Source organism: Microbacterium sp. SWDP-B6 (assembly GCF_059803615.1).
In genome coordinates, this window is sequence record NZ_JAPFGV010000011.1 from 55,450 (window position 1) to 110,412 (window position 54,963).

General features: G+C 67.4%; 61 protein-coding genes (1 of these 61 only partly in view). 26 read left to right on the forward strand and 35 right to left on the reverse strand.

The genetic code is table 11. From position 1 onward, the window contains the following. Positions 1-603, forward strand: the 3' portion of a protein-coding gene (locus OPU70_RS13715; protein ID WP_042540523.1) for a LacI family DNA-binding transcriptional regulator. Its footprint begins 408 nt before the window's first position; 603 of the gene's 1,011 nt are visible here — the last part of the coding sequence; its start codon lies off the left edge, out of view; its stop codon occupies positions 601-603. Positions 604-612: 9 nt separating this feature from the next. Here the strand turns inward: OPU70_RS13715 and OPU70_RS13720 are convergent, their stop codons facing one another. From OPU70_RS13720 to OPU70_RS13775, 12 genes are all read right to left on the reverse strand, one after another. After that, positions 613-1,308 (reverse strand): DNA-3-methyladenine glycosylase, encoded by a 696-nt coding sequence (locus tag OPU70_RS13720; RefSeq protein ID WP_042540521.1) that lies wholly within the window; start codon positions 1,306-1,308, stop codon positions 613-615. A 4-nt stretch (positions 1,309-1,312) separates the two neighbouring features. Further along, positions 1,313-3,223, reverse strand: coding sequence for an Ig-like domain-containing domain (locus OPU70_RS13725; RefSeq protein WP_498558027.1), 1,911 nt, complete (start codon positions 3,221-3,223; stop codon positions 1,313-1,315). Then, positions 3,213-4,004, reverse strand: a complete 792-nt coding sequence (locus tag OPU70_RS13730; protein ID WP_079113782.1) for a TIGR03943 family putative permease subunit — start codon at positions 4,002-4,004, stop codon at positions 3,213-3,215. The genes OPU70_RS13725 and OPU70_RS13730 overlap by 11 nt, the downstream gene beginning before the upstream one ends. Beyond that, positions 3,997-5,004 carry a permease gene (locus OPU70_RS13735; RefSeq protein WP_042540554.1) on the reverse strand — a complete coding sequence of 336 codons (1,008 nt, stop codon included), beginning with the start codon at positions 5,002-5,004 and terminating at the stop codon, positions 3,997-3,999. The genes OPU70_RS13730 and OPU70_RS13735 overlap by 8 nt, the downstream gene beginning before the upstream one ends. Positions 5,005-5,027: 23 nt before the next feature. Continuing rightward, positions 5,028-5,444 carry a Fur family transcriptional regulator gene (locus OPU70_RS13740; RefSeq protein WP_042540517.1) on the reverse strand — a complete coding sequence of 139 codons (417 nt, stop codon included), beginning with the start codon at positions 5,442-5,444 and terminating at the stop codon, positions 5,028-5,030. Between the two features lie 44 nt (positions 5,445-5,488). After that, positions 5,489-6,367, reverse strand: coding sequence for a metal ABC transporter permease (locus OPU70_RS13745; protein WP_200933697.1), 879 nt, complete (start codon positions 6,365-6,367; stop codon positions 5,489-5,491). Next, positions 6,364-7,218 carry a metal ABC transporter ATP-binding protein gene (locus OPU70_RS13750; protein WP_042540515.1) on the reverse strand — a complete coding sequence of 285 codons (855 nt, stop codon included), beginning with the start codon at positions 7,216-7,218 and terminating at the stop codon, positions 6,364-6,366. Before OPU70_RS13750 ends, OPU70_RS13745 begins: the two co-directional genes overlap by 4 nt. Continuing rightward, positions 7,215-8,219, reverse strand: coding sequence for a metal ABC transporter solute-binding protein, Zn/Mn family (locus tag OPU70_RS13755; RefSeq protein WP_498558028.1), 1,005 nt, complete (start codon positions 8,217-8,219; stop codon positions 7,215-7,217). Before OPU70_RS13755 ends, OPU70_RS13750 begins: the two co-directional genes overlap by 4 nt. 175 nt (positions 8,220-8,394) lie before the next feature. Further along, entirely contained in the window at positions 8,395-10,074 is a 1,680-nt protein-coding gene (locus tag OPU70_RS13760; protein ID WP_498558029.1) for a glycoside hydrolase family 13 protein, read from the reverse strand. A gap of 78 nt (positions 10,075-10,152) precedes the next feature. Further along, entirely contained in the window at positions 10,153-11,031 is an 879-nt protein-coding gene (locus tag OPU70_RS13765) for a carbohydrate ABC transporter permease (RefSeq protein WP_042540511.1), read from the reverse strand. Next, positions 11,031-11,924 (reverse strand): carbohydrate ABC transporter permease, encoded by an 894-nt coding sequence (locus OPU70_RS13770; protein ID WP_498558057.1) that lies wholly within the window; start codon positions 11,922-11,924, stop codon positions 11,031-11,033. Before OPU70_RS13770 ends, OPU70_RS13765 begins: the two co-directional genes overlap by 1 nt. 59 nt (positions 11,925-11,983) lie before the next feature. Then, positions 11,984-13,309: an ABC transporter substrate-binding protein gene (locus OPU70_RS13775; protein WP_376708815.1), complete on the reverse strand. Its 1,326-nt coding sequence runs from the start codon at positions 13,307-13,309 to the stop codon at positions 11,984-11,986. A 101-nt stretch (positions 13,310-13,410) separates the two neighbouring features. On the opposite strand from OPU70_RS13775, the gene OPU70_RS13780 reads away from it, so the two are divergent. The 4 genes from OPU70_RS13780 (at position 13,411) to OPU70_RS13795 (ending at position 16,332) form a co-directional block, all read left to right on the forward strand. Beyond that, positions 13,411-14,631: an ROK family protein gene (locus OPU70_RS13780; protein ID WP_498558030.1), complete on the forward strand. Its 1,221-nt coding sequence runs from the start codon at positions 13,411-13,413 to the stop codon at positions 14,629-14,631. Between the two features lie 5 nt (positions 14,632-14,636). Then, on the forward strand, positions 14,637-15,173 hold the full coding sequence (locus OPU70_RS13785; RefSeq protein ID WP_498558031.1) for a 2'-5' RNA ligase family protein: 537 nt from the start codon (positions 14,637-14,639) through the stop codon (positions 15,171-15,173). 443 nt (positions 15,174-15,616) lie between these two features. After that, on the forward strand, positions 15,617-15,880 hold the full coding sequence (locus OPU70_RS13790) for a hypothetical protein (RefSeq protein WP_498558032.1): 264 nt from the start codon (positions 15,617-15,619) through the stop codon (positions 15,878-15,880). Then, positions 15,877-16,332 (forward strand): hypothetical protein, encoded by a 456-nt coding sequence (locus OPU70_RS13795; protein WP_498558033.1) that lies wholly within the window; start codon positions 15,877-15,879, stop codon positions 16,330-16,332. Before OPU70_RS13790 ends, OPU70_RS13795 begins: the two co-directional genes overlap by 4 nt. Before the next feature lie 45 nt (positions 16,333-16,377). Here the strand turns inward: OPU70_RS13795 and OPU70_RS13800 are convergent, their stop codons facing one another. From OPU70_RS13800 to OPU70_RS13810, 3 genes are read right to left on the reverse strand one after another with little or no spacing between them, the layout of a single operon-like run. After that, positions 16,378-17,403, reverse strand: coding sequence for a hypothetical protein (locus tag OPU70_RS13800; RefSeq protein WP_498558034.1), 1,026 nt, complete (start codon positions 17,401-17,403; stop codon positions 16,378-16,380). Between the two features lies 1 nt (position 17,404). Next, a complete protein-coding gene (locus OPU70_RS13805) occupies positions 17,405-18,076 on the reverse strand; it encodes a hypothetical protein (RefSeq protein ID WP_498558035.1) in 672 nt (223 codons plus the stop codon). Continuing rightward, on the reverse strand, positions 18,073-18,516 hold the full coding sequence (locus tag OPU70_RS13810) for a hypothetical protein (protein WP_498558036.1): 444 nt from the start codon (positions 18,514-18,516) through the stop codon (positions 18,073-18,075). Before OPU70_RS13810 ends, OPU70_RS13805 begins: the two co-directional genes overlap by 4 nt. A 557-nt stretch (positions 18,517-19,073) precedes the next feature. Between OPU70_RS13810 and OPU70_RS13815 the strand changes: the two genes are divergently transcribed. The 3 genes from OPU70_RS13815 to OPU70_RS13825 all read left to right on the forward strand — a co-directional run bounded on the left by OPU70_RS13815 (position 19,074) and on the right by OPU70_RS13825 (position 21,568). Beyond that, positions 19,074-19,523, forward strand: a complete 450-nt coding sequence (locus tag OPU70_RS13815) for a hypothetical protein (protein ID WP_498558037.1) — start codon at positions 19,074-19,076, stop codon at positions 19,521-19,523. A gap of 174 nt (positions 19,524-19,697) precedes the next feature. Next, positions 19,698-20,615, forward strand: a complete 918-nt coding sequence (locus OPU70_RS13820) for a DUF4238 domain-containing protein (protein WP_498558038.1) — start codon at positions 19,698-19,700, stop codon at positions 20,613-20,615. Between the two features lie 53 nt (positions 20,616-20,668). Then, positions 20,669-21,568, forward strand: a complete 900-nt coding sequence (locus OPU70_RS13825; RefSeq protein WP_498558039.1) for a thioredoxin family protein — start codon at positions 20,669-20,671, stop codon at positions 21,566-21,568. Here OPU70_RS13825 and OPU70_RS13830 read toward each other — a convergent pair. After that, the gene (locus tag OPU70_RS13830; protein ID WP_498558040.1) at positions 21,565-22,041 is read right to left on the reverse strand and encodes a hypothetical protein; all 477 of its coding nucleotides are present in this window, start codon (positions 22,039-22,041) and stop codon (positions 21,565-21,567) included. The genes OPU70_RS13825 and OPU70_RS13830 overlap by 4 nt on opposite strands. A gap of 198 nt (positions 22,042-22,239) precedes the next feature. Here OPU70_RS13830 and OPU70_RS13835 point away from each other — a divergent pair, with 198 nt between their 5' ends. Together OPU70_RS13835 and OPU70_RS13840 are read left to right on the forward strand one after the other, a co-directional pair. After that, the gene (locus OPU70_RS13835) at positions 22,240-23,247 is read left to right on the forward strand and encodes a metallophosphoesterase (RefSeq protein WP_498558041.1); all 1,008 of its coding nucleotides are present in this window, start codon (positions 22,240-22,242) and stop codon (positions 23,245-23,247) included. Positions 23,248-23,346: 99 nt separating this feature from the next. After that, complete coding sequence (locus tag OPU70_RS13840; RefSeq protein ID WP_498558042.1) at positions 23,347-23,622, forward strand: hypothetical protein; 276 nt, start codon at positions 23,347-23,349, stop codon at positions 23,620-23,622. A 370-nt stretch (positions 23,623-23,992) separates the two neighbouring features. Here the strand turns inward: OPU70_RS13840 and OPU70_RS13845 are convergent, their stop codons facing one another. Further along, positions 23,993-24,655 (reverse strand): RES family NAD+ phosphorylase, encoded by a 663-nt coding sequence (locus OPU70_RS13845; RefSeq protein WP_498558043.1) that lies wholly within the window; start codon positions 24,653-24,655, stop codon positions 23,993-23,995. Further along, positions 24,588-25,292, reverse strand: coding sequence for a HEPN-associated N-terminal domain-containing protein (locus tag OPU70_RS13850; protein ID WP_498558044.1), 705 nt, complete (start codon positions 25,290-25,292; stop codon positions 24,588-24,590). Before OPU70_RS13850 ends, OPU70_RS13845 begins: the two co-directional genes overlap by 68 nt. A 346-nt stretch (positions 25,293-25,638) precedes the next feature. Between OPU70_RS13850 and OPU70_RS13855 the strand changes: the two genes are divergently transcribed. Next, complete coding sequence (locus OPU70_RS13855) at positions 25,639-25,863, forward strand: DUF2188 domain-containing protein (protein ID WP_400847623.1); 225 nt, start codon at positions 25,639-25,641, stop codon at positions 25,861-25,863. Positions 25,864-25,895: 32 nt separating this feature from the next. Here OPU70_RS13855 and OPU70_RS13860 read toward each other — a convergent pair whose 3' ends face one another. Further along, on the reverse strand, positions 25,896-26,789 hold the full coding sequence (locus OPU70_RS13860) for a hypothetical protein (RefSeq protein WP_498558045.1): 894 nt from the start codon (positions 26,787-26,789) through the stop codon (positions 25,896-25,898). 36 nt (positions 26,790-26,825) lie between these two features. Here OPU70_RS13860 and OPU70_RS13865 point away from each other — a divergent pair, with 36 nt between their 5' ends. Then, a complete protein-coding gene (locus tag OPU70_RS13865; RefSeq protein WP_498558046.1) occupies positions 26,826-27,230 on the forward strand; it encodes a hypothetical protein in 405 nt (134 codons plus the stop codon). Further along, a complete protein-coding gene (locus tag OPU70_RS13870) occupies positions 27,227-27,943 on the forward strand; it encodes a hypothetical protein (protein ID WP_498558047.1) in 717 nt (238 codons plus the stop codon). Before OPU70_RS13865 ends, OPU70_RS13870 begins: the two co-directional genes overlap by 4 nt. A 22-nt stretch (positions 27,944-27,965) precedes the next feature. Here the strand turns inward: OPU70_RS13870 and OPU70_RS13875 are convergent, their stop codons facing one another. Continuing rightward, positions 27,966-29,096, reverse strand: coding sequence for an XRE family transcriptional regulator (locus OPU70_RS13875; RefSeq protein WP_452326354.1), 1,131 nt, complete (start codon positions 29,094-29,096; stop codon positions 27,966-27,968). Then, complete coding sequence (locus OPU70_RS13880) at positions 29,093-29,872, reverse strand: hypothetical protein (protein WP_498558048.1); 780 nt, start codon at positions 29,870-29,872, stop codon at positions 29,093-29,095. The genes OPU70_RS13875 and OPU70_RS13880 overlap by 4 nt, the downstream gene beginning before the upstream one ends. A gap of 174 nt (positions 29,873-30,046) precedes the next feature. Here OPU70_RS13880 and OPU70_RS13885 point away from each other — a divergent pair, with 174 nt between their 5' ends. Next, positions 30,047-30,757, forward strand: coding sequence for a DUF6338 family protein (locus OPU70_RS13885; RefSeq protein WP_452326356.1), 711 nt, complete (start codon positions 30,047-30,049; stop codon positions 30,755-30,757). 321 nt (positions 30,758-31,078) lie between these two features. Here the strand turns inward: OPU70_RS13885 and OPU70_RS13890 are convergent, their stop codons facing one another. The 5 genes from OPU70_RS13890 to OPU70_RS13910 all read right to left on the reverse strand — a co-directional run bounded on the left by OPU70_RS13890 (position 31,079) and on the right by OPU70_RS13910 (position 36,145). Next, the gene (locus tag OPU70_RS13890; protein WP_498558049.1) at positions 31,079-31,354 is read right to left on the reverse strand and encodes a helix-turn-helix domain-containing protein; all 276 of its coding nucleotides are present in this window, start codon (positions 31,352-31,354) and stop codon (positions 31,079-31,081) included. 128 nt (positions 31,355-31,482) lie between these two features. Next, positions 31,483-32,841, reverse strand: coding sequence for a dihydrolipoamide acetyltransferase family protein (locus OPU70_RS13895; protein ID WP_042540499.1), 1,359 nt, complete (start codon positions 32,839-32,841; stop codon positions 31,483-31,485). Between the two features lie 36 nt (positions 32,842-32,877). Beyond that, the gene (locus OPU70_RS13900; RefSeq protein ID WP_079114087.1) at positions 32,878-33,843 is read right to left on the reverse strand and encodes an alpha-ketoacid dehydrogenase subunit beta; all 966 of its coding nucleotides are present in this window, start codon (positions 33,841-33,843) and stop codon (positions 32,878-32,880) included. An 11-nt stretch (positions 33,844-33,854) separates the two neighbouring features. Further along, positions 33,855-34,982, reverse strand: a complete 1,128-nt coding sequence (locus OPU70_RS13905; RefSeq protein ID WP_079113788.1) for a thiamine pyrophosphate-dependent dehydrogenase E1 component subunit alpha — start codon at positions 34,980-34,982, stop codon at positions 33,855-33,857. Between the two features lie 95 nt (positions 34,983-35,077). Further along, positions 35,078-36,145: a histidinol-phosphate transaminase gene (locus OPU70_RS13910; RefSeq protein WP_475433029.1), complete on the reverse strand. Its 1,068-nt coding sequence runs from the start codon at positions 36,143-36,145 to the stop codon at positions 35,078-35,080. A gap of 106 nt (positions 36,146-36,251) precedes the next feature. Here OPU70_RS13910 and OPU70_RS13915 point away from each other — a divergent pair, with 106 nt between their 5' ends. Next, positions 36,252-36,656: a phage holin family protein gene (locus OPU70_RS13915; protein ID WP_042540493.1), complete on the forward strand. Its 405-nt coding sequence runs from the start codon at positions 36,252-36,254 to the stop codon at positions 36,654-36,656. A gap of 31 nt (positions 36,657-36,687) precedes the next feature. Here OPU70_RS13915 and OPU70_RS13920 read toward each other — a convergent pair whose 3' ends face one another. Further along, complete coding sequence (locus OPU70_RS13920; protein WP_079113790.1) at positions 36,688-37,965, reverse strand: hypothetical protein; 1,278 nt, start codon at positions 37,963-37,965, stop codon at positions 36,688-36,690. Then, the gene (locus tag OPU70_RS13925) at positions 37,962-38,225 is read right to left on the reverse strand and encodes a hypothetical protein (RefSeq protein WP_079113791.1); all 264 of its coding nucleotides are present in this window, start codon (positions 38,223-38,225) and stop codon (positions 37,962-37,964) included. Before OPU70_RS13925 ends, OPU70_RS13920 begins: the two co-directional genes overlap by 4 nt. 230 nt (positions 38,226-38,455) lie before the next feature. Between OPU70_RS13925 and OPU70_RS13930 the strand changes: the two genes are divergently transcribed. Together OPU70_RS13930 and purB are read left to right on the forward strand one after the other, a co-directional pair. Continuing rightward, positions 38,456-38,932, forward strand: coding sequence for a low molecular weight protein-tyrosine-phosphatase (locus tag OPU70_RS13930; protein WP_231567515.1), 477 nt, complete (start codon positions 38,456-38,458; stop codon positions 38,930-38,932). Then, a complete protein-coding gene (purB, locus tag OPU70_RS13935) occupies positions 38,929-40,311 on the forward strand; it encodes an adenylosuccinate lyase (protein WP_079113792.1) in 1,383 nt (460 codons plus the stop codon). The genes OPU70_RS13930 and purB overlap by 4 nt, the downstream gene beginning before the upstream one ends. Positions 40,312-40,507: 196 nt before the next feature. Here the strand turns inward: purB and OPU70_RS13940 are convergent, their stop codons facing one another. Next, positions 40,508-40,864 carry a hypothetical protein gene (locus tag OPU70_RS13940; RefSeq protein ID WP_042540483.1) on the reverse strand — a complete coding sequence of 119 codons (357 nt, stop codon included), beginning with the start codon at positions 40,862-40,864 and terminating at the stop codon, positions 40,508-40,510. Then, positions 40,861-41,511: an acyl-CoA synthetase gene (locus tag OPU70_RS13945; protein WP_498558050.1), complete on the reverse strand. Its 651-nt coding sequence runs from the start codon at positions 41,509-41,511 to the stop codon at positions 40,861-40,863. Before OPU70_RS13945 ends, OPU70_RS13940 begins: the two co-directional genes overlap by 4 nt. A 307-nt stretch (positions 41,512-41,818) precedes the next feature. Here OPU70_RS13945 and OPU70_RS13950 point away from each other — a divergent pair, with 307 nt between their 5' ends. Next, positions 41,819-42,754: a hypothetical protein gene (locus OPU70_RS13950; RefSeq protein WP_042540479.1), complete on the forward strand. Its 936-nt coding sequence runs from the start codon at positions 41,819-41,821 to the stop codon at positions 42,752-42,754. 59 nt (positions 42,755-42,813) lie between these two features. Here the strand turns inward: OPU70_RS13950 and OPU70_RS13955 are convergent, their stop codons facing one another. Further along, the gene (locus tag OPU70_RS13955) at positions 42,814-43,650 is read right to left on the reverse strand and encodes a sulfurtransferase (RefSeq protein ID WP_498558051.1); all 837 of its coding nucleotides are present in this window, start codon (positions 43,648-43,650) and stop codon (positions 42,814-42,816) included. Positions 43,651-43,784: 134 nt separating this feature from the next. Here OPU70_RS13955 and OPU70_RS13960 point away from each other — a divergent pair, with 134 nt between their 5' ends. The 5 genes from OPU70_RS13960 to OPU70_RS13980 all read left to right on the forward strand — a co-directional run bounded on the left by OPU70_RS13960 (position 43,785) and on the right by OPU70_RS13980 (position 47,250). Beyond that, positions 43,785-44,672 (forward strand): DMT family transporter, encoded by an 888-nt coding sequence (locus OPU70_RS13960; protein WP_498558052.1) that lies wholly within the window; start codon positions 43,785-43,787, stop codon positions 44,670-44,672. 43 nt (positions 44,673-44,715) lie between these two features. Then, entirely contained in the window at positions 44,716-45,375 is a 660-nt protein-coding gene (locus OPU70_RS13965) for a GTP cyclohydrolase II (RefSeq protein ID WP_079113795.1), read from the forward strand. A gap of 29 nt (positions 45,376-45,404) precedes the next feature. After that, positions 45,405-45,863, forward strand: a complete 459-nt coding sequence (locus OPU70_RS13970) for a MarR family winged helix-turn-helix transcriptional regulator (RefSeq protein WP_079114088.1) — start codon at positions 45,405-45,407, stop codon at positions 45,861-45,863. Positions 45,864-45,937: 74 nt separating this feature from the next. Next, on the forward strand, positions 45,938-46,828 hold the full coding sequence (locus OPU70_RS13975) for a helix-turn-helix transcriptional regulator (protein WP_498558053.1): 891 nt from the start codon (positions 45,938-45,940) through the stop codon (positions 46,826-46,828). Positions 46,829-46,893: 65 nt separating this feature from the next. After that, the gene (locus OPU70_RS13980; protein WP_079113797.1) at positions 46,894-47,250 is read left to right on the forward strand and encodes a helix-turn-helix domain-containing protein; all 357 of its coding nucleotides are present in this window, start codon (positions 46,894-46,896) and stop codon (positions 47,248-47,250) included. Between the two features lie 168 nt (positions 47,251-47,418). Here OPU70_RS13980 and OPU70_RS13985 read toward each other — a convergent pair whose 3' ends face one another. Beyond that, the gene (locus tag OPU70_RS13985) at positions 47,419-48,012 is read right to left on the reverse strand and encodes a ClpP family protease (RefSeq protein ID WP_309692169.1); all 594 of its coding nucleotides are present in this window, start codon (positions 48,010-48,012) and stop codon (positions 47,419-47,421) included. Next, positions 48,009-48,623, reverse strand: a complete 615-nt coding sequence (locus tag OPU70_RS13990; protein ID WP_498558054.1) for a ClpP family protease — start codon at positions 48,621-48,623, stop codon at positions 48,009-48,011. The genes OPU70_RS13985 and OPU70_RS13990 overlap by 4 nt, the downstream gene beginning before the upstream one ends. A gap of 168 nt (positions 48,624-48,791) precedes the next feature. Here OPU70_RS13990 and OPU70_RS13995 point away from each other — a divergent pair, with 168 nt between their 5' ends. Beyond that, positions 48,792-49,259 (forward strand): acyl-CoA thioesterase, encoded by a 468-nt coding sequence (locus tag OPU70_RS13995; protein ID WP_082041096.1) that lies wholly within the window; start codon positions 48,792-48,794, stop codon positions 49,257-49,259. Between the two features lie 140 nt (positions 49,260-49,399). Here the strand turns inward: OPU70_RS13995 and OPU70_RS14000 are convergent, their stop codons facing one another. Further along, positions 49,400-51,196 (reverse strand): hypothetical protein, encoded by a 1,797-nt coding sequence (locus OPU70_RS14000; protein ID WP_498558055.1) that lies wholly within the window; start codon positions 51,194-51,196, stop codon positions 49,400-49,402. 145 nt (positions 51,197-51,341) lie between these two features. After that, a complete protein-coding gene (locus OPU70_RS14005) occupies positions 51,342-52,556 on the reverse strand; it encodes a trans-sulfuration enzyme family protein (protein ID WP_498558058.1) in 1,215 nt (404 codons plus the stop codon). A 104-nt stretch (positions 52,557-52,660) separates the two neighbouring features. Between OPU70_RS14005 and OPU70_RS14010 the strand changes: the two genes are divergently transcribed. Together OPU70_RS14010 and OPU70_RS14015 are read left to right on the forward strand one after the other, a co-directional pair. Continuing rightward, complete coding sequence (locus OPU70_RS14010; RefSeq protein ID WP_042540462.1) at positions 52,661-53,137, forward strand: Lrp/AsnC family transcriptional regulator; 477 nt, start codon at positions 52,661-52,663, stop codon at positions 53,135-53,137. Between the two features lie 49 nt (positions 53,138-53,186). Further along, positions 53,187-54,896, forward strand: a complete 1,710-nt coding sequence (locus OPU70_RS14015) for an AMP-binding protein (protein ID WP_498558056.1) — start codon at positions 53,187-53,189, stop codon at positions 54,894-54,896. Positions 54,897-54,963 lie beyond the last annotated feature (67 nt).

Below are 54,963 nucleotides of genomic sequence, written 5' to 3' on the forward strand. Positions count from 1 at the left end.
CAGGACCCGATCACCAAGGCCGTCATGCGACTCGACCTGCCCGTGACCTATGTCGGCCACCCACCCGATGTCGACGCGGCGTGGGTCGGCGTCGACAACCGCGGCGCCGCGCAGGCCGTCACCTCACGCCTCCTGGCGACGGGGCGCACACGGGTCGGCATGATCGCGGCCGCCCTCGACCGGGATTCGGGCACCGACCGCCTCGCGGGCTTCACCGACGCGCTCGGCGACGACTTCGACCCCGACCTCGTCGAAGAGGTGCCGCTGTACTCCTACGCCGACGGAGCCGCGGCGATGACGCGACTGCTCGAGCGGGCGCCGGACATCGACGGGGTCTTCGCCGCGTCGGATGCCGTCGCCGCGGGTGCGATGTGGGCGCTTCGCGAAGCCGGACGCCGGGTGCCAGACGACGTGGGCGTCGTGGGCTTCGACAACAGCAGCTGGGCGACGCGCACCACCCCGCTGCTCTCGACCGTCGATCAGCCCGCCGAAGGGCTGGGGGCCGCGGCCGCGGCATCCGTCCTCGCGCAGCTGCGCGACGATCAGCGCCCGCGGGAGGGCATCATGCTGCCGACGCCCGTCGTCTGGAGAGACTCTGCCTGAGCGCTGGCCTCAGGCGGGGCCGAGAGACTCGGCCTGAGCGCCTCTCCCCCACCGGAACGTCGAGACCGTCGGGTCGCCCGCGATCCAGAAGCGCCAGGGGAACGCCGCGGTGCCGGCCACGCCGGCCACGCCCACTCGCGGGCCGGTCGCCACGTCGGTGATCGGTTCGTCGCGCAGCCACAGCTCGGCGCGAGCACCCTCGAACTCCTCGCCGGTGATCGCGTCGATCCCGTCGTGGATCGGATGCCGCAGCCCCACCGCCTGGCCGAATCGGCCCGGCCCCTTCGCGAGGTCACGCAGCGCCGTCGCCGTCAGCGGGGTCGTCGCGCGGCGGCGCACGGCCGCGGCATCCGCCCCGTGCACGACCTCGCCCGCGCGCAGCAGGATTCCGCCGGCTTGGCCCTCGAGCCCCGAGACGACGTTCACGCACGAGTGGATGCCGTGGCTCAGGTAGACGTACAGATGGCCTGGCTCGCCCCACATCGTCGCGTTGCGTGCGGTGCGGCCCATGCGGGCGTGGGAGCCCGGATCGGCCTCCGGCCCGGTGCCCTGGCCGTGATACGCCTCGACCTCGGTGAGCCGGAGTCGCACCTCGGAGCCCGCGACGACCGTGCGCAGCTCGGCGCCGAGCAGAAGTGGTGCGACCTCGACCGGCAGCCCGCTCAGCTCGGTGCGGGTCGCTCGGTGCAGGGCATCCGTCGACATGCGGTCAGAACTGCGGCGCCGTCTGGCACCACGACGCGTCGAAGCCGGTGAGCGCCACGATCTCGTCGCCCGTGCGCAGGTCGAGCAGGTGCGTCTCGAGGTTCTCGGGCAGTGGCAGCAGCATCTGGTCGTAAGGGTTGTCTGCCAGATCGGGCGCGATCACGACCGCGGCGTACTGGCCGCTGGGTGAGGCGCAGGCCTGCAGGATCGAGTCGGTCGAGTCCACCTCGACGAGAGGCGTCGCGGCTCCCTCCTCGTCGACCCGGATGACCGCCTGCCCGATGGGCAGCCCGTTCTCGTCGCGCGAGACGACGTGGCGCAGCGTGCCGCCGGGGAAGGGCGTGATCGTGATCGCGGAGCCGTAGTCGGGAGTCGACGCCTCGAGCGGCACCTCCGAACCGTCGGTGAGGTTCAGCTCGACCACCGAACCGTCGAGTCGCTCGACGATCGCCGTGTAGGTTCCTCGCGAGATGCCCTGAATGGTCGTCGCGAGTCCGAGGGACTGGACCCCCGCGTCGGTCGTGCGATCGACCAGCGAGAGCGCACCGTCGAAGTCGATGAAGAGCACGGCGGCGCTGTCGGGCACGAACTGCCAGACGAAGATGTTCGCCTCCTTGTCGCCGACCTCGGTCACCACCGGTTCGTCGTCGCCGCTCAGCGACTGCGTGACGAGCACGCTGGCGCGCCCCTCGGTGTCGCTGAGCTCCTTGTCGGAGTAGCTGTAGCCGACCAGGCCCCCGCGGTCAGAGACCTGGATCGCGCCCACGTATCCGACGCCGGGCAGCTCGAGTTCGCGCGGGTTCTGGCCGTCACGGTCCATCACGAGCAGCTTCGAGCCTTCATCCTCCTCGACCGAGACGACGAGCTGCGAGGAGGTCGCGCGGAAGTCGTTGATCCTGTCGGCGGCGAAGACGGGCTGCGCCTTCTCGCCCGTCAGGTCGGTGCGGAAGATCTGGTCGTCGCCATCGGCATCTCGACGCAGCAGGAAGATGTTCGACGCCGGAGTCGAGAAGCTCGTCGAGAGCGTCGCGCTGGGGCCGCCTCCGGCGCCCACGGCATCGGCGACCTTCACGGTGTACTCGGTGTCGTCATCGAGCGGCACGGTGAAGCGGATGCCGATGCCACGACCTGCGGCGTCGAGGGTGAACGGCACCGCGGGTTCGACCGTGACCTGAGACTCGTCGATCGCCGCCAGCGACTGGTTCGCAGTGAGGATGACACGGCTGCCGGAGGCCTCGATCGCCTCGGTCGGATTCACCTGCACCTCGGTGATGCGCGGGCCCTGCGTGAGGCTGACGACGCCGAGTCCGGAACCCACCAGCACGAGGATGCCCAGCACGGCGCCGAGCGCCAGCAGGAATCGGCGGTCGCTCGAGGTGGCGGACTTCTCAGGCGCGGGCGCCTTCGCGGCCCTCTCGGGCTTCGGCTGCTTCGCGGCCTTCTCGGGCTTCGGCTGCTTCGCGGGCTTCGGCGCCTTCGCGGGCTTCGGCTTCTTCTCCGCCTTGGGCTTCTCCGGCGCGGGGGGCGCATAGTCGGTCGAGGAGTGCGCCGCGAGCGTGGTCGTCGACTCGGCATCCGGCGGGACGAAGGTCGAGCGCATCGGCCGCTCATCGCCCGTCGAGCGGGCCACGGGTGAGACGGCACGCGGCCCTGTCGCGAGAGGCGTTTCGTCTCGGTCGGCTCCGCCGTCCTCGCTCAACGAACGGGGAGAAACGGCTTCTTCACTGGTCGTTGAGCGAGCCGCAGGCGAGACGAAACGCGGTGTCGACCGGGGAGGCGTTTCGTCTCGGTCGGCTCCGCCCTCGCCGTTCGACGCACGGGAGGCAGCTGCCGCCTCGGCCTCGCGCGCGGCACGCAGCTCGGCCCGGGTGCGCGGCACCGCCGGCTCGTCGCGGCGCTCGTCGTCAGTACTCATACGGATCCGAAGGCTCGTCGATCGCGGTGACGGTCGTCGGTTCGACGTGCAGCGAGCCGTCGGCATCCGCCTTGACCGTGCCTTCGACCTCGACCCACTGGCCGGTGTCGAACTCTCCGGCGTCGATCGTCACGGGCAGGGTCGCCGGCTGCGCGTCGATCACGCAGTGCGTGATGACCAGGCGGGTGAGGTTGACGCCGTCGGCATCCGTCGGGGTGACGAACCCGGTCAGTGTGACCGTCTTTCCGTCGTAGGCCGCGGTGTTGGTCGCCGTGGCGAACACGCTCGCCCAGTCGCCGACCCCGAAGGTGGCGGTGTCGGCCACGCCGAGGGTCACGTCGTCGGCCCCGGCGAACAGGGCGGTCTGCTCTCCGACCCTCGACATCGCGAGTTCGACCGACAGCGATGCGGGAGGCAGCACGAGCGCGGCGATCACGACACCACTGGCCACGACACCTCCGGTCACCGTGCCGGCCAGGGCGAGGGAACGGCGCGGCGTCGGCGCCGCATCCGCCTCGTGGCTGTCGCCGTGGTCGTGACCGTGGTCGCCCTCTTCGCCGAGCGGCAGCGTGCACGACCAGATCGCGCCCGCGAGCGTCACGACGGCCGCGGCGCACGCGAACCACACCGATTCGGGGCTGATGTAGAGGTTCAGTCGTCCGGTCAGGCCGAGTCCGAGAGTGACGACCGAGATGACCGTGGCGAGGCCGATGCCCAGCCAGCGGGTGCCGAGTGCCCGGGCGCGCGAAGGCGCGTCAGAGGTGGGTGTGTGATCAGACAAGGACGTTCACCCCGATCCCGATCGCGAAGGCGGCGAACACCACCACGCCGACGATGCCGGCGAGCGTGCGGGTGGTGAATGTCGTGCGCATGAGCGCGAGCATCTTGACGTCGACGAGGGGGCCGACGAGCAGGAACGCGACGAGAGCGCCCGACGAGAAGGTCGAGGCGAACGAGAGTGCGAAGAACGCGTCGACGTTCGAGCAGATCGCGACGGTCATCGCGAGCGCCATCATCGCGAGGATCGACAGCACCGGGTTCGAGCCGATGGCCAGCAGCACCTCGCGCGGGATCAGCACCTGCACGGCCCCGGCGAGCGCCGAGCCGATCACGAGGGCCGGCATGACCGCGCGCAGCTCGACGAGGAACTGCGTGAGGCTGCGGCGAACAGGGGTGCCGTGCTCGTGCGTGACGCGGTCGCAGGTGTCGATGAAGCGCTGCGTGAGCAGGGAGTCGGGCGAGGGGTGCCGGCTGTAGATCCAGCCGATCAGGTTGGCGATCAGGTAGCCGCCGATGAGACGCGCCACCAGGATGCCGTCGTCGAAGCCGAAGGCCGCATGCGTGGTGAGGATGACGATCGGGTTGACGATCGGGGCGGCGATCAGGAAGGTGAGCGCCTCGGCGGGGGCGAGACCCCGCATCATCAGTCCGCGCGCGAACGGCACGTTGCCGCACTCGCACACCGGGATCAGCATGCCGAGCAGCGACAGCACGGCACGACGCGCCCATGCGCGCTTCGGCAGCCAGCGGTGGATCACATCGGCCGGCAGCCACACCTGCACGACGATCGACAGCAGCACGCCGAGGATCACGAACGGCAGAGCCTCGATGAGCACGCTCAGCGCGAGCGTCAGCCCGTCCTGCGCCCTGCTCGGCAGGCTCGCGGTGAAGAGCGTCGGCAGGAACCGGTCGACCAGGAAGAGCGCGGCCACGATCGCCGCGCCGAGGCCCACTCCGATCCACGGCGAGCGCGGCGATCGGGAGGGTCGGTGCGCGTGCACCGTCCGTGGAGCGGCCTGGGTGGTCACGCGTTCGCTGCCTCTTCGGCGTCGCGCTTGTTGGTGCAGGAGGCGCACAGTCCGAAGATGTCGACGACGTGTGCGGCATCCGTGAAGCCGTGCAGAGCCGCGGTGCGGTGCGCCCACTGCTCGACGTCGGTCGCTTCGATCTCGACCGTGAGTCCGCAGTTGCGGCAGATCAGGTGGTGGTGGTGACCCTGGGTCGTGCAGGCGCGGTAGAGCGCCTCACCCTCGGGGCTCTGTAGCGAGTCGGCGTCGCCCGCGGCGGCGAGCCCGGCCAGCGCGCGATACACCGTGGCGAGGCCGATGCCGGTGTTGTCGTCGCGCAGCGAGGCATGCAGGTTCTGCGCGCTGACGAACCCTCGCGCGTCGGCGAGGGCTTCGCGCACGCGATCGCGCTGCCAGGTGTTCCGCTGAGCCATACCCACGATTCTAGGCGCGTCGCCCTTGCCGGGCCCTGGGAACGTCAGGCCCGCACTCGTCGCACGCCGCCGCGGGCGCGCTGGATGATCCAGCACACGACGTAGATCGTGAACGACAGGGTCGTGATGTACGGGCTGACCGGCAGAGTGCCCGCGAGCGCCAGCAGGATGCCGCCGACGGCGGACACGAAGCCGAACAGTGCGGCGAGCAGCGGCACGGCGACGGGCCCGGCCGAGACGCGCATGGCGGCGGCGGCGGGAGTCACGAGCAGCGCCATCACGAGCAGCGCGCCGATGATGTGCACGCTGACCGCGACGATCAGGCCGAGCAGCACCATGAACAGCAGGCTGACGGCCCGCGTGGGCACACCGCGGGCGGCCGCGGACTCGGGGTCGAGCGAGTCGAAGCGCAGCGGGTTCCACATGAGCAGCAGGCCGAGCAGCACCACGATGCTGATGCCGAGCAGCCAGCCGAGGTCGGGGCTCGAGACCGAGACGATCTGCCCGGTGAGCAGACTGAACCGGTTGGCGCTGCGCCCGTCGTAGAGAGACAGGAACAGGATGCCGAGGCCGAGGCCGAACGGCATCAGCACTCCGACGATCGAATTGCGGTCGCGGGCCTTGGCGCCGAGGATGCCGATCAGGATCGCCGCGACCAGGGCGCCGCCGAGCGACCCGACGACCACGCTGCCGCCGAACAGCAGCGCCGCGGCGGCCCCGGCGAACGACAGCTCGCTCACTCCGTGCACCGCGAACGCGAGGTCGCGCTGCATCACGAAGACGCCGATGAGTCCTCCGACGATGCCGAGCACCGCTCCCGCGATGATCGAGTTCGCGAGCAGAGCGACGAGCTCGCCGTAGTCCTGGAACGAGAAGACGTCGCTCCAGTCGACCGCGGGGACGATGCCGGTGATGACGGTCATGCGGCACCTCCGTGGTCGTGATCGTGCGCGTGCTCATGGTGGGGCTCGGCATCGGGCACTCCGACGACGACCAGTCGGTCGCCCGCTCGCAGCACGAAGACCGGGGTGCCGTAGAGCTCGGTGAGCACCCGCGTCTGCAGCACCTCTTCGGGGGTGCCGAGCACGAAGCGGCCACCCGCGATGTAGAGGATGCGGTCGACGCGGCCGAGGATCGGGTTGATGTCGTGGGTCACGAATAGCACGGCGGCGCGGCGATCGCGACGCTGGCGGTCGATGATGTCGGTGATGGCGACCTGATTCGCGAGGTCGAGGTTCGACAGCGGCTCGTCGCACAGCAGCAGGGTCGGCTCGTCGGCGAGCGCCTGGCCGACGCGCAGCCGCTGCTGCTCACCGCCCGACAGCAGCCCGACACGGCGATCGGCATAGTGCGCGGCTCCGACCGAGGTCAGCAGCTGATCGACCTTGGCCCGGTCGCCCCGGTGCGGGATCGGGAATCCGAAGCGGCTGCCCTGCACGCCGAGCGCGACGAGGTCGCGGGCCCGCATGCTCGTGTCCGGGGCGAGTGAGCGCTGCTGCGGGATGTATCCGATGCGCGGATTCCCTTTGCGCACGGGTTCGCCCGCGACCGTGATCTCGCCGGCCGACAGCGGCTGCAGGCCCAGGATGCTGCGCAGCAGCGTGGTCTTGCCCGAACCAGACGGACCGAGCACGGCGATGAACTCGCCGGGCTCGACCGTGAGGTCCAGTCCCGACCACAGCTCGCGGTCACCGCGCTGCAGCGCGGCTCCCCGCACTTCGAGCACCGGGTTCGACTTCTCGGCTCCTGCCCGCGCGTCGGCGGCGGCGCTCACGACTGCAGCGCGTCGGCGAGGCTCTGGATCGCGTCACTCATCCACTCAGAGTACGACGATCCTTCGGGCAGCAGCTCCGTGAAGGCGACGACAGGGATGCCGGCCGCGGTCGCGGCATCCTCGACGCGCTGCGTCTCGGCTCCACCGGTCTGCGCGTTCGTGAGCACGGCCGCCACATCGCCGCCGTCGACGACGTTGAGGGTGTCGAGCAGCGTCGCGGGGGCGACATCGCTGCCCTCCTCGACGGCCTCGGCGAACCCCTCGGGCGTGACGTCGGTGAGTCCGGCGGCGGTGGCGATGTAGCCGGGCAGCGGCTCGGTGATGATCACGTTCGCGCCGGCGGCATCCGCCTTCAGCGTCTCGAGGTCGGCCTCGAAGCCCTCGAGGTCGGCGACGATCTCTTCGGCGTTGGCGGTGAACTCCGCCTCGCCGTCCGGATCGATGGTGGCGAGCTCGTCTGCGATGGCCTCGACGACGTGGATCATCGTGTGCGGGTCGAACCAGACGTGCTCGTTGAAGCCCTCGATGTGGTTGTGACCCTCGTGGCCCTCTTCACCTTCGGCGTGATCGTGATCGTGATCGTGGTCGTGGTCTTCCTCGGTCGCGCCCTCCTCGTCGGAGTGGCCTTCGTTGCCGGGGAAGTCGTGCGAGAACTCGACGGCGCTGACCACGTGCACGTCCTGCGCATCCTGCAGCAGCGTGTCGGTGAAGCCGTCGTAGCCGCCGCCGTTCTCGATCACGAGGTCGGCCTTCTGCACGGTGAGCCGGTCGCGGGCCGATGCCTCGTACGAGTGCGGATCCTGCGTGGCCGAGGTGATGATCGAGGTCACATCGACGCGGTCGCCGCCGATCTGCCCGGCGAGCGAGCCGTAGACGTTGGTGCTCGCAGCGACCGTGACGGTGTCACCGGCACCCTCTCCCGCCGCGGGAGTGGTGGAGCATCCGGCCAGCGAGAGCGCGGCGACGGATGCGAGGGCGAGGGCGACGAACGGCTTCTTCATGCTCTCACTCTAAACGCTAATGAGAACCATTATCAAATCGGCCGCACGCCGCCTCGACGCCGGGTCGGCTCGCCACAGCGCCGTCTGCAGGACCGCAGCTCGGATGCAGGACGAGAAGCCGTGTTCTCGTCCTGCATCCGTGCTCCCGTCCTGCAGACGACTCAGTGGAACCTGGTCAGCCGATGAGGCCGGGCGCGATCCAGACGGTGGAGTCGCCGGGCAGGGCGCCGTCGACGACCGAGCCGAGCACGACGTCTGCGGCATCCGCGCCGAGGTCGAACGGCTCCGAGCCGAAGTTGGTCACGATCTGCCAGCCGTTCGGGCGAGCGAAGCGCAGCACGTCGGGGCGCCCGGTCTCGATCCACTCGAGACTCTCCTCCGTCTGCAGCTCATGGCGCAGGCGGAGCGCCTCGCGGTACAGCGCAAGTGTCGACGAGGGGTCGGCCGCCTCGACATCGACCGCGGACTCGGCGAACCAGGCGGGCTGCGGCAGGTGCGCGTCGCCGGAGCCGAATCCGAACGAGGGACCGGATGCCGTCCACGGCAGCGGCACGCGGCATCCGTCCCTTCCCAGGCCGTCGAAGACGGCCCCACGGAAGAACGCCGGGTCCTGACGCTGCTCGGGCGCCACGTCGGCGACCTCGTGCAGCCCCAGCTCCTCGCCCTGATAGAGATAGGTGCTGCCGGGAAGGCCGAGCAGCAGCAATGTCGCGGCGTGTGCCCTGCGCAGGCCGCGCTCACGGTCGAGCTGGTCCTCCGGGCCCCCGGCGGAGACCCATTCGACACCCTGCTTCACTCCGGTGCGTCCCCCGAGCTGCGGCAGTCCGTAGCGCGTCGCGTGACGCGTGACGTCGTGGTTCGACAGCACCCACGTCGTCGATGAGCCCGTCGCCTGCGACTGCGCCAGGTTGTCGGCGATGATGGTGCGGAACTGCGTCGCGTCGAAGTCGGCGACGAGCAGATCGAAGTTGAACGCCTGACCCAGCCCCTCAGCCGAGGCGTACTTCGCCCGACGCTCGGGCGTGCTCACCCAGGCCTCGGCGACAGCCGTGCGAGGAGGGTCGTACTCGTTGAAGACCCGACGCCACTCGGCGTACACCTCGTGCACGTCGTCACGGTCGTGCAGCGGGTGGTTGCCGTCGTGCGGCAGCAGCTCGAGCTCGGCGGTGCTCGGCAGCGGTTCGGTGAGGTCCTTCGTGAGCATGTGGGCGACGTCGATGCGGAACCCGTCGACTCCGCGGTCCGACCAGAAACGCAGGGTCTTCAGGAAGTCCTCGCGCACCTCGGGGTGGTCCCAGTTGAGGTCGGGCTGCTCGGGAGCGAAGCTGTGCAGGAACCACTGCCCGTCCGCCACGCGCTCCCATGCAGATCCGCCGAACGCGGCGGTCCAGTCGGTCGGCGGCTCGGAGCCGTCGGGACCGCTGCCCTCGCGGAAGATGTACCGCTCACGGGCGGCCGAACCGCGGCCGGCGGCGAGCGCCTCCTGGAACCACTCGTGCAGGTCGGACGAGTGGTTCGGCACGATGTCGACGACCACGCGGATGTCGCGCTCGTGCAGCGCGGCGACCATCTCGTCGAAGTCGTCGAGCGTGCCCAGACGCGGATCGACGTTGCGGTAGTCGGCCACGTCGTATCCGCCGTCGGCCAGCGCCGACGGGTAGAACGGGCTCAGCCACACCGCGTCGATGCCGAGGTCGCGCAGATAGTCGGCGCGCGAGACGATGCCCGGGATGTCGCCGAGCCCGTCTCCGTTGGCATCGGCGAAGCTGCGGGGGTAGATCTGGTAGACGGCGGCCTGTCGCCACCATGCTGCCGTCTTGTCGTCGCGGGTCTCGGTGAGAAGCGCATCGGTCATGAGGGGTCTTGCTCCTTCGTGTTGCGGTCTGGGGTGCGCGCGGACCGACTCTCGCCGGTCCGCGCGATGGCGATGGCGTCAGCCCTTGACGGCGCCCTGGGTGACGCCTTCCATGACGAAGCGCTGCGTGAACAGGTACGCCAGGATCGCCGGGGCCATCGCCATCAGGTATGAGGCGAACGACACGTTGTAGTTGTTGCTGAACTGGGTCTGGAAGAGGTTCTGCCGCACCGGGAGGGTCTGCATGGCCGGGTCCGAGATGATCAGCGACGGCATCATGAAGTCGTTCCACGCGTAGAGGAAGGCGAAGATGCCGACCGTGGCGCTCATCGGCGCGAGCAGCGGGAAGATCAGCTGCCAGAACGTCTGCCATGTGCTGGCGCCGTCGATGCGCGCGCTCTCCTCGAGCTCGATCGGGATCGAGCGCAGGAACGCGGTGAACAACAGCACGCTGAAGCTCAGCTGGAACATCGTCGCGAGGATGATGACCCCGAACGGGTTGTCGAGACCGACCCAGCCGGTCAGCTGGATCTGCGGCAGCGCCACGACCGGGAACGGGATGAACATCGCGGCCAGCAGGTAGAAGAACGAGTAGCGGAACAGGCGGTGGTCCCAGTTGCGGACGATCGCATATGACGCGAACGCGGCCAGCACGATGGTCGCGATGACCGTGCCCGCCGTGACGAGCAGCGAGATGCCCGCTCCGACGGGGAACTTCGTCAGGTTCCACGCCTCGACGAAGCCGTCGATGCTGAACGGAGCCGGCAGCGAGAAGGCGTTGCCGTCGACAGCCTGGCCCGTGGTCTTGAACGCCATCGACATCGTCACGTACAGCGGGAGCAGCACCGTGACGGCGCACAGGATCAGGATGATCGTGCCCGACCAGTTGACGCGCTCCATGCGGACCCTCGGCTTCTTGCCCGAGGCGGGGATGGTGGTGAGTGTCTGCGTCGACATCAGAGTGCGTTCCTTCCGCGGGTCAGCGAGAGCTGCAGCAGGGAGATGAGCACGGCGACGATGAAGAAGATCGTCGCGTTGGCCATCTGGTAGGCGTAGTCGCCGCCGTTGAAGCCCGCGATGATGGTCATCGCGACGCTGCGGGTGGCGGTGCCGGGACCGCCGTTGGTGAGGCCGACGATGATGTCGTAGGCGTTGAGGAAGCCCTTGAACCCGAGGATCACGTTGATCACCACGTATCCGGCGACGAGCGGCAGCGTGATGCGGAACAGCTGCTGCCTCTTGCTCGCCCCGTCGATGCTCGCCGCCTCGTAGACCTCGCTCGGCACCGAGAGCAGACCTGCGATGTAGATCAGCAGCGTGCCGGGAACGGCCTGCCACGCGGTCACGATCACGATCGCGACCCAGGCGAGATCGGGGTTGGCGAGGAGGCTGGTCGACAGCCACGGGATGCCGGTGGCGGCGCCCGCGGCCGGGATGGAGTTCGAGAAGAGGAAGTTGAAGACGTAGGCGATGATGATGCCCGAGATCACCATCGGGATCACGAAGATCGTGCGCAGCCCCGTCTTGAAGCGGATGCGGGAGGTCAGCCCGACCGCGAGCAGGAACGCGATCACGTTGACGACGATCACCGTGGCGATCGAGAAGCCGAACGTGAACAGGTAGCTCTGCAGGATGGCCGGATCGCTGAACATCGCGATGTAGTTCGTCAGACCGCTGAAGCTCCACTCCCCGATGCCGATCGAGTCGGTGAAGCTGAAGAAGATGCCCATGACCGCGGGCACGGTGATCGCCAGGGTGAAGATCACGAGGGTCGGAAGCAGGAACAGGTAGTAGATCGGCTCGACCCGCCCCTTGCGACGACGGAGCTTGCGGCCCTGTCCCGTGACGATCGAGGTCGTGTCGGTGGTCGGGCTGTTCGGCCGCGTCACATTCGCGGCTGCGGTGGTGCTCACGGTGCGGACTCCTCTGTCTCGCCGGCTGCCGCATCATCGGTCTTGGGGATCGGTGCGCGGAAGGCGATGCGAGCCCAGTCCGCGTCCATCGTGCGCAACATCGAAGTGGTCGAGGCACCGAGCACCATCGCCTGCGCGTAGTTCATCACCGGGATCGTCTTCGGCACGAGCACTGAGGGGCCCTGGTAGATCTGCCCGTTCTCGTAGTACTCGATCATCCCCTCGATCCGGGGATCATCCGGAGCCGGTGCACCCTTCGTCGGGGTGAAGCCGAGCTGCGATGCGTTGTACGCCTCGATGTTCTCGGGCAGATAGAGGTACTCGAGGAACTCGCGTGCCGCCTCCTGGTGGTTCGATCCCTCGGGGATCATCGCGCCGAGGTCCATGTTCACGCGCACACCGAGGTCGGCCGGATCATCGGTCATCGGCAGCGGGAACGTTCCGAGCTCGAGGTCGGGCGCGGTCTTCGCGATCTCGCTGAACGCCCAGGGGCCCTGCATGTACATCGCAGCCTCACCCTTGCTGAACGCGAGGTTGCCGTCGCCGTATCCCCGGCTCTCGGCATCCTCGTTCGTGTAGTCGTTCGCGAGCTGCATCATCTGATCCATGGGCTCGGCGAAGTCCTTCTCGAACGAGACGGGCGAGTCGGGGCCGACGGCGGCACCCTCGTCGGCCATCGCGTCGAAGAACTCGATCGTGTCCACCGATCCTCCGATCGAGTAGTCGTACCACCCCTGGCCCACGGTCCAGTCATCCTTGAACGTCGCGTAGAACGGGTCGATCCCTGCGTCCTTCAGCTGGTCGCAGACCGCGATCAGCTCGTCCCAGGTCTGCGGGACCTCGAGCCCCTGGGCGTCGAAGATCTCCTTGTTGTAGATGACCGATGCCGCCATCACCGAGTACGGCAAGGCGCTGGTGCGGCCCTCGCACGACCCGTACTGGTCCATGAGCGGCTGCAGATCGTCGCGGACGGATGCGGCGGCGTCGGTGTCGGAGAGATCGGTCAGGGTGCACCGCTGCACGAACCGCGCGATCTCGTAGTTGTAGTTGCCGAGGATGAGGTCGGGCGGGTTGCCCCGCACGAAGCTGGCCGAGATCACGTCCGGCCCCGAGGTGTCGATCTCGACCCGCACGTCGCTCTGCGACGAGTTGAACTGGGCGACGAGGTCGGTCATGAAGCCGATCGCCTCACGCTTGTTGAACGTGAAGCGGATGGTCTCGGTGCCGCCGCCGGGTGCGCAGGCGGTGAGGGCGGAGCCGACGAGCGCCAGCGCCATGGCAGCACCGGCCACTCGTGCGACGGAGGGGGATTTCACAGACACCGTTGTCCTTTCGTCCTGTAGATCCGCAGACTAAATCTAGTGAGCGAATTTACCTCGATGAACGGTACTGTCTCATGTGAACGAGAGTGAGGTCAAGACCCGTGACAGAAGTCTCCGCAGGTCTGGGCACCGGGCGAGCCAGCGTCGGCGCCGTGCTCGACTTCGCCTGGGCGGCGGGCGAGTTCACCGCCACCGACGTCATGGCCTCGACGTCTCTGACGCGCTCGACGGCCATCGACGCGATCGACACCCTCGTCAGCGCCGCCGTGCTGCGTGAGCTTCCGAACGCGAGGGCCGCAGGCAGCTATCGCGCAGGGCGCCCCGCGCGACGCTTCGTGCTGGCATCCGATCTCGGTGTCGTGCTCGGCGTGGACGCCGGTGACAACCATGTCGCCGTCACCGTCTCCGATCTGCTCGACCGCACACTCGTGCACCACCGCACGGACATCGACTCGACCGAATCGGCGGCGGCGCGGCGCGCGACGGTGCTCGGCCGGATGGAGCAGGCACTCACCGAGGCGGGTGTCTCGAAGGATGACATCCTCGCGATCTGCGTCGGCGTCGCCGCTCCCGTGAATCGCGCAGGGGTCTCTCCCCCGCATCCCGACGGCTTCTGGGAGCGCACGAACCCTGGCCTCGCCGACGCACTGGCCGGCTGGGCGCCGGCCGTCGAGATCAAGAACGACGCTCAGCTCGCCGCGATCGCCGAGGGCTCGGTCGGGGCCGCAGTGGGATGCCGGGACTACGTCGCGCTGCTCGCCGGCGAGCGCTTCGGCGGGGGCGTCGTCGTCGACGGCCACGTGCTGCACGGCGCGCACGGCGGCGTCGGCGAGGGCATCGTGTTCGACCACATCGTGGGCGTGGGATCGGCCTTCGGTCTGAGCTACGCCCTGCAGGACGAGGTGCGTGCCGCCGTCGCGAGTGGCGAGGTCGACGCGGACTCGCCGATCGGACGCCTCGCCGACGACGACCGCGTGGATCCGCGCGTCGTGCTGACAGCCGCCGCGTCGGGCGATGCCGATGCGCTGCTCGCGACCTCGCGCGTCGGCGCCACCCTCGCTCGAGTGGTCGGCGTTCTGGGAAGCATGTACGACCCGACGCGCGTGATCGTCTGCGGCGCAGTCGCCGAGAGCGTCGCTCCCGTGATCGCCGCCGCGCGCGAGGTCGTGCCGACCGAACTGCACCTGCCGGCACCCGAGATCCTCGCCTCGACGCTCGGTGCCGAGGTCGTCTCGATCGGGGCCGTCACCACCGCCCGCATGGCCGCCCGCGAGGTGGCCGTGCCGCTGCTGGCGGAGCGGCGACTCAGCGCGGTCGGCTGAGCGCAGTGCAGGAACCAGAGCCTCGTCGCTCCCCCTCGTCGATCGAGCTGCTCCTCGACCCGGATGCGGAGACCGCCGTCCGTGCCGAGTGGGATGCCCTCGCCGCACGCGGGCTCTCGAGCCTCGCGGGGCACACATCCGCGAGCAACCGCCCTCACGTCACGCTGGTCGCACGCATCGGCCTGTCGAAAGTGGACCTGGGGCGCCTGGCAGACATCGCGTCCTTCCCCCTGACACTCGGGGCGCCCGTGCTCTTCGGCAGCGGCGAGCGTCGCGTGCTGGCCCGGAGCATCGTTCCCAGTGCGGAACTGCTGGACCTCCGCGAGAGTATCCTCGCCGCCGTCGGGCCCGGAGATGATGCCCCGCGCACCGCGCCGGGCGAGTGGATGCCGCATGTCGCGCTCGCCCGCAGATTGCGGGTCCCGGACCTCGCGGCGGCGCTCGACCTGATCGGCGGCGACATCCACGGTCACGCACATGCGGTGCGGCGCTGGGACCCCGACGTCGCCGCCGTCACGACCCTCGCGGAGCTACGGCTCTAGCGGGCACGCGTTCCGAGGACGGAAGCGGTCTAGCAGCCGCCGACATGTCGGGGCTCGAGGCACCGGCATCCGCGCGAATGCTCCTGGTCTCCCCTGCGCGGACGCCGGAGGACCTCACTTATAGGGTGACTTCGGACCTGCGCCAACACTGACACAGTTGCTCCATGGGGGAACTCGGATCAACGTCCCGACCACGGAGGATCGTAAGTCAGAAAAGTTGCTCCAGTGCGAAGAAAATCTCAGGCACCTTCCATGTGCGTCTGAATGGTGATCTCCTGAGCACGACACCGGCACTCCAGTAAGCGACTCGGTCGCAGCGCCCGTTCCCTCTCGAACGATATGCTCCAGTCGTGCAGCCCCATACTTCAGTGCTCTCGAGCCGCCGGCCGACTGCGGTGCCCGCCTTTGGGCTCCCGCTTGCCCTGGCGTGCGGATTCGTCGTCATGATGCTCACATCGGGCGACGGCGACGATCTTCATGGCCTGGTGTTCTGGGCTGTCGTAGTTGGCGTACTTGCAACCGTGGCGGTGATTCGCAGTTTTCTGGGATCCCGCGTGGTCGAGCGCGAGAGTCCTGACTCAGGTGAGGATGATGAGTTCCGAGCCCTCATAGACGAGGCACGCATTGCTCGACGAGAACGACTCGACGACCTGCGACGGCTGACGCTCGAACGGCGTGGCGACACGGATTGGGGAACGTACCAGTGACCGCGGCGGACGAGGGGTCCTCGATTCTCAACCGCCTTTCTGGCTGGATCACAACCCGCGCCCAAGCATCCGCGACCTTTGGAGGAGCGTTCTTGCTCGGCGGCAGTGATGCAGCCCTAAACGTCCTCCCCCATGCTGACGCGCTCGCCTCGGCTGGCCTCGGAGGAATCGGTGGTGCGGCCATCATGTTGGGCGTCCAGAGCATCGGCGCCGCCCGCGCTGATGCCCGAGAGCGACGCCGGCTAGCCGAAGAGCACGAGCGCGAAGAAAGAGTGCTGGGCTTGACCCAACTCCTCGCTGACAAGGGTTATCTCAGGTTCGCCTATGCTCTCGCCGACGACTACGACAACTACCTCCATGGCGGAGGCGTGACTAAGGTCGAGCTCGAAGACTGGATGAACGCGTTACGAGACTTCCTAAGAAGCGAGCGGCCTCCGCGCTTGATATCGTGACGCCTCCACGCTCGCGTTGTTCCTCCGCGCGCGCAGACTAGATCCCTATTGGGTCTCTTCGTCCTCCGTTGGCGCATTGAGCAACTTCTCCTGGAGCGCTGTGAGCATCTTCTGGTAACGCTCCGTCAGCGTCTGCATAGCCTCGGAGATGACCTCGACGCGCTTGGTCGACCACCCCTGGTCGTCAGCGTAGAGCTTGTTCAGGCGCGGGATGAGCTCGAACGCCAGCTGATAGGAAGCGCGAAGCATCATTGCGTCGTTGCTCTGGAAGTCGCCATAACTGATTCCAGCCTTGTTGATCTCGAAGCCACCGTCGGCGTGGAGCCGCAGCTTGAAACTGCTCCGCTCGCTACCCACGTGACGGACGAACGAAAGCTGAATCGGGCCCAGGGTGTCAGTCTCGGCTACAGCGGTGAGGAAGTTCGGTCGGTCGAAGTCCACGCCCGCGCGGAGGTCGGCCGTGCGCATCGAGGCATCTGTACCGCTGATGCCGGACAAGAGGTCGATCTTGATCTCGCCATCGATCTGCGGGTCTTCCGCCTTCTGAACGGCCAGCCAGAGGAAGATGTCGGTGTCCTTGAGCGCGAAGGCAGACCTTTTGTAGTCAACGCGGATGGTGTCATCACCGCCCCTAAGAACGGCTTCGAGAGACTTCGCGGCGCCGTTTCGACGACGCACCAAAGTCGCGTTCCGCGAAGAAACCAGGATCGAGATCAGGCCGGCGGCCGCCTCGGTGATGACTACGTCAAGACCATGGAGCACATTGATGTCAGCCTGAGCGGGGCTTGCGACCGCGCGAGGCGTGTAGAGCTTGTCCCAGTAGTAGTACCGCGCTCGAACCATGCGAGGAAGGTAACCGTCCGCGGGAAGCAATTCAGGTTCTGAATGCGGAGGCGCGACGTTCGCCACTCCCATGTTGGAACCCGCGTTGTCAGTACTCGCCCAGCCGCCGGTGAACGTCGCGAACTGCGGCGGCAGTTGGGCGAGCTTGTCGCGGATCTGCTCGAGTGTCATTGTCGTTCGCGATGTCAGCGGGAAGACTTTGACGGACTCGTTGCTCAGTACAGGCATGTCACTTTCTTATCACCCGCAGGGTCTCTACCATGTCCGGCTTACGGACGAGCGCGGCGATGAGTCCACGAATCAGCGTGCGCGGGTGATGCCACTCGTACTCAACGGTGAACTCGCTGTTCTCTGGGACGTGCGTCAGATCCCACCGGACTTCGGCCCATCGCCACTCGCCAACGCGGGGGAGAGCAGAGCCGAGGTCAATGTCGAAGCCGCGCGTCTCGTCGTTCGGCAACACGGTCGGGAACTCGTTGTACTCGTCCGAGTCGTCGACGAAAGGTCGAAGTGGCGCAGTCTGCACCTTGATGCGGAGGACTAGCTCTGGCACGAGGAGCTTCCGGAGGCTCCAACGGCCAAGCCACCCGGTGGGCGGGATCAGTACCTTGACGGTGAACGGGCCCGACGCCTTCGCTCGTCGAGTCGTGGTGATGTCAATGCTGCTCAGCGGTTTCGGATCCCCTGGAACGAACCAACGCACGTGTACGCGGGGAACACCGAGGAAGACCGCGATGACGAACTCGAGTACCAGCGCGCCGACCAAAACTCCAAGGAGGTATCGCACCAGCAGCGGCCACGTGGGGAGCAGCGTTTCGAGCAGAGGGTCAACGGCGAGAACGCCCCATGCGACGAGACCAACCTTCGCCGCTTCGACGAGGGTCGACAAGAACCGGCTCACGCGAGCCGCAGCTTACGCCAGGCTCGCGAAAGCAGACCCGTTGCCTCCTCGGGCACCGAGGTGTCGATGAATCCCTCGCGTCGAAGGTGAATCCTGAACCCGCTGGCGACCGAGAGCAGCTCAATGCCGACGACGTATAGCCCTTCGAAGTCATCGTGCAACGCGGAACGAACTTCGCGAGCGTCGTATTGCTCGAAGATACGCACGAGTTCATCGGAGATCTCGTCTTCTTCGTGCGCGTCCAGCGGCTGAAGGTAGCGGTCAGCGATGTAGAACCGAACCAGTCGGAAGCCATCTGCGACCGCGAACCCGGCGACACGGATGAGGTCTTGGCTACCGAGATGAAGCCGCCACGCATCCACATCCGTAGAGGGCGGCGGGCTGGCAATGTGGAGTTCGGCGGCTGGCCCACGGGGGCCGACAACAACCTGACTCTCCATGTCTTCATTGTGCATCAGGTCGGCGACCTTGTCTCTAGCCGGCGCCGTCCACCGTGCGCCCCATACTGAGATGCCGTCACGTGAACCGTGAGTTCCAAGACCTGCGCGACCAGATCGCGTTCAGGCGCCCGCTGGAGGCGCTTGGCGTTGCCGAGACGTACGCTCGAGTCGACCCAGCATCATTGAAGGCGACAACACCCCTGTTGCCGCACGCACCTGCTCCCGCTCTCGCTCGATACGCTCCGCAGGCAGTCCTGGCATCCGCCGCCCTTCGAACCTGCGCACCAGTAGTGCCCCTGGAACGTCTTCTGTCCCACGCCCTTGCCCGGGCGCCGGGTACGGTTGCCGGGGACGACGGCGTCAGCCGCGACGGGGTCATAGGCGCGGATGGAGCGCTTGCGCTGCTGGGCATCAAGCCACTCGATGCGGTCGAATCCGTCTCCGACGGTCCGGGAGATTCCTTTTCTTGCTCACGTATCGTCGTGTGCGCGGCACCTTCGAGGCCTGTGGAGGAATCAAGTCTTTTGGCTCGATCCAGTTTCGTTAGAATGAATCAGGTGACGAATCCCCGCTACATTCCGCGCGACTTTGCCGTGGATCCGGGCGAGTTCGGGCGCAAGAAGAACCTCGAGTGGACCGCCGTTCCCGCAGACGCCACACCTCGCGAGCTGGCTCAGAGGGATGCCGCGGAACTCCAGCACCTGCTCTGCCGTGGGGTGTTGAAGCTCTACATGCCGGAGTCGAGCAACACTCGGATCATCAAGCTCGCGGCGGCGCTGGACATGACCTATGACCGTCTCCAGAAGATGCTGTCGGGGCGGGTCGTCATGCAACTCGAAGACATCGGTCGACCGCGAGTCCTGATCGGTGCGCGTCTGGACTACTGGATGCTTCGAGGCCAATCCGCCGACGTCGTGCGCATGATCGAGGACCGAATGACGCAGGAACGGCGCGCGAGGATGGAGGCCGGTCAGCGACCGCCCCAGCCACCCCCTCTCACCGACTAGCAGCTCTGGTCGAGCCGTCGTCATTATCATGAGCGGAATTTATGCCGCACTTGCGACACGCGCAAGCCCCTCTTTTCGTCAGTTCGCCGTTAGCATGCCGTCGTTGACGCACACGCGCCGACCTGAACGTCGGCAGGATCACGGCGTAAGAACGGGACAGATGGAGGTGGCTCGATGCCTGGACAGATCCAGCACCACACGGTGCCGCGAATGTACCTCGAAGGGTTCGCAGATGGCCCAAGGATGACCGCCATCAACGTCCGAACCTCGAAGGTTCACGGTATATCCATCAAGGACGCGACGACCCAGAGGTACTTCTACTCGTCGCCTAGCGCCGAGGATCCAAACGGGTTCGAGGACGCCCTCTCCACCGTTGAAGACCGAGCGAAGCCGCTCCTCACGAAGATCGACAACGGACTCTGGCCACTCGCGCCAGAGGAGCGCGCGGTGTTCGCCGCCTACCTCGCCCTGCAGTTCATGCGTGGTCCCGACCACCGCCGTCAATTACATCAGGCCATGAACACTGTCGTTCGCCAACTCGCAGCCACAGACCCAGACGAGCTCGCCCGGCTAATGAGCCTCCGAGGCGCGCCCGATGGGCTGGGGTTCTTGACCGAGGGCCTGGACGAGTCCCAGGCCCTCGATGGCCACCTGAGCGAGATGTCCACCGGACTGGCTGAGATCGCTTACCTCTTCGTCATCCGTCGCTGGCGGCTGGTGCGGTTCGACGAACCTGCCCTCATCACGTCGGACGCGCCGGTCACACCGATGCCTGACCCGATGTCCGAGGACGACGGTCCGCTCGGCCTGGAGAACGCGTACGCGCTGCTCTTCCCGTTGAATCGCCGTCTGGGCCTGCAGATGTTCCGGCCGCGGCCTGAACACTTTCGCCCCGGCGTACTAGAAGAGGTCATCGGCGGCGCGCGCGACACCTCGATCTCCGGTCACCCCCATCACCAGGGCGAGTTCAACCTTCGCACCGTGATGAACGCGAGCGAGCGAGTATTCCACCATCCAGATGACGCCGCGCTCGTCCCTGAACAGTTCGCGGCGCTCGCGCAGCTTGGCGGGAGAACCAACCCCACCGGATAGCCCCGGAACCGTCTCTCCGATTGGCGGCACACGTCATATGCCAGGCTCGAGCCATGAACGACTTCATGTTCTGGTTCGGCCTCATCGCGAACATCATCACCGTCATCGCCGGGCTCATCGCCATCGCCGGCGTTGCCTGGGCCATCGCTGGCCGGCCGAAACTGGCGTTCTCGGTGTCCGTGATGGCGTCGCTCACGCCGTCGTTGAACATCGTGGCGACGTCGAGTGGATCATCTGCTGTGCGGAATGCCACCATCTCCTACGGAGCCGTGGATGACAACGGGTTCGCCATGTGGGGTTCCGGCGACCCTGTGTCGAATCCTCTCAACCGTGGAGAATCACTCCTGGTGCAGGCCTTCGAAGCCGGAACGACGCACTTCGGATCCCCTGCTCGCGCCGATGAGTTTCGGGTTCCGCTGCAACGCGGTGACGGGTTCTTCGTCACGGTGCAATGGCTGTCGCCGCTGTTCCCCTGGCGCGACGAGTCCGTCACCTATGTGTGGCCGCCTCGACTCCGCTTCGCTAGCGCGGAGCCCGAACGGCTGACCGGCCGCAAGCAGCTCCGGTTCCTTGAGCGGACACGTGACCCGAAGTTGAATCCGCACACCGGAGGCCCATCCCCGAAGAGGTACTCGCAGAAGGCCACGGACGCCACGTTCGACGAGCTCATCCATGCACATCAAGGCGTCGTTGTCGTAGGCCTGGCACCGAGTTGGCAGGGCGAACACTGGGAGGACGTTCAGCGCATGCTGGAGGCCTTCGCCGCGAAGCACTCCCCGAACGTCAAGGTGCTCACCGTGACGTCGGACGACAACCCGAGGCTCAACGGCCAGTACGTGAACGACGTCGTCCCCCACTTCGTCGCTCTCCGCGGCGGCCAGGTCGTCGCGACGATGGATGGCGCCTCGTCCATGGCCGACCTGGAGTCAGCTCTCGGCCAGCATCTGACTTAGGCCGCGGCGACGTACTCGGCGAGCCTCTCCTGACTGACACGTCCGAGACGCCGCGCGCCCTTCGCCGCCTGACCCTCGGGGGTGGCGAACCGTCCATCGAAGTAGTCGTTCAACTGCGCGATGGCGAAATCGCCGTTCATGAGCACTCGGAAGTCGATGCCGGATTCCATCATCGCTTCGGCGACGTCATGGATCTGGTCCTGGCCAGCTTCTTCATCGAGAGCCATCCCGACCGAGCACGCCCAGAGGACGAGAACCGCCGTGGTCATGTCGGCCCCTTGGACGCGGAGACCACGGGCTCGTACCCAGCTTCGGATTCGGGCGGTGGCGTTCCCCATCTCGATGAGGTCGAGGAGGTCCATGACGATGTCCCCGTCGGAGGTCACCTCCGTGTCGAGCGGCCCGTGGAACCTCGTCCACGCGGGGGTGCCGTCGGCCGAGATCTGAGAGATGGGAGTGATGTGAAGACGCATGACGACTTTCTGATCATGAGGGCCGCCGAGCGCATGCCCTCTCAGCATCTACATGCGCGGCTTGAGTCCGTTCGAGGTGACACCTCTCCCGTGACGAGACGACGGCATGCGGAGTATTTGCCGCCCTGACCGTTTCGGAGTATGGTGCAGCCACCGTAGGCCGGCAGAAGCACACCGCTACGCGAGAGGAAGCGCCCGATGAAGGCACGCGAGCACACTGACCGCATCGTGCTACCTGACGCGGGTGTCGCAGTCTGCGGAGACTGGCATGGCAACGCTGGCTGGGCGCGGATGATTGGTCGCGCGCTGCCGCGTCTCGCCCCTGATGTGACACCGATCCTGCACCTCGGGGACTTCTGGATGAACGGCGATGACGTCGATGACGCTTTCGCCGACACCGGCGTCGAGCGGATCCTCGTCACGTTGGGAAACCACGAACCGTATGGGAAGCTCGTGCCGCTGCTCGACAAGCATCCGGGCGCAGCCGTTCGCGTGTCGCGCCTGACCTGGATCCTGCCGAGACCCGCTCGTCTGTCCATCGGCGACCGGAGTGTTCTCTCGCTCGGAGGCGCATCGTCTGTCGACCGTGAGTCGAGGACCGAAGGGGTGACCTGGTGGCCTGAGGAAGCCGTCAGTGACGAGAGTGTTAAGGCGGCCGAGGCGGGCGGCCCCGCAGACCTCATGCTCACCCATGAGTCGCCCGCCGGTACTCCTGTGCGCGCGGTCCGGGAGATTCTCCGCTCGAACCCGCACTGGTTCACCAAGGCGGCGCTGGAGGCGTCCGCGGCTTCGCGCGCGCGGGTCGGCCAGGTCTGGGATGCGGTGCGCCCCGAGCTGCTTGCGCATGGTCACATGCACGTCGCTGCGGGCGGCATGACTGAGGACGGCCGGCGGGTTGCGAGTCTCGGGCGTGAGGGTCACGAGGGGAATCTCACGATCCTCGACATGCGCACCCTAAGGATGACCACGCCGAGCCTGGCGACCCTCCGCGGATACGCCAACGACGACGACGGTTCTCGTCGCACTCGAGAGCAGCGTGCGAGTAGCGTTGCCGAGTCCTTGTACTCAGGAGTCCTGGACGGGCTCAAGCCCACACCTCGGGCCCTCCGCGATGCCCAGGACTACATCGACGGACTTCGCAACCTCGAGGAGATCCTCGAAGACGTCCGTCGGCGCCACACTCGCAACCCCGACGAGAGGCCATGACCGAGACGCAACCGAACCCGTGGGCCAAGGTCGTCGGGCCCTGCTTCACCGTGGCTAGCATGGCCGGCGCCCTCGGTTGGACCGAGAACGAGGTACTTGATGCCCAAGGATCTCCGCCTCCTCATGCTGACCACCGACGACGACGTGGACCTATTCCCGTCGTTCCAGTTCCAGGGCGGGAAGATCGTCGACGGGCTGCAGGACGTCCTCCGTGTTCTCGAGACCGGGACCGCGGGCAGATGGACGTGGGCGCAGTGGTTGAACGTCGCGTTGCCCGACAAGGATCCACCCCGCAACATCACACTGCTCTACGAAGGCCGCCTCGAGGAGGCGCTGCGCGATGCACGTCATGACGCCTGGTCGTGGAGCAGCTGAAGTCTCTCTGTAGTTTTCAGGGGGTGAACACGGGCCCCGGCGCGAGGTAGCCCTCCTGCGGGCGTCGCGGCCGCCCAGCAGCTCACAGACTGCGTGGCCGGGGATGTGTTCTCCGCGACTGTTTCTCACGTCATACCCTGCGTCAGATCAGGGCCCTTTTCAGCGGATCTCAGAAAAATCCAGATCCAATGCCAACCAAGGTGCTGAACATCGCGCCTCTCAGCGCTGCCGCGATCTTGGTCACGGATGGCGCTGCGGACTCGGCAGCCGTTGTTACCGCACACGCCGCTGGCGCGACCGTCATCAGTGGAGTGCGACGCGGTCACCGTGAGTCAGGTGGCGAGATCGCGGTACCTTCGCACTCTCGTCATTATGCCGACATGAACATTGGGTCCGGGTCATCGTCACCCGGGATCCCGGCGTAGAGTGCCTTCACCGACCGCTTCGCCGTGTAGGCGGTCACGTCCCGACGAGCGAGAGTTAACGTCGGCACGGGCGTCTCGAACGAGCGGTTCCATAGTCGCGAGGCCCTGAGGTCGTCCTTCGCGGGCGGGTCAGATTGAACATCATCCGCGCTCGCCCAGACGAGGACGTTCTTCCCGCCTTCTTCCTCGTCAACAAGATGGCTGCCCCACGCGATGCCGTCAAGCCTGCGCTTCGGGGCCCAGCGGAAGTACTCCGAGATGACCTGGGTCACGACGTACTCGACGCGCTCCGCTCCTGTAAGGCGCACGGACTGAGTAAGTCGTTCGACGAAGTCGTCGGCGAAGGTCGCGTACACATACTGCCTGCGGTGAGATTCGTCGAAAACGCTCGGGAGGCTCGGACGTTTGGTGAAATCAAGAATCGTGAGTCGACGCTTCACCTGAAAGCCTCCGACGACCGCGTCGTCAAACTGACTATGGAGCGCTGTCTCCTTGACTGCCAGCTCCGCTGTTGTTGCACCGTAGAACAACCCGACGCCCTCAGGGTTCAGGACGTCCCGCAGATGCTTTGCCTGCTGGAGCTGGTCCGAGGTGCTTTGCTGGGTCACTCCGCGCGCGTTCGATGAAACCGAAGCCGTCATCGACCATACGCGCGCGGTACAGGTAGTCTCCGGGAGCGAACTCGCTGAGCATGTCGTCATGCACGAAGGCGTCTAGCCCCTCGAGGAACTGAGACACTCGCGCAGGAGGCTCGTTCTCCCGCCCTTTTCGTTCTTCCGCCCCGATGTAGACGAATCGTGACCGGTGCTTGACGGTGTCAGCGAAGCTGTCCCACGAGAAGAGGAACTCGTCGTGGAGCTGAGCGTCCGCCCACTTGGTGGGCGAGGCTATGGCATTGCTGATATCGGCTATGACCTTTGCCGCGACCTTGTCATCGAGCGCTCCTGCGAGAACCGTGTCCACGACCACGTCGGTGTCATACGCCTCGAAGTAGTAGTCACCAAAATACTCAGGCTCACTGTCCTCTCCTTCAGTGAAGAGCCAGGTTACGGTGTCGAACACAATCCCTCCGACGACGTTCATCGAGACCGCGAACGGCGCCTCGCCTTCGTCGACCTGTCGACCGCAGTAGCTGCACTCTCGTTCCTCGACGCTGGACGCTACAGACGATGTGAGCCCTGGATCGGTTAGATGCTCAACACAGATGGTTTCGGCCAGGTACGTGAGGCCTTCTTGTTCTCTCACGACCTGATGCTATCCAGGGACTCGGATCGGATCCGACGCACTCTTCGCTTGAACCGGCAAGCGTGAGCCACACCCAACTCCCCTTGACCACCTACCCGCAGCCATACCGGGCGGTTCGTGCCTGGGTTCATTTCGGGGCAGATACGATCCGCGTGAACGCGAAGCTCGCGAGGTCGACACCACTCACCGCGGGGATCGAGTTCTACGCAGAAGAGCGGGTGTTCCGTTGCTGGGTCTGGGGGAACGCCGTGACCGTCGACGACGACGACTGAGGTCGTCGATGTCGGTGCCTGGTGCTAGTACTGACGATGTCGGCAACGAGGCCGGCCTTCGAGAAGGATCAGCAATGGCAAACGGAGACATCCGGACGTACTACGAAGACGGTCAGTGGAAGTCGAAGGTGGACGGCAGCTCCCGCGCCGCGCACGTCGGCGGAACGAAGGCCGAACAGTCGGCCGTTGGACGCGACATGGCGCGCGAGCGAAAGGTCGAGCACCGAATCACCCGCACCGATGGCGCGGTCACTCAGCAGAACTCCTACGGCAACGACCCCGAGTCCAGCAGGGGCTGACCCCGCTGGACGAGTGAGCGCACGGCGAAGCTCTAGGTCGACTTCTTCCGTTCGCTCTTGTAGTCGTAGTAGCGGGACATCGCCGGAAGCCATTTCGTCCTGGCGAATGCCCAGTCCGGCGTCTCGAACGCGGTGAGGATGTCGCCGGCGGCCGGCGGTCCGGCACCGGTCAGCCACATGACCCCGAGCATGTCGTAGGCCTTCACGATGTCGTCGACGATCTGGCGGAGAGCCTTCTCGTCCTCGAAGCCGATGAAGGCGCCGCGCTCTGCCCGCTGCAGTCGCTGTGACGTTTGAGCCACGGATGGGTGGACGTACCCGCTCATCCGAGACCAGAGAGACTTCACATCGTTCTGGTAGTTCCACAGGTCGTCCGGCTTGCCGAAGAGCACATCGACCTGCTTCACGACGTCGATGGACGAACGGGGCACGGCGGAAGCGAGGTAGGCGATCCGGTCCTCCCGGCTGTGCGTCTTCACATCAGGAAGCTGCTGGTCCACATACACATGCTTGACCGATGACTCTAGGAGGTAGCGCAGTTCTCGTCGGGCAGCGTTATGGACCCCGACCTTCACGAGATCAAGGATGGCGACGACAGACTCGAGGGTGTCGTCAGTCGATGTGTACAGCAGCAGTCCGTCGACTATCGGAGCGCTCCGACTCGACTCCGCCCACGACATGCGGATGATGTCGATAAGGGCTCGTGTGACACGTTCGAGGCGAGTGATCTGCGCCTTGTAGTCGGCAGACTCTCGCAGCTCGGCGTGAGCGACGACGCGATCCTTCGCGCTATCGGCGACGGCGGCATCCGAGGATTCGGGTTCAACCGCATAGTCATCCTGGCGTGAGCGACGACCATGGCAGATCGCTCGGGCGACCCCCGACCACCATCGCCGCTGTCCTTGAGATTCGGATGGACCGCGCATAGGAGTGAAAGACTACCGAGGAAAGGAAGGCACGAGATGTCTGAACGACGTTTCCCCACTGCTCCGAACACCGCCGCGGCGATCCGCACCGCGCTGGGGCAGAACAACATCGAGGCCGCCGACCGCCTCATCACGGAGCTGTTCGGTCGCGTCATCAACGCATCCGGAGAGATCCCCGCCGAAGCCCTCGCCCGCCCGGGGAGCACTGGCGACGCGCGCTACGACACCCTTCTCGCGGTCGGACTCGCCTACGCACTCAAGACCCATGGTCTCCCTCCCGCCGCATGGATGGACGAAGTCCCCCCGCTCAGCGTGGAATGGGTCTGGGACCAGGACCCTGACCCTCCGCCCGAGTATCGCGAGTACATCCGCAGGCAGACTCCTCCCATGTTCCTCGCCAAGGGGCATTTGCTCCGCGACCGCGACCTGAGGATCCTGTGAGCATTCCCAAACAGCTGCTGACCGCTGACGAGTTGGCCGGCTACTTCGAGATCCCGCTGGATCGACTCGCCGCGCGTGAGATCGATGTAGACGCGTACATCATCGGCGGTGCAGCCATTGCCATCCAGCTGGGCCGGAACGAACTGACCCCTGACGTGGATGGGTTCTTCCAGCCACGCGCGGAAGTACTCGCAGAGGCTCAGGCGATGGCGGACGAACTCGGCCTGCACCCGGACTGGGTCAACACACATGCCGCGGGGTTCATCGCGTTCGACCCAGCCGACGACAGCGACGCGCTGGTGACACACGTCGGCGGCCACCGCGTTGCCGTTGCCTCCAAGCGAGTACTCCTGGCCATGAAGATCGCAGCGGCGCGCCAGAAGGACCAGAGCGACATCAGCCGCCTCCTCTTGGACATGAAGATCACGGACCCCGACGAGATTGTCGAACTCGCATACTCCGTCTTCGGCGAAGACAGCATGACTCTCACCACAGGACGCGAGGACGTTCGCCTGGGAGCAGCCCAGGCGCTGAGGCGAGCTTCGCTCTACGCCGCGAAGATGGCGGGCACGGAGCCTCCCCGCCCCACTCCGCTGCCTCGACAGAACGCGAACCAAGGTCGACGGCCACAGGGTTCCATCGGCGGGCACGGTGGAGAGTTCACCGCGAAGGAACACAGCGATCCAGAGATCCAGCTCCCGCCGGGGGTATAGCCCTCGGCGCCCCGCGCGCCGCCTACGTGCGTGAGCCGGTGAGCAGTGGGATTACATTCGACGGCCGCACAGCCTCCGACGGTGCACTCCCCGCAGCCGAAGGCGTTCGCGCGACAACAACCTCGAAGAGGTCGCGCGGGGCGCGAGCCTGGTCGATGAGTGACTCACGTTCGATGCCAGCGGAATCCAGCAGCTCAACCGACCGAGGCAGCATCGAAGGCTGCTCCGTCGCGCTGATGAGACCAGGTTCCTGACGCCGCCAACCACGCTGCGTCAGCGTGATGACTGCATTCCGGTAGGTCACATCGCTGATGGATCCAAGTCGCCGAGCGCGGAACAGCAGGGCCTGAATGCTGACACCCCACTGTTCCTTCAGCGCCCCGAGTGTGTCCCAGGCGCGCGAGTTCATCGCGGTAGGAAGTAGCGGCCGAAGTTCATCCTCCGGCATCAAGAACTCAGCGGCGAACCTGTTGGCCTGTTCTTCGACGACTCGACCTCCCGGTTCCGCATCCCGGTGCATGATGAGATGCCCGAGCTCATGAGCCACATCGAACCGCTGACGGTAGTAGTCACGCTTTGTCGGGTTGAGGACAACCACCGGCCGCTCGGTGGACTCGAACGAGTACGCATCCACCGCCGAGGTCTGCGGCGGACTAAACACGACAAGAACACCGTGGGACTCGAGGAGGCGGACCAGATGCTTCAGCGGGCATGCCTCCAGGCCCCACTCGCGTCGCAGACGGCGAGCTGCTTCCTCCGGCGCATCGACCTCATCATCGAATGACACCTCGAAGGATGGAACGTTCACTTCGGGGAACTCGACGTGCTTCTCCACCGCCTCGGCGATGTCGACGGCAAGAAGCCCGAACGCGAACGCCTGGTCGCGGGCGCGCTGGCTCGTGGAGCGAAGAGAGCGAAAGTGAGGAACAGCGGTTTCATGTTGTCTGGACGCACCCCGAGGACTGAAAAAGTCCGGGGTCACGCCCAGGCTCATGGCGAGCTCAGCAACGTTTGCCGGCGTCGGACGCTTCGCCCCCGATTCCCAGGCAGCAAGCGCCGTCGAGCTCTTGCCGATCTGCGCTGCCAGCTCACTCTTACGAAGACCTTCGAGCTGGCGCGCCAGGGTGAGTCGTTCTGGTGCGAAGAGCGTCACTTGGTGTTCTCCGACGCGGCGGCCGGGCGCAGACGAACCGCGACGTCGGGCTCGTCGACACGAGGCGGAACTGACCCGGGCTTCGGGCGGGCGATGGGGTCTCCGTCAACGCCGCCGCTCAGCGGCTCTGCCCAGTGCCAGGGGTTACCGAGATCGTCGTTGTACCGGGAATGCCCGATGATGAGCTCCCGCTCGAACGTCGCGAGATTCAGTGCATGGCCGAGGACGTAGGTGGGCATCCCGATGACGGGGAGCGCGTCTTGCGCGGCGAGTTCTTCTCGCTCATCGGCCGGCAGAATCTGGTCGAGCAGCGTGGAGGGGACAAACACCCCGGGCATCTGGCGCGACACGGCTCTCACGGTGGGGGTCGCACGAGTCCAGTCGAGCTTGGCTCGCTCTCCGACTTCGAAGGCGTGGGTGATGAACCGAAAACCTCCGACACTCCAACCGTTGCTCCCGTTGAGGTTGGAGCGAGTCACGACGCCTGCCGGGATGAGGGGCATCGTCGTGCGGGCCCTTTCAGAAAGCCCCTCGAACAGGAAGTCCAGTCCGGTGGACTCCATGCCTGCGTCGACTGAGTAGTCACCGCAAGAGAAGACACGGTCGAGCCGGTTCGCGAGCACCTCGTAACGGCCGACACCAACAGTGAGTGCCCCGTCGCCGGAGCCTCGGGTGAAGTCTTCAAGGATCTGCTCGCATGCGACGCCAAAGGCCCAGGAGAGGCCAGCGACAGCGTTGGTGCCGTGGAGGGCTTCTAGGACGTCATCTCGGTTCATCACAAGGTCAGAGTACACCCGTATCCAGTAATTGTGTCGATATCGGCAACCAATTGCGCGCAATCGGCGAGATCTCCACTGGAGAAGGCCCAGCGTTCCCCGACGCTGCGCGTCAACTCAAGGGCGTCGATGACCTTGAGGCCCAACGTCGCTGGTCGCGTGTACCCTGACGCTGTGACCGTGCCCGAGTCGTTGCCGCAGGTGCTGATCTTCATCGCCATGCTGGTGCCGGGGGTCAGCTTCGTAAGTGTCCGCACCTGGTACGTCGGGTGGCGGACCCCGGACTATGGAGCGGGTTCTCGTATTCTCGAGGCCCTCTACGTGAGCGCGATCTTCGTCATCGTCTACGTGGGACTGGGACTCGCTGTATTCGGACTCGCGAGCGAGTGGACCGGGATGGTCACCCTCGGATCGTTCGAACGCTGGGTCAACGATGGGTGGCGAGATACACCCGCATGGTGGATCGGGCTCGTCACCGTTGTGCTGCTCGTGGTTATCCCGGGTGGCGTAGCCGCACTGATGAGCTGGAGCCGACTCATCACGAAGGTGGACGACGACGGCAAGGTCACCCGCAAGCGACGTCGCGTGAATCGAAACCAGAGTCTGCCCAGAGCATGGGACCTGTCGGCGTACGGCGCCGAGACACCGCGATTTGTCCGGGTGAAGACCAGCTCCGGCGTCTACGTAGGTGGATGGTTCGATGTCGAAGGGTACGTGAGCACGTATCCGTATGAGAGGGACATCTTCATCGCGCATCAATGGCGCATGGGCAAACGGGGGCAGTTCCTGGAACCCATTCACGACTCGCTCGGCGTATGGGTTCCCATCACCGACGATTGCCACGTGGAGTGGATTGCAGCTCCACCACAGAAGGAAGAGGGATAGCTATGCCCGACAAAGGTCGCCAATCAGAGCCGTTCTCGAAAGGCAGCTCGCCCCGCCGCGGTGGTGAAGGCGCAAAGCCGACGAACGGCAGCAACCCTAACCAGGCAGTCAAGCCTCCGTCGAGCGGACCGTCCGGTGGAGCCGGCGACTCCGGCGCTTCCAAGAAGTAGAAGCCATGGCTAACGATCCTCAGCAGCGCCGTCCGCCGAAGAGTGACGGTCAGTTCGGCGCAAAGCCCACCATGATGAAGCCGAACCAGTCCGCCAAGCCTCCAACGCAAGGGCCAAAGGAAACCGCAGGTGACTCGGGGGCGAAGCGCAGCTAATTGGCCCCGGGATACAGGTTCACGCCGAGAACGTGTTCAAGTCGCGACACCGTCAAGAGGTCGGGCCAGACAGATCCGGCCATCACGTGCCGGATGGTGCGCTCGTCCAAGCCCGCATCGCGTGCCACGGCTCGTACGCTTCGATCTCCGAGTGCTTCGCGAAGGTTGACTACGAAGCCTCTCACAGCCTCACCAGCTGGATCGGAGGTCGGCGTGTCCGGCCACTGATCCACGAGAGCCGCGGGCGGCTTACGAGGAACTCGTTCTGACATCAGCGCCCTCCTGTGGCGTCTGGTGGCGATCCCAGTGATCCCATGGAGCAACTACCGGATCTGGAGCAGATCTGGTTTTCAGGAGCAACTTGGAGGCTCCACTGGCGCGGGTTCAAGGTCATCTCATATCACTCGACGAGCAGCGCGGGCTCCTCGAGAACCGATGCCACGTCGGCGATGAAGCGGCTCATGCCGTCGCCGTCGATCACGCGGTGGTCGAACGATCCGGCGACCGTGGTGACCCAGCGGGGGCGCACCTCGCCGTCGACGACCCACGGCTTCTGGCTGATCGTGCCCATCGCCACGATGCCCGCCTCGCCGGGGTTGATGATCGGCGTGCCGGCATCCATCCCGAAGACACCGATGTTGGTGATCGTGATCGTGCCGCCCTGCTGGTCGGCCGGGCTCGTCTTGCCCTCGCGGGCGGTGAGCGTGAGCCGGTTCAGCGCGCGGGCGAGGTCCTTCATGCTGAGATCCTGCGCGTCCTTGATGTTCGGCACGAGCAGACCGCGAGGCGTGGCCGCGGCGATGCCGAGGTTCACGTAGTGGCGCACGGCGATCTCGGCGCCGCCCTCGGTCTCGATCCAGGCGGCGTTGACCATCGGCGTGCGACGCGCAGCCCAGATCACGGCACGGGCCATGATCAGCAGCGGGGAGACGCGGATGTCGGCGTAGTCGGGCGACGCCTTGAGACGCTTGACGAGTTCCATCGTGCGGCTCGCGTCGATCTCCTTCCACACCGTCACGTGCGGGGCGGAGTACGCGCTCTGCACCATCGCCGACGAGGTCGCCTTGCGCACTCCCTTGACCGGGATCGACTCGGTGCGATCATCGCTCCGGCCCGAGGCGGATGCCGGGGCCGGCGACAGCCCGCGGGCGAGACCCGACGGGGTGCTCTGCGGCGCGGGCACGGTCTCCTCGCGCACGGCACCCCACTCGGGCGTCTCGATGTTGCGGAAGACGCTGGCCTGCTGTGCGTGGGTCATCACGTCGTCCCGGGTGACCTCGCCATCGGCGCCGGTGGGCGTGACGGTCGTGAGGTCGACGCCCAGGTCGCGAGCGAGCTTGCGGATCGGCGGCTTCGCGATCACACCGACCGACGAGCGAACGGGGCGCTCGGCCGGTCGCTTGCGACGCGAGGTCGCACCGCCGCCCGTGCCGTAGCCGACGAGCACCGAGCCGCCACCCTCTTCGGGCGCGGGAGCCTCGGCCGTGGCGATCACGCCCGGACCGGCATCGTCACGGGCATCCGTCACGAAGGTGATGATCGGCGAGCCGACCTCGACCGTCGCGCCCTCTGCGGCGAGCAGCTCACCGACGACGCCGGCGTGCGGCGAGGGCAGCTCGACGAGCGACTTGGCCGTCTCGATCTCGCAGATCACGTCGTTGATGGCGACGGTGTCACCGGGCGCGACCTTCCACGCCACGATCTCGGCCTCGGTCAGGCCCTCGCCCACATCGGGGAGGTTGAAGTTCTGCGTGCTCATGTGCGGTCCTTTCGGAACGGCGAGATCGGGGTGAGATCAGTAGGCGAGGGAGCGGTCGACGGCCTCGAGGATGCGGTCGGCATCCGGAAGGTAGGTGCCCTCGAGCTTCGCGGGCGGGAACGGGGTGTCGTACCCCGAGACCCGCAGCACCGGGGCCTCGAGTGCATAGAAGGCACGCTCCATGACCGTGGCCGCGATCTCGCTGCCGATGCTGACGAAGCCCTGCGCCTCCTGGGCATAGACCATGCGTCCGGTCTTGCGCACCGAGCTCAGGATCGGCTCGTAGTCCACCGGCGACAGCGAACGCACATCGACGACCTCGCAGCTGGTGCCCTCGGCCTCGGCGAGCGCGGCCGCCTGCAGCAGCGTCGTCACCATGGCGCCGTGTCCGACGAGCGTCACGTCCGAGCCGGTGCGCACGACGCGAGACGAGTGCAGCGGGGCGGCCGAGGCGTCGAGCTCGACCTCGCCCTTCTGCCAGTAGCGGCTCTTGGGCTCCATGAAGATGACCGGGTCGTTCGACGCGATGGCCTCCTGGATCATCCAGTACGCGTCGTTCGGCGTGGAGGGCGAGACCACCCGCAGTCCGGGGGTGTGCGCGAAGTACGCCTCCGGGCTCTCCTGGTGGTGCTCGACGGCACCGATGTGTCCGCCGTAGGGGATGCGGATCACGATCGGCAGGCTCAGCTTGCCCTCGTGCCGGTTGGTGAGCTTGGCGAGCTGCGTCGTGATCTGGTCGAACGCGGGGAACACGAATCCGTCGAACTGGATCTCGATCACCGGGCGGAACCCGGTCATCGCGAGCCCGATCGCCGTTCCGACGATCCCCGACTCGGCGAGCGGCGTGTCGAGCACGCGCTTGTCGCCGAAGTCGCGCTGCAGGTGCTCGGTCACTCGGAAGACGCCGCCGAGCTTTCCGATGTCCTCGCCCATGAGCAGGACTCTGGAGTCGTCTTCCATGGCCCGGCGCAGGCCCGAGTTGAGGGCCTTGCTGAGGGGCATCGTCTCGAGGGTCACTTGCTGTCTCCTTCGAACGATGCCTCGTACTGCCTGTGCCAGGCCTTCTCCTCCGCGATGAGCGGATGCGGGTCGCTGTACACATGGTCGAAGATCAGGTCTGCGGTGGGCGACCCGAGTTCGACGCTGCGCGAACGCAGGTCTTCGGCGGCGTCTGCCGCCTCGGCATCCACATCGGTGAAGAACTGCCCGGCCGCTCCCCTGTTCTCCAGGAACGCGCGCATGCGATCGATCGGGTCGCGCTGCGCCCATGACTGCTCTTCGTCGGAGCCGCGGTACTTCGTGGGGTCGTCGCTGGTGGTGTGCGCGCCGAGACGGTAGGTGACCGCCTCGATCGCACGGGGACCCCCACCGCTGCGGGCCTCGTCGAGGGCGACTCGCGAGACGGCGTAGCTGGCGAGCACGTCGTTGCCGTCGACGCGCACGCTGGGGATGCCGTAGCCGGCGCTGCGCTCGACGAGCGGCACCCGCGACTGCGTCGACACGGGCACGGAGATCGCCCAGTGGTTGTTCTGCAGGAAGAACACGGTGGGCGCCTGGTAGCTCGCCGCGAAGACCATCGCCTCGTGCACGTCGCCCTGGCTCGATGCCCCGTCGCCGTAGTAGACGATGACCGCTTCATCCTTGTCGAGGTCGCCGGTGCCGGATCGCCCGTCGAAGTTGAGCCCCATGGCGAATCCGGCGGCGTGCAGCACCTGCGAGCCGAGAACGAGAGTGTAGAGGCGGGTGTTGCCGTTCTTCGGGTCGGTCGGGTCCCAGCCGCCATGCGAGACGCCGCGCATGAGCTTGATGATGTCGACGGGGTCGACGCCGCGGATCCGCGTCACGGCGTGTTCGCGATACGACGGGAAGATGGTGTCCTGCGCGCGGGCGGCGCGGGCGGAACCGACCTGAGCGGCCTCCTGCCCACGGCTCGGCGGCCACAGGGCGAGCTGCCCCTGACGCTGCAGGTTGGTCGCCTGGGTGTCGATCGCGCGGATGACCACCATGTCGCGGTAGAACTGCTCGAGCTCGGCGTCGCTGATCGCCTCGATCAGGGACAGGTATTGCTCGGCAGCCGGACTCGGCGTGAAGCGGCCGTCCTGATCCAGGACGCGTACGAGTTCAGTCTCTGGCAAGGTCACGGTGCCACGCTACCGCCGTGCGCATGCTCGGTCACGCATACCTAGGACGTCCTCGCATCTGCCGGGAAACCGGAGAACAGGGCGCCCCGAGCCCGTCAGAGCTGCGTCGCGGCGACCTCGAGAACGCGATCGACCGATGCTTCTTCGCCGACCGAGATGCGGATGCCGTCGCCCGGGAAAGGGCGCACGATGAGGTCGGCCGACGCAAAGGCCGCCGCGACCTCGACCGTGCGCTCGCCGGTGGGCAGCCAGATGAAATTGGCCTGACTGTCGGGCACGTCCCAGCCCTGCGTGCGGAGGCCTTCGACCAGACGGGTGCGGCGCTCGACGATCACCGCGACGCGCTCGAGCAGCTCGGACTCGGCATCGAGGCTGGCGATCGCGGCGTTCTCGGCCGCCGACGTCACCGAGAGCGGGATACCGGTGGTGCGCGCGGCGTCGAGCACCTTCTCGTTGCCGATCGCGTAGCCGATGCGCAGGCCAGCGAGACCGTAGGCCTTCGAGAAGGTTCGCAGCACCACGACGTTCGGATGCCGTTCGAAGACGCGCTCTGCGAGGCCGTCGACCGCGCCCGGCGCGGTCACGAACTCGGCGTAGGCCTCGTCGAGGATGATCAGCACGTCGGTGGGGACGCGCTCGACGAACGTCGCGAAGTCGTCGCTCGTGATGATCGGCCCGGTCGGGTTGTTCGGGGTGCACAGGATGACCGCGCGGGTGCGCTCGGTCACCGCATCGGCCATCGCGTCGAGGTCGTGGCGCGAGTCGGCGGTCAGCGGCACCTGCACTCCGGTCGCACCGGCGACGAGCGGCAGGCTCGGGTAGGCCTCGAACGAGCGCCACGCGTAGACGACCTCGTCGCCGACCGAAGAGGTGGCGAGGATCAGCTGGTGGAGGATCGAGACGCTGCCCGCGGCGACGTGCACCTGCTCGGGAGCGACCGCGTAGCGGACGCCCAGCCGCTCGCGCAGCCGACCGGCGGTGGCATCCGGGTAGCGGTTGATCGGCGTCGTGTGCTGCAGCGCCGCGGCGACGGAGGGAAGCGGCTCGAACGGGTTCTCGTTGCTCGAGAGCTTGTAGGCGTCGGGGCCCGCCTGCTTGCCCTGTCGGTACGGCGCCAGGGCGGCGATGGCGGGGCGGATGCGCGGCAGGATCGGGTCGGTCACAAGGATGAGTCTAGATTCTGCGCCTTCCCGGTGCCGCAGGCGACCGATAGCGGTCGAGAGATCGGCGAGTGTCTTCGTGCACCTCGCATGGAAGACTGGGATGACTATGCGCTTCATCATCCGAGTCGTCGTCAACGCGTTCGCCCTGTGGGTCGTGACGCTGATCCCCGCCCTGCAGGTGCAGATCACGGCGTTCGCGCCGGGCGAGACCCTGCAGCTCGTGCTTACCCTGCTCGCGGTCGCCGCGATCTTCGCGCTCGTGAACACCTTCATCGGCACGGTGGTGAAGATCGTCGCGTTCCCCCTGTACATCCTCACCCTCGGTCTCATCGGGTTCGTGATCAACGGGTTCCTGCTGTGGCTCACCGCCTGGATCACGAGCAGCTTCGACTGGGGTCTCACGGTCGGCAGCTTCTGGTGGGGCGTGCTCGCCGCGCTCATCATCTCGCTGATCAACGGCGTCTTCGGCTTCATCCTGCGCCCGCAGAGCAAGAAGCAGCGCCGCGACTGACGGAGAGACCCGCGCATCCCCGGCGCGTCCCTCATTCGATGCGCTCGGCCTGATACTCGGTGCGCTCGATCACCTCGGCCGCGTCGAGCTCTCTCCAGAACTCGTCCACCGCGTCCATCCGGGGATCGCTCAGGTCGTCTGCGAACCTCGCGGTGTCTCTGTACGTCTCCAGGTGATGCGCGTCGACCACGAGGTCATCGAGCGTGTCATTCGGGTTCGCCTCCGTCGAGATGGTGACGCTGCCGTCCGACCCTGTGCCCTCGGGTGACCCTCCGCCGGCCAGCGCCGAGACCGGGTCGTTCGTGTGACGCAGCTGGATGATGGTCTGATCGTCGTCGAGGGTCGGCTCGACCGGGCTCCCCGCGGTGATCTGCATCTGCACATCGAACTCGCTCTCCATCGCGAGGTGCGCGGCGACCATCCCCGATTGCGAGTGAGCCACGACGTCGACCTCGTCTGCCGGCTCGGCACCCGCAGCTTTGAGCGCGTCGAGGGTCGACTGATACGACGCCGATCGCTGCCCGGTGTAGAGCTGGAGGTTGGACTTCGAGTCCCACGGCTCCTTTCCTCCCCACCCGACGCTCTGCGTTCCCTCCAGATAGGCGACGAACTTCGTCGTGCCGTCGGCGAAGGAGTACTTCTCGACGGCGACCTGCGCCCCCGCGGTGGTCGGCATGCGCCCGAAGGCTCCCGCCAGGCCCGACGGCGCACCGGTGGGTGACGACGTCTTGACCGGCGAGACCGAGACGGGGTCGGCCTTGCCCCGCAGAGTCTCGCCGGGGAGCACCTTGCCCAAGCCCGACACCACCCCCACCATCGCCACGGTCCTGAACACCTCGTCATACAGCGCGGGTGTCACGAGGTTGCCGGTCAGTCCCTCGAAGCGCTCGGCGCGCCACTGGGCGATCACCTCATCGGCCGTCGCCCGGATGCGGTCATCCGACGCCGCGAGCCGATCTGCACGGCGCAACAGCCGCTGCGCCGTGCTCGGATCGGTCTGCGCGAGCATCTCGGCCTCGGCTCGCAGCTCGACGTACTCGTAGGCATCGGCCATGAGCAGGGTGGAGCTGGCGGTCTCCCGGCACTCGGAGTGCAGGCGAGACACATGCTGACCCGACGCCCACAGCCCGACCGTGTCGACGTGCGCGCTCAAGCCCGGAGTGTCGACGATGATCCGATGCGCCCGCATGATCGCGGAGTGCGCATCGTCATAGCGGCAGGCGACGGCATCCACGCGTCGAGCGACGTCGCGCAGCGCGTCGGGGTCGACCGAGATCGCTCCGCCGTGATCGATGGTCAGCCCGCTCACGAGGCGTCGATCCGCTCAGCCTCGGATTCGCGGCTGCGCATCTCGGACGCCTCGACACGAGCGCCCTGTCGAAGCTCGTCGAGCGAGCGCTGCATCGCGCGCACTCCGTCGGAGTGCCAGTCGGTGTCGGAGGCGAGGACGGCGAGCGACGCGCGCACGTCGTCGAGCGCCTCGACGGCGGTGCGGAGGGCTGCCAGGGTCTGCGCCCTCGCCCAGGCGGTCTCGCCCGCGCCGGTCTGCGTGAGTGCAAAGGAGTACATGCGCCCAGCATCCGCCATGGCCCGCCGAGTCCGAGATCGGAGTCGCCCGGATCGGCGGAGACCGTGGGGGGATCGCTCGACCCCTGCGGTGGTGCAGAACGGGTGCACCACGCCCGGCCGGGATACCCGGCATCGCACGATCGGCCTTCGACGGGCAGAATAGGACGGTGACATCCCCGGATCCCTTCCGCGTGATCTTCGTGTGCACGGGGAACATCTGCCGCTCTCCGATGGCAGAGGTGGTGTTCCGCGATCTCGCGGAGCGGCAGGGACTCGGCTCGCGGATCGTGTCGCGCAGCGCCGGAACGGGTGACTGGCATCTCGGCGAACGGGCCGATCATCGCACGCTCGATTCCCTCGCCCGCCGTGGCTACGACGGCTCGCAGCATCGCGCGAAGCAGTTCACCTTCGCCTCCTTCTCGGAGAACGATCTGGTCGTCGCCCTCGACCGCACGCACGAGCGCATCCTGCGTGAGTGGGCGCACGATGAGGACGAAGAGGGCAAAGTCACCCTGCTGCTCGCCTTCGACCCCGATGCCCGGAGTCAGGATGTGCCCGACCCCTACTACGCCGGCGCCGAGATGTTCGATTCGGTGCTCGGTATGATTGAGACCGCGACTCGCGGGCTGTTCCGCCAGCTCGAGCCGGCTCTTCGCCAGCCCCGCACGCCCCGCACTCCCGGGGCCCGATCAGGAGGACTCCCCTGACTTTCCAGCCTTCGCTCCCGCCCCAGCCCCTGAGCCCCCTCGACGGTCGCTATCGCGGCGCCGTCACCGGCCTCGCCGACTTCCTCTCGGAGGCGGGTCTGAACCGCGCCAGGGTCGAGGTCGAGGTGGAGTGGCTGATCGCGCTCACCGACCGCTCGCTCTTCGAGACTAGCCCGCTGTCGGATGCCGACAAAGAGCGGCTGCGCGCCCTCTACCGCGACTTCGGACAGGCCGAGATCGACTGGCTCGCCGAGAAGGAGGCCGTCACCCAGCACGACGTCAAGGCGATCGAGTACCTGGTGCGCGATCGCCTGAGCGCGCTCGGCCTCGACAGCATCGCCGAGCTCACGCACTTCGCCTGCACGAGTGAGGACATCAACTCCGCCTCGTACGCGCTCACCGTGAAGCGCGCGGTCGAAGAGGTCTGGCTCCCCGCACTCGACGTCGTGATCGCCAAGCTGCGTGAACTGGCCGCCGAGCACGCGGATGCCGCGATGCTCTCCCGCACCCACGGACAGCCGGCCACCCCGTCGACCATGGGCAAGGAGATCGCCGTCTTCGCGTGGCGTCTCGAGCGCGTGCGCGCGCAGATCGCGGCATCCGACTACCTCGCCAAGTTCTCGGGCGCGACCGGCACCTGGTCTGCGCACCTCGCGGCCGACCCCGACGCCGACTGGCCCACCATCTCGCGTGAGTACATCGAGGGTCTCGGTCTCGGCTTCAACCTGCTGACCACGCAGATCGAGTCGCACGACTGGCAGGTCGAGCTCTACGACCGGGTGCGTCACGCCGGCGGGATCCTGCACAACCTCGCGACCGACATCTGGACCTACATCTCGCTCGGCTACTTCGCACAGATCCCCGTCGCCGGTGCGACCGGCTCGTCGACGATGCCGCACAAGATCAACCCGATCCGGTTCGAGAACGCCGAGGCGAACCTCGAGATCTCGGGTGCTCTGCTCGCATCGCTCGGTCAGACCCTCGTCACGAGCCGCCTGCAGCGCGACCTCACCGACTCGACGACGCAGCGCAACATCGGCGTCGCCTTCGGTCACTCGCTGCTCGCGATCGACAACCTGCGCCGCGGACTGAACGCGATCTCGCTCTCGCGCGACGTGCTGCTCGCCGACCTCGACGTGAACTGGGAGGTTCTCGCAGAGGCCATCCAGACCGTCATCCGCGCAGAGGTCGTCGCCGGTCGCTCGTCGATCACCGACCCCTACGCTCTGCTCAAGGAGCTGACCCGAGGACACCGCGTCGGCGCTGCAGAGCTGGCGGAGTTCGTCGACGGGCTCGAGATCGGGGATGCGGCGAAGCAGCGTCTGCTCGCACTCACCCCCGCGTCGTACACCGGCATCGCCGAGCAGCTCGCGAAGTAACCCGCCGAACGCTACGGGCGCGGCTCTGCGGAGTGCGCCGCACCGTGCATGGTCGAAAACGCACCGCATAGTCGGCGCGTGGTCAAAAACGCATCGCAATCGGACGATTCGGACGCTTTATTGACCACGCATCGGGCGGGCCACGCATCAGCCCGGGGCTATTCCGGTCGGGTAGGAGAAACCCGCGATCATCATGTCAGGAGGAGGACGACGTGCGGTCCGGCTTGTCGGAGTCGGGTTCGTCTGACGACTCAGGGTCGAAGAGCACGGGACGGTCGACCGTCTTGGCGACGTCGGCGGGGTCGACCACGAGGATCAGCATCGCCAGGAACAGCAGCGTGACGATGAACGCCCCGCCGCCCACCACGAGACCGAGCGCGATCGGAGTGAGGCCGTCGTAGGTGCCGCTGGCGATCGCGTTGTTGACGCGGGCGGTGAACGCTCCCGTCGACACGAGCGTCACCACGGCGGCGAAGATTCCGCAGCCGAGGGCGATTCCCAGCAGGTGCAGAGGGCGCAGGATGTCGCGCCGGGTGGGCTTCTCGTCGCTCATCGCTCTCCTCCGTGCCCGGCGGGGGCGGGGTCGTTCTCGGTCGTGCGCCCCTCGGCGACAGCATCCGCTCGCTTCGGGGTGAGACCGGCGATGCCGAGGAAGACGGCGACGATCGCCGCATATCCGCCGAACATGCCGACGCCGAGGATGATGCCGGTGAGTTGGAACGCACCGGCTCCGTCGATCTCGTACGGCTGCACGAAGCCGGCCGGGATCGCGATCAGCAGCACGGCCAAGAGCAGCCCGAACGCGCCGAGGGTGATCGAGTCGCGTGCGTTCGCCTCGCCGGCTCTGCGCGCACGCAGCCCGACGACGAGTTCGAGGATGCCGGTCGTCACCGACCAGGCGATGACGACGACGAAGAAGACGTCTTCGGTTCGCCATGCGGGCACACCGGCGATCATGCCGGCGACGAAGCTCAGCAGCGCGAAGACGACGGACGGCCAGCGCTGGCCGGCCGGATAGACGAGCCACGTGGCGACGATCATCACGAGGCCGGTCGTGAGCACGAACCCGCTGAAGACGGAGAGACCGACGGCCGCCGAGTGATCGGGCGAGAAGGTGATCATCACGGCTGCGGCGGCGGCGAAGAGCGCGCGCAGCAGCTGAACGTGACGCACGGTGAACGCGCGGGCAGGGGCAGACATGAAGATCGAGAATCCTCCGGGGGTGTTCCCCCCAGTCTACGCGGGGGCGCTGAGTGGGCGCCGACACCGGAGAGGTGTTCGCGGGGCCCGATGGATCTCCCCAGATCGATCACCAGGCCCCGCGACAGAACGCAGCGACGGGGGCGACACTGCGCTGTGGACCGAGGCGCCGTGAGGTCGGGCACCCTGCTCACGATTACTCAGCCCAGTAGACCCCAGAAATAGCACCTCGTCCCCTACGCGATGCTGGTGTGGTCGTAAGCTCACTCTAGAACGCGATTCTTCACATACCGGAGGGGGTGCTGTGATGAGCATGGAAAGTGGCATTCGCCGATATGCCGATGTATTCGCGGCGTCCTTCCGAGACGCGATCAATGCACGTGGATTGACTCTCGCTCGGCTGCATGAACAGCTGCGGGCTCGCGGCAACAGCGTGTCGATGGCGACGCTCAGCTACTGGCGCTCCGGAGCACGCCGCCCGGAAGGTGCCCAGTCGATGGCCGCCCTCGGCGACATCGAGCAGCTTCTGCACCTCGAGCCCGGCTCGCTCACCGCCCTGCTCGGCACGACGAACCGCACCGGCCCCCTCGGTCCCAATCTGTTCCCCCTCGACGAGCGGGAACTCGAAGAGGCCGTCAAAGAGGCGTTCGCCGCCCTCGGCGCCGAGTACCCCGACACATCACGCGAACTCACGACGCACTCCGTGACGGACGTGGATGCCGCCGGCAACGTGTCGTACTCCATCACCCGCAGCATCGTGCAGTCGACCGTCGGGACGGTCGTGTCGATCCCGTTCCTGGAGATGACGCCGGGCATCAGCACGCCAGCCCCCTTCATCGAGGCTGTGGCCGGGGGACGCATCTCCGCGCGCTACTCGCATCCGAACGGCGAGGTGCACGGCGTCCTGTTCGAGCTCGACGTGCCACTGACCGCGCCGAGCACCGCGATGGTGGAGTGGTCGGTCGCCTACCCGCCCGACTATCCGCCGCAGCGGGAGACGGGTCACGCCGTCGCCCGGCAGTGCCGAGAGCTGCTGGTGTGGACGCGGTTCCACCCCGACGCACTCCCCGACCGCATCGAGGAGCGCGTCGAGACCCCGGACGGCTCGAAGCTCACCGAACTGTCTCTGGAGGGCCGCACGTCCGTGCACCAGGTGCGACGCGCGTTCGGCCCGGGGCTTCTCGGCGTCGCCTGGAGCTACGCGGACGACGCTGATCCCCGGAACCTGACCGCCGACGCCTGACCGCCGACACCTGACCGCCGGCGCCTGACCCCGCGCGCCCGACCCCGGCGCCTGACCGCTCAGCCGGGCTGATCGCCGACCGCGACCGGGCGCCCCGGCGTGTTCGACCACTGGCTCCACGAGCCGGGGAAGACCTTCGCCTCGATACCGATCTCGTCGAGCACCAGAGCGGTATGCGCCGCAGTGATGCCCGAGCCGCAGTACGCCGCGACAGGGGTGCCCTCGGTCACGCCGACGGCCGCGAAGGTCGCCTGGAGGGTGTGCATGTCGAGGATCCGGCCCTCGGCGTCGAGATGAGCGGCCATCGGCACGTTGAGCGCTCCGGGGATGTGTCCGGCGACGGGATCGAGAGGCTCGTGCTCTCCGCGATAGCGATCGGGCGCGCGCACGTCGAGGAGCACACCAGAGTCGGCGAACGAGGCGGCCTCGTCGACCGAGATCGCGTCGCCGCCGATCTCGTCGAGGACCACATCACCCGGCTCCGCCTGCACGTCATCGTCTGCGACCGGGAGGCCCGCGGACGTCCAGGCGCGGATGCCTCCGTCGAGCACGCGCACATCGACTCCGCCCTGGCGCAGCAGCCACCAGGCGCGCGATGCGCTGAGTCCCTTCGCGTCGTCGTACGCGACGACGATGTCGCCCTGGTTGACGCCCCATCGGCGCGCAGCATCCTGAAGCGTCTGAGTGGAGGGCAGCGGATGACGGCCCTCAGACGGCTCTCCGTGCGTGGCCAGCTCGGTCGCGAGCGGCACGAAGACCGCCCCGGGGATGTGCCCTGATAGATAGTCGGCATGGCCGTCCGGCCGGTCGAGTCGCCACCGCACGTCGATCAGACGAAGGGGCGCCTCGGACCTCAGCAGTTCGTCCAGTTCGGCGGCGCTCACGAAATTGCTCATGAGGCGAGGCTATCGATCGGCCTTTCGAATCACGCACCTTGCCGTATTCCGTCGTCATATCGGGCTGTTCTCACGATTCGGAACGGGGGTGCGCACGGCGCTAGGCTCGAGCCGGCCCATCGAGAAAGGACAGCATGTCCACTCGACTCCGCTTCATGAGCCTGCGTCGGCAGGAGATCGCCCTCATCGCCGTCACCGCGGTATGGGGCAGCACGTTCCTGCTCGTGCACTGGGCGATGCAGCACTCGGGGCCGTGGTTCTTCGTCGGCATCCGGTTCCTGATCGCCGGTCTGATCAGCGTCGTCATCTTCCGCCGGGCGCTGCGAGGCATGCGCTGGCGCGACATCGGCGCCGGCGTCGCGATCGGCGTGATGATCTACCTCGGATACGGGCTGCAGACCGTCGGGCTGCAGACCATCGACTCGAGCACGTCGGCGTTCATCACAGCCATGTACATCCCGCTCGTGCCGCTCGCGCAGTGGGCCGTGTTCCGCAAGCGCCCGCCCGCTATGGCCTTCGTGGGCGCCGCTCTCGCGTTCCTCGGCCTGCTGTTCATCGCAGGCCCCGACGCCTTCGCGCTCACCCTCGGATCCGGTGAGATCCTGACGCTCGTCAGCACGTTGCCGATCGCGGCCGAGATCATCCTGATCAGCGTCTTCGCCGGGAGGATCGACCTCGGCCGGATCACGATCGTCCAGCTCCTCACCGCGGGCGCACTCGGCATTCTGACCATGCCCCTCGTCGGCGAGGGACTGCCGGAGTTCTCCTGGATCTGGGTCGGCTGCGCGGTCGGGCTCGGGGCGGCGAGCTGCATCATCCAGCTCACGATGAACTGGGCCCAGAAGTCCGTCTCGCCGACCCGCGCCACGATCATCTACGCGGGCGAGCCGGTCTGGGCCGCCGTGATCGGGCGCATCGCCGGCGAGCGCCTGCCCCTCGCCGCTCTGATCGGCGGCGCGCTCGTCGTGCTCGGCATACTGGCCAGTGAGCTCACGCCCGTGCGGCGCCGCCCGAACGAGTAGTCACTCACGGGAATATCGGCGACGTCGGCGCGTTGCACCCGACATGATTGAAACTTCAACCGTCGTTCCGGTCGCCACCGAGCGGACGCGAGTGCGCGTGCCGATGCGCTTCGCCGACGGATTCTCCACCACGGCGGATGTCGTCACCTTCGACGGTCTGATCGACGGCCGCGAGCACCTGCTGCTCGGGCTCGGAGACTGGAGCGCGGCCATGGAGCGGGCGGCCGACGGCGGCGACGCACCCCTCGTGCGCCCGCACAGCGAATGCCTGACCGGAGACGTGTTCGGCTCGGAGCGCTGCGACTGCGGCCCTCAGCTGCGGGAGGCCGTCGAGCGCATCGCCGACGAGGGCGGGTTCCTTCTCTACCTGCGCCAGGAGGGGCGGGGCATCGGTCTCTACGCCAAGCTCGATGCGTACGCGCTGCAGGATGCAGGGCTCGACACCTATGAGGCGAACGTGGCTCTCGGTCGCGGCGAGGACGAACGCGACTACACGATCGCCGCACAGATGCTGCAGGCGGTCGGCGTCGACGGCATCCGCCTGCTGAGCAACAACCCCGACAAGGCTGCGCAGCTCGAGGCGCTCGGCATCCGCGTCACCGAGCAGGTGCGCACCGGCGTGCACCTCTCGGACGCGAACCACCGCTACCTCGAGGCCAAGCGCGATCACACCTCGCACACGCTCGACCTCTCCGCCGCGTGATGGCGGCGGCCGTGAGGGAGGCAGGCACGATGAGCGATCGGCGACTCGACGACGACGAGATGCAGACGTGGCTGCCGACCATCCGGTTCGTCCAGCTGCTGCCGCAGGTGCTCGACCGCACTCTGAAGGCCGAGACCGGACTCAAGCACTCGCACTACGCGATCCTCGTGACGCTGGCAGGTCAGTTAGACCGCGCGATCCCCATGACCGAGCTCGCCCAGATCGCCGGACTCAGCCGCTCGCGCCTCAGCCACGCGATCGACTCGCTCGAGCATCTCGGCTGGGTGACGCGCACCTCATGCAGCACCGACAAGCGCACGCTGACGGCAGCGCTGACGGATGCCGGTCGCGAGCTGCTCCGTGCGGCGGCGCCCGTTCATGTGGCGCAGATCCGCGAGCTGATCCTCGATCCCCTGACCGCCGACGAGCGGGAGCAGCTCGGCACGATCCTCACGAAGCTGCTGCCCGGCGTCGCCGCCGCGCTCTGAAGGCGACGCCGGTCAGCGTTCGCGGTACTGCCAGAACCTCCCTCGACAGCGCGAGGGCGCGTACCGTCGATGACATGGACACCCGCAGCGAGGTGCGCGAGTTCCTCTCCACGAGGCGCGCACGCATCACCCCCGACCAGGCCGGCCTGCCCGCATTCGGCGGCAACCGCAGGGTGCCGGGGCTCCGCCGAGAAGAGGTGTCGCTGCTCGCCGGCGTCAGCGTCGACTACTACACGCGACTCGAGCGAGGCGATCTGTCCGGCGTCTCCGACAGCGTGCTCGACGCGCTCGCCCGCGCCCTGCAGCTCGACGAGGCCGAGACGGCGCACCTGTTCGACCTCGCGCGCGCGGCGAATGCGTCGCCGGTCGCCCGCACGCCTCGCAAGAAGGTCGAGACGCTGCGCCCCAGCATCCTGCGCCTGCTCGATGCGATGACCGAGGCGCCGGCGATCGTGCGCAACAACTACTTCGACTACCTGGCCGCCAATGCGCTCGGCCGCGCTCTCTACTCGCCGCTCTTCACGACTCCGGTGCCGAACAGCGCGCGATTCGCGTTCCTCAATCCGGCCGCCCAGGAGTTCTACCCCGAGTGGGAGCGCAACACCCAGGAGCTCGTCGCGGCGATGCGCGGCGAAGCCGGACGAAACCCCTACGACCGCAAGCTCACCGATCTCGTGGGAGAGCTGTCGACGCGCAGCGAGCGCTTCCGCACCCTGTGGGCCGCTCACAACGTGCGCTTCCATCGCAGCGGCGTCAAGCGCATCAACCACCCGGTCGTGGGCGAGATGGAGCTGACCTACGAGGCGTTCGAGCTGCCCGCCGACGCCGGGCTGCAGATGTCGACGTACACGGCAGAGCCGGGCACACCGTCGGCCGACAAGCTGCGGATGCTGGCGAGCTGGGCGGCGACGGACGCGGCCGTCGCCGAGCCCGAGACCGTGTCGCCGGAGCGCACCGAGGCCTGAGCGCGACGGTTCTGCTCTGAGCAGAACCGCTCGAACCCGCGCACGACGGCGGCATATCGTGAGGCATGGCCGACCTCGTCCCGTTCTCCCGTGCACCTCGTCCTTCCCGCCCTCGCCCCAGCGAGCCCGAACCGCTGTGGCGACAGATGCTCGGCGACCAGCTGCGGCGGCGACGACATGACCGCGATGAGACGCTGACCGAGACGGCCGAGAATGCCGGGGTGTCGCCGCAGTACCTCTCGGAGGTCGAACGCGGACTCAAAGAACCGTCGAGTGAGATGATCGCGGCGATCGCCGGAGCCCTCGACACCTCGCTGATCGAGCTGACGAGCGCCGTGGCCGACGAGCTGCGTCAGGTGACGGCCGCTCCGGCATCCGCTGCCGTCTCGGCCGCACGCGGGGCCTTCGCCCTCGCCGCCTGAGCCATCGCGGGATCCCCGGCCGGGGTCTTCGGGCCGGGGCGTCGGCCAGATCTTCGGCCCCGGCCCGTGTCCTTGGCCCGTCTGCAGGACCACGGCACGTCTGCAGGAACAGATCGGCAGAATCACCCCGCATCCGTGCTTCGATCCTGCAGACGGCCGGGCATCGGGTCAGACGGCCCGCTCCCCCAAAACGGTGTCGATCAGCCCGTAGTCGAGAGCGGCGGATGCCGTGAAGACGCGATCCCGGTCGGTGTCGGCGCGCAGCTCGCTCAGCGAGCGCCCACTGTGCCTGGCGAGGATCGCCTCCATGTCCGCCCGCACGCGCACGACCTCGTCGGCCGCGAGGATGAGGTCGGGAATGGCCCCCCGCGACTGGCCCGCCGGCTGATGCAGCACGATGCGTGCGTGGGCGAGCGCGGCCCGCTGACCCGGCGCTCCGGCGGCGACGAGAAGTGCGGCGGGTCCGATCGCCTGCCCGACGCAGGTCGTCGCGACCGAGGGGCGGATGTGCTGCATCGTGTCGTAGATCGCCAGCGCCGCCCCCGGGTCGCCGCCTTCACTGTTGATGTAGAACTGCACGCCCGCGTCCTGACTGTCGGCGTCGAGGTGCAGCAGCTGCGCGATGAGGGCGTTTGCCACTCCCGCGTCGATGCCGGTGCCGAGATAGATGACCCGTTCGGCGAGCAGATGCGAGTAGACGTCCATCACGCGTTCGCCGCGCGGATGCTGCGCGATGACGTTCGGGATCGTGTAGCCGCTCATGCGCTCGCCCCCAGCCCGACGCGGGCCCGGCGACGGGGCATGAGGCCGGCGAGCGAGTCGAGGACCTCATCGATGAACCCGTAGTCCTTCGCCTGCTCTGCGGTGTACCAGCGGTCGTGCAGCGAGTCCTCGAAGATGCGATCCACGGGCTGCCCGGTGTCGGCGGCGATCAGCCCGAGCACCGTGTCGCGCATGTGCCGCAGGTCGTCTGCCTGGGTCTCGAGCTCGCCCGCCGACCCGCCGATGCCGGCGGAACCCTGATGCATGAGGATGCGCGCGTGGGGCAGCGCCCTGCGCTTGCCCTTCGCGCCCGCCGAGAGCAGGAACTGCCCGGCGCTGCACGCGAGTCCGAGCGCGAGGGTCGACACGTCGTTCGGCACCAGCGTCATGAGGTCGCGGATCGCGAGCATCGACGGCACGGAGCCGCCGGGCGAGTGGATCCACAGGGCGATGTCGGTCGTCGGATCCTCGGCCGAGAGGGTGAGCAGCTGCGTCATCAGCAGCGTGCCGTTGTCGTCGTCGAGGGCGCCGTCGAGCACGAGCACGCGTTCGTGGAACAGCGCTCGCCTGGCCTCGGGTCCGAAGTGCGGGATGGGGGTCTCTTCGCTCATGGCCTCAGCATCCGCCGTGTCGAGTCCGTTCGGAACCGAATCCGCCCTCGGCAGATCCGCCGGAGGCAGAGCGACCCGAGGCAGAGCGACTCGGGACTGAGCGACCGTCGACATGCACGGATGTGCACGCGTAACACCACCGACTCACGATGCTCCTACCCTCGAAGCATGGCGAAACAGCAGACACCCGAGTGGCAGTGGTCCGAAGACGGCATCAACTTCCGCACCCGCAAATGGGTGAAGCCGGAGGACCTGAACGCGAACGGATCGCTGTTCGGCGGCAGCCTGCTCAAGTGGATCGACGAGGAGGCCGCGATCTATGCGATCGTGCAGCTGGGCAACTACCGCGCGGTGACCAAGCACATCTCGGAGATCAACTTCGAGGCCTCAGCCGTGCAGGGCGACCTGATCGAGATCGGGCTGCAGGCGACCCACTTCGGCACCACCTCGCTGACCATGCGCGCGGTCGCCCGCAACATGATCACCCGCAAGCGCATCCTCACGATCGAGAAGATCGTGTTCGTGAGCCTCGACGAGGACGGCACGCCGACCCCTCACGGGTACGACGAGATCACCTACAACCGCGATCGGATGCCGACGGAGCGGATCGCCACAGGCACGATCCGCCTGCCGTAGAGCCAGGCTCCGGCATCCTCTCGCCCTGCGTCTCACGCGCGCGGAAGGAGATCTCCCGTATCGAAGGACGATCGTGCGGATCGGGTCCTTCGGAACGAGAGGTCTCCTTCGATGCGTGCGGCGTCAGTCCGGGATGCCGCTCAGACGTTCCGACGGTGACTGACGCGGTGGCCGATCCAGAAGCCGACCGCGATGAGTCCTGCCAGCGTGACGACGAGCATCCAGGGCAGCATCGACGGCGCAGCGCCCGCCGTCGCGGTCGCGAGCGTGCCGGAGCCGTCGGCGATCAGGCCGTTGCCGTCTGCGAGTTCCGATGCACCCGCCTCGAGCTTGTCACCGCCCTCCGCCAGTTCGCCGGTGCCTTCGGCCACAGTGGCAGCACCCTCGGAGAGCTCGCCGACGCCGGTGCTCAGGTCTGACGCACCGACCTTCAGCGTCTCGGTGCCCTCGGCCAGCGCGGTCGCGCCCTCGTCGAGGCTGGCCGCACCGGCGCTGAGTCGCGCCGAACCGTCCTGCAGCGACACGGCGCCATCGGCGAGAGTGTCGAGACCAGCGGCGAGCCGATCCGCGCCGGCCCACAGCTCTGCGGTGCCCGCCTTCAGAGGCTGCAGTCCCGTGGCCAGCGCGAGCGCGCCTCCCGAAAGCTGCGAGGCTCCGTCGCTCAGTGGCTGCACGCCGTCGGCGAGCTTCAACGCACCGGCGGATACCGCTGAGGCGCCTGCCTTGAGCGTGCCCACACCGGACTCGAGCGTCGAGGCGCCGGCGGCGAGACCGGAAGTGCCGGCCTTCAGCTGCTGCACCCCCACGACGAATGCCGGGGCCCCTGCGGTCGGGTCTGCCAGCGCGACCGTTCCCGGCCATCCCTGCGCCGCATCGCCGTTGACCAGCGCATTCGCACCGCCGGCGACCAGCTGCGCTCCGGCGGCGGCCTGGATCGTCCCCTGCGCGAGCACGGGTGCCGCGGCGGCCGCTCCGGCGATTCCGTCGACCTGAGCATCCACTCCGGCGGCGAGAGCAGCGAGCTGCTGCATCTGCGCGTTCGTCGGGTCTGCCGCAGCGAGCTGGGAGAGCGCATCGGCCAGCTGCTGCGCGTTCGCGGGGGCACCGTTGGCCGCCTCGATGATCGCCGCGGCGTTCTCCGGGCTGGCGAGCGCCTGAAGCTGCGGCGTCACGGCGCCGGTGATCGTCGAGCTGAGCTGGTTCGCCCCGCCGAGCACCTGCCCCGCGACCTGATGCGCGCCGGCGACCCCGGCAGCGAGATTCGTCGCCCCGTCGAGCACCGACTGGGCGCCCGCGTCGACCTGCAGCGCGCCCGTCGTGAGGTCCTGAGCGCCGTCGACCAGCGACTGGGCTCCGCCGTCGACCTGCTGCGTTCCCGCGGCCACCTGCTGAGCGCCGTCGAGTGCGGCCCGGGCTCCTGAGTCGATCTGCTGCGCACCGGCCGAGACCTTCTGCGCACCGTCGAGCGCAGACTGCACACCGGCATCCGCCGTCGTGAGTCCCGATTCGAGACGCTCGGCGCCTGTGAGCGCCGACAGTGCTCCGGCGCTCAGCCGAGCAGCCCCGGACGCGGCGTTCGAGGCGCCGATCGCGAGAGTGTCGGCACCTACGGCGAGCGCGGCGGCGCCGGTGGACGCGCTCTGCGCACCCGTGGCGACCTTCTCGGAGCCGACGTGGGCGCTCGTCGCTCCCGCCGCGAGCTGCTCCGTGCCGGCGGCGAGCTCGTCGGCGCCCGCAGAGAGATCACCCGCACCTGCGGCGAGGTCGGCCGAGCCGTCTCGTGCGGTGGTGGTGCCGTCGGCGAGTTCCGCGGCACCGGCCGCGATCTTGCCCGTGGTCAGGAAGAACAGGATCACCATCGCGGCCAGCAGCAGGCTGAGCACGATCACGGCTATGCGCATTCCGATTCCGTGCGCGTGGGGCTTTGCACTCGTCATTGAGGACTCCCGGGGTCAGTGGCGTCGTTGCCACCGGCGAGTGTATGGGCGGGTTCTCAGGATTCGCACAGGTTTGCTCCTCGGAACTAGATCCCGTTCATAGTGAGACTCAGTTCCTTGTAGCTGTTCGACAAACGTCGCGACCTCACGCCCACGGACGGCCGGATGCCACGGCGCCCTCCACCCGCGACAGTGCAGCGAATGCCTGCGCGAGGTCGGCGATCAGGTCGTCGACGTTCTCGAGACCGATCGACAGTCGCAGCACATCGGCGTCGGGGCGCGCTTCCGCCGGCACGGGCCGGTGCGTGAGCGCGGCCGGATGCTGGATCAGCGAATCGACCCCGCCCAGCGAGACGGCGTGGGTGAACAGCGACGTCGATGAGGTGACGGCGGATGCCGCGGCATACCCGCCCTGCATCCGCATCGCGATCATGGCCCCGGTGCCCCGCATCTGACGCCGGATGACGCCCTGCGGGTCGTCGTCGAGTCCGGGATAGAACACCTCGGCGATCTCGGGGCGGTCGATCAGCCACTGCACGATGCGGCGAGCGCTCTCCTGCTGCGCGCGCATGCGCACGGGGAGGGTCGCGAGCCCACGGTGCAGCAGGTAAGCGCCGAGCGGATGCAGCAGACCGCCGGTCACGGCACGCACACGGCGGAGCGCCTCCGCGGTCTGCTCGTCGCAGGCCACCACGCCCGCGATCACGTCGCCGTGTCCGCCGAGGTACTTCGTGGCGCTGTGCAGCGACATCGCCGCACCGTGGTCGAGGGGATTCTGCAGCACGGGCGTCGCGAAGGTGTTGTCGACGACCACCGGCACGACTCCCGCCTGCGCCACCACGGCGGCGATGTCGGCGATCTCGAGCGTCGGATTGGCGGGAGTCTCCACCACCACGAGTCCCGTGTCCGGACGGATCGATGCGGCGACCTCGGCAGGGTGGCAATAGGTGGTCTCCACACCCAGCAGGCCGGAGCCGAGCAGGTGATCGGTGCCGCCGTAGAGGGGACGCACCGCCACGACGTGGTTCTTCCCCGCTGCGGGGCCGTGCGCGAGGATCACCGCGGTCATCGCCGCCATGCCCGATGCGAAGGCGACGGCGGCCTCGGCGTGCTCGAGCTCGGCGAGGGCGTCTTCGAACCGCCCCACGGTGGGGTTCCAGAGCCGCGCGTAGACCATGCTGCCGTCGGCGGGCGGACGCCCACCCGTCGCCATCGCCTCGTACGAGTCCCCACCGCGCTTGATGTCGGGCAGCGGGTTGGTCGTCGACAGGTCGATCGGCAGTGCGTGGACTCCCAGTGCCTCGAGGTCTGAGCGGCCGCTGTGCACGGCGACGGTGTCTGGATGCAACGGTGCAGTCATGCCTGCCACGTTGCCCGAAGCACGATGGATGCGCAGAGATTCGACAGCATCCATCGGATTCTGGCTCGTTCTCGATATTCTGAGCAAGGAAGCGATACCAGGAGGTGCGGGCCTTGGCGAAAGCACAGCTCGACGAGATCGATCTCGAGATCCTCGCCGTGCTCACCCGCGACGCCGAGGTCACGAACAAGGCGCTCGCGCACGGGCTGGGTCTCGCCGAGTCGACATGCGCCCACCGCGTGCGCGCGCTGCGCGAGCGCGGGATCATCCGCGACACCCGGATCCGCGTCGACGGATCGGCTCTCGGACTGCCTCTGCAGGCGATCATCAAGGTGCGCCTCGCGAATCACACGGGCCCCAAGGTCACCGCGCTCTTCGACGCGCTGGCGGCCATCCCGCGGGTGCTGCAGGTGTTCCACGTCGCGGGCGTCGACGACTTCCTCGTGCACGTCGCGGTGCAGGATGCCACCGCCCTGCGCGACATCGTGCTCGAGCACATCACGATCCACCCCGTCGTCCGCGGCACCGAGACGCAGCTGGTGTTCGAGCTCCGCGACGGCGCCGGCCTGCTCGCGCGCTGAGCGGATCGTGGGCGAGGATGGACACGTCTGCCGAGCAAGGGAGCCCAGAATGAGCCGCAGCGCCACCGCAGCCACGTCCGCGATCAGAGAGATGCGCGACTTCCTCTTCGCGAATGCCACCGACTACGCGGCGGCGCGAGACGGGTTCGTCTGGCCGACGCCCACGGAGTTCAACTTCGCGCTCGAGTGGTTCGACGTCATCGCGGGCGAGACGCCCGACCGCCCGGCCGTGCAGATCGTCTCGGCCGATCTCAGTCTCGAGTCGTGGACATACGGAGAGCTGTCGGCCCGCTCGGATCAGGTCGCGGCCTGGCTGACCGGCCTCGGCATCCGACGAGGCGACCACGTCATCGTGATGCTCGGCAACACCATCGAGCTGTGGGAGGTGATGCTCGCCATCACCAAGATCGGCGCGGTGTCGATCCCGACGTCGACCCTGCTCTCGGCATCCGACCTCGCCTACCGCGTCGAGCACGGCCGAGCGCGCGCGATCGTCACGCTCGGCAGCCTCGCCGAGCGCATCGCCGACATCGACGCCGACGTGCTGCGCATCGGTGTGGGCGACGGCATCCCCGCCGAATGGACGCGCTTCGACGGCTCGTCCGACGCCCCTGCGGCCTTCGAGCCCGACGCCGCCACACCGGCCGACGACACGGCCCTGCTCTACTTCACGAGCGGCACGACCAGCCGCCCGAAGCTCGTGCAGCACACACACGTCTCGTATCCCGTCGGACACCTGTCGACCATGTGGTGGCTGGGCGTGCGACCCGATGACGTGCACCTCAACATCTCGTCACCCGGCTGGGCGAAGCATGCGTGGTCGAGCTTCTACTCGCCGTTCCTCGCCGAGGCGACGGTGTTCGTCTACAACTACGACCGGTTCGACGCGAACACCCTGATGCAGGTCATGGACACCCACCACGTCTCCACGTTCTGCGCTCCGCCGACGGTGTGGCGGATGCTGATTCAGGCCGACCTCGCGCGACTCACCCACCCGCCGCGGGAGCTGGTCGGAGCGGGCGAGCCGCTGAACCCCGAGGTCATCGACCGGGTGCGCGCGGCGTGGGGCGGCACGATCCGCGACGGCTTCGGGCAGACCGAGATGACGGCTTGTGTGGGCAACTCCCCCGGTCAGGTCGTGAAGGTCGGCTCCATGGGACGCCCGTTGCCCGGGTACCCGGTCGTGCTGCTCGACCCCGCCACCGGAGAGATCGCCGAGCACGAGGGCGAGATCGCGCTCGACCTGGCCCACCCTCCGGTCGGGCTCATGGCCGGGTACTACGACGATCCGGAGAAGACGGCCGAATCCCGCGTCGGCGGCTTCCATCACACCGGAGACATCGCCCAGCGGGATGCCGACGGATACCTGACCTACATCGGCCGGGCGGACGACGTGTTCAAGGCCTCCGACTACAAGATCTCGCCGTTCGAGCTCGAATCGGTGCTGCTGGAGCACGACCTCGTGATCGAGGCGGCGGTGATCCCGAGCCCCGACCCGACGCGACTCTCGGTTCCGAAGGCGTACGTGTGCCTGCACCCCGACGCGGTCGGCGCCGAAGCCGACGCCGCCCGCTCGATCTTCGCCTACGCCCACGACCGCCTGTCGTCACACCTCTGGGTGCGGATCATCGAGTTCGTTCCCGAGCTGCCCAAGACGATCTCGGGCAAGATCCGCCGCGTCGAGCTGCGCGCCAGAGAGGCCGAGCGCGTGACCTCAGGAGACGAGGCCGCACAGCACCGCGACCGCGACTACCGCTGACGAGCTCTCAGCCTGCCAGCGCGGGCTGACTGCCTGTGCTCGGCGTCACCGTCGTGCCGCGCGGCAC

Coding starts and splice junctions, on each gene's coding strand:
- OPU70_RS13880 (WP_498558048.1), bottom strand. CDS start 29,872: ATGAACCGAGATGACGTCCTAGAAGCCCTCCACGGCACCAACGCTGTC.
- OPU70_RS13965 (WP_079113795.1), top strand. CDS start 44,716: ATGATTGAAACTTCAACCGTCGTTCCGGTCGCCACCGAGCGGACGCGA.
- OPU70_RS13740 (WP_042540517.1), bottom strand. CDS start 5,444: ATGGCTCAGCGGAACACCTGGCAGCGCGATCGCGTGCGCGAAGCCCTC.
- OPU70_RS13940 (WP_042540483.1), bottom strand. CDS start 40,864: ATGAGCGACGAGAAGCCCACCCGGCGCGACATCCTGCGCCCTCTGCAC.
- OPU70_RS13835 (WP_498558041.1), top strand. CDS start 22,240: ATGAAGGCACGCGAGCACACTGACCGCATCGTGCTACCTGACGCGGGT.
- OPU70_RS13865 (WP_498558046.1), top strand. CDS start 26,826: ATGTCTGAACGACGTTTCCCCACTGCTCCGAACACCGCCGCGGCGATC.
- OPU70_RS13930 (WP_231567515.1), top strand. CDS start 38,456: ATGGCAGAGGTGGTGTTCCGCGATCTCGCGGAGCGGCAGGGACTCGGC.
- OPU70_RS13820 (WP_498558038.1), top strand. CDS start 19,698: ATGCCTGGACAGATCCAGCACCACACGGTGCCGCGAATGTACCTCGAA.
- OPU70_RS13975 (WP_498558053.1), top strand. CDS start 45,938: ATGGACACCCGCAGCGAGGTGCGCGAGTTCCTCTCCACGAGGCGCGCA.
- OPU70_RS13950 (WP_042540479.1), top strand. CDS start 41,819: ATGAGCATGGAAAGTGGCATTCGCCGATATGCCGATGTATTCGCGGCG.
- OPU70_RS14005 (WP_498558058.1), bottom strand. CDS start 52,556: ATGACTGCACCGTTGCATCCAGACACCGTCGCCGTGCACAGCGGCCGC.
- OPU70_RS13840 (WP_498558042.1), top strand. CDS start 23,347: ATGCCCAAGGATCTCCGCCTCCTCATGCTGACCACCGACGACGACGTG.
- OPU70_RS14000 (WP_498558055.1), bottom strand. CDS start 51,196: ATGACGAGTGCAAAGCCCCACGCGCACGGAATCGGAATGCGCATAGCC.
- OPU70_RS13860 (WP_498558045.1), bottom strand. CDS start 26,789: ATGCGCGGTCCATCCGAATCTCAAGGACAGCGGCGATGGTGGTCGGGG.
- OPU70_RS13915 (WP_042540493.1), top strand. CDS start 36,252: ATGCGCTTCATCATCCGAGTCGTCGTCAACGCGTTCGCCCTGTGGGTC.
- OPU70_RS13980 (WP_079113797.1), top strand. CDS start 46,894: ATGGCCGACCTCGTCCCGTTCTCCCGTGCACCTCGTCCTTCCCGCCCT.
- OPU70_RS13945 (WP_498558050.1), bottom strand. CDS start 41,511: ATGTCTGCCCCTGCCCGCGCGTTCACCGTGCGTCACGTTCAGCTGCTG.
- OPU70_RS13755 (WP_498558028.1), bottom strand. CDS start 8,219: ATGAAGAAGCCGTTCGTCGCCCTCGCCCTCGCATCCGTCGCCGCGCTC.
- OPU70_RS13960 (WP_498558052.1), top strand. CDS start 43,785: ATGTCCACTCGACTCCGCTTCATGAGCCTGCGTCGGCAGGAGATCGCC.
- OPU70_RS13990 (WP_498558054.1), bottom strand. CDS start 48,623: ATGAGCGAAGAGACCCCCATCCCGCACTTCGGACCCGAGGCCAGGCGA.
- OPU70_RS13725 (WP_498558027.1), bottom strand. CDS start 3,223: ATGAGTACTGACGACGAGCGCCGCGACGAGCCGGCGGTGCCGCGCACC.
- OPU70_RS13745 (WP_200933697.1), bottom strand. CDS start 6,367: ATGACCGTCATCACCGGCATCGTCCCCGCGGTCGACTGGAGCGACGTC.
- OPU70_RS13925 (WP_079113791.1), bottom strand. CDS start 38,225: ATGTACTCCTTTGCACTCACGCAGACCGGCGCGGGCGAGACCGCCTGG.
- OPU70_RS13955 (WP_498558051.1), bottom strand. CDS start 43,650: ATGAGCAATTTCGTGAGCGCCGCCGAACTGGACGAACTGCTGAGGTCC.
- OPU70_RS13995 (WP_082041096.1), top strand. CDS start 48,792: ATGGCGAAACAGCAGACACCCGAGTGGCAGTGGTCCGAAGACGGCATC.
- OPU70_RS13765 (WP_042540511.1), bottom strand. CDS start 11,031: ATGTCGACGCAGACACTCACCACCATCCCCGCCTCGGGCAAGAAGCCG.
- OPU70_RS13895 (WP_042540499.1), bottom strand. CDS start 32,841: ATGAGCACGCAGAACTTCAACCTCCCCGATGTGGGCGAGGGCCTGACC.
- OPU70_RS13825 (WP_498558039.1), top strand. CDS start 20,669: ATGAACGACTTCATGTTCTGGTTCGGCCTCATCGCGAACATCATCACC.
- OPU70_RS13855 (WP_400847623.1), top strand. CDS start 25,639: ATGGCAAACGGAGACATCCGGACGTACTACGAAGACGGTCAGTGGAAG.
- OPU70_RS13970 (WP_079114088.1), top strand. CDS start 45,405: ATGAGCGATCGGCGACTCGACGACGACGAGATGCAGACGTGGCTGCCG.
- OPU70_RS13830 (WP_498558040.1), bottom strand. CDS start 22,041: ATGCGTCTTCACATCACTCCCATCTCTCAGATCTCGGCCGACGGCACC.
- OPU70_RS13810 (WP_498558036.1), bottom strand. CDS start 18,516: ATGGAGAGTCAGGTTGTTGTCGGCCCCCGTGGGCCAGCCGCCGAACTC.
- OPU70_RS14015 (WP_498558056.1), top strand. CDS start 53,187: ATGAGCCGCAGCGCCACCGCAGCCACGTCCGCGATCAGAGAGATGCGC.
- OPU70_RS13985 (WP_309692169.1), bottom strand. CDS start 48,012: ATGAGCGGCTACACGATCCCGAACGTCATCGCGCAGCATCCGCGCGGC.
- OPU70_RS13760 (WP_498558029.1), bottom strand. CDS start 10,074: ATGACCGATGCGCTTCTCACCGAGACCCGCGACGACAAGACGGCAGCA.
- OPU70_RS13890 (WP_498558049.1), bottom strand. CDS start 31,354: ATGTCAGAACGAGTTCCTCGTAAGCCGCCCGCGGCTCTCGTGGATCAG.
- OPU70_RS13790 (WP_498558032.1), top strand. CDS start 15,617: ATGATGCTCACATCGGGCGACGGCGACGATCTTCATGGCCTGGTGTTC.
- OPU70_RS13900 (WP_079114087.1), bottom strand. CDS start 33,843: ATGCCCCTCAGCAAGGCCCTCAACTCGGGCCTGCGCCGGGCCATGGAA.
- OPU70_RS13800 (WP_498558034.1), bottom strand. CDS start 17,403: ATGCCTGTACTGAGCAACGAGTCCGTCAAAGTCTTCCCGCTGACATCG.
- OPU70_RS13720 (WP_042540521.1), bottom strand. CDS start 1,308: ATGTCGACGGATGCCCTGCACCGAGCGACCCGCACCGAGCTGAGCGGG.